The sequence below is a fragment of the Lutimaribacter saemankumensis genome, from assembly GCF_900100005.1.
GTDB classification, from domain to species: domain Bacteria; phylum Pseudomonadota; class Alphaproteobacteria; order Rhodobacterales; family Rhodobacteraceae; genus Lutimaribacter; species Lutimaribacter saemankumensis.
In genome coordinates, this window is sequence record NZ_FNEB01000009.1 from 53,184 (window position 1) to 109,254 (window position 56,071).

At 63.2% G+C, this 56,071-nt stretch carries 52 protein-coding genes, 3 tRNA genes and 2 pseudogenes (2 of these 57 only partly in view); 23 read left to right on the forward strand and 34 right to left on the reverse strand.

Annotation, left to right across the window (positions count from 1 at the left end):
• From BLT50_RS15555 to BLT50_RS15605, 12 genes and pseudogenes are all read right to left on the reverse strand, one after another.
• Window positions 1-1,121, reverse strand: the 5' portion of a protein-coding gene (locus tag BLT50_RS15555; RefSeq protein ID WP_090029637.1) for a UbiA family prenyltransferase. The gene continues 310 nt to the left of window position 1, outside the view; only the first 1,121 of its 1,431 coding nucleotides appear in the window; the start codon lies at window positions 1,119-1,121; its stop codon lies off the left edge, out of view.
• A gap of 208 nt (window positions 1,122-1,329) precedes the next feature.
• A pseudogene (locus tag BLT50_RS15560) lies at window positions 1,330-1,989 on the reverse strand (IS5 family transposase); the annotation flags it as partial.
• A 72-nt stretch (window positions 1,990-2,061) separates the two neighbouring features.
• On the reverse strand, window positions 2,062-2,856 hold the full coding sequence (locus tag BLT50_RS19065; protein WP_139170543.1) for a hypothetical protein: 795 nt from the start codon (window positions 2,854-2,856) through the stop codon (window positions 2,062-2,064).
• Window positions 2,857-3,099: 243 nt separating this feature from the next.
• Window positions 3,100-3,183: transfer RNA gene (locus BLT50_RS15570), tRNA-Leu, on the reverse strand.
• A gap of 6 nt (window positions 3,184-3,189) precedes the next feature.
• Window positions 3,190-3,266 (reverse strand) — tRNA-Ile (locus tag BLT50_RS15575).
• Between the two features lie 50 nt (window positions 3,267-3,316).
• Entirely contained in the window at window positions 3,317-4,828 is a 1,512-nt protein-coding gene (locus tag BLT50_RS15580) for a DUF3631 domain-containing protein (RefSeq protein WP_090029639.1), read from the reverse strand.
• On the reverse strand, window positions 4,825-5,187 hold the full coding sequence (locus tag BLT50_RS15585) for a hypothetical protein (RefSeq protein ID WP_090029640.1): 363 nt from the start codon (window positions 5,185-5,187) through the stop codon (window positions 4,825-4,827). Before BLT50_RS15585 ends, BLT50_RS15580 begins: the two co-directional genes overlap by 4 nt.
• A complete protein-coding gene (locus BLT50_RS19070) occupies window positions 5,187-5,381 on the reverse strand; it encodes a hypothetical protein (protein WP_139170544.1) in 195 nt (64 codons plus the stop codon). Before BLT50_RS19070 ends, BLT50_RS15585 begins: the two co-directional genes overlap by 1 nt.
• 279 nt (window positions 5,382-5,660) lie before the next feature.
• Complete coding sequence (locus BLT50_RS15595) at window positions 5,661-5,900, reverse strand: helix-turn-helix transcriptional regulator (RefSeq protein ID WP_090029642.1); 240 nt, start codon at window positions 5,898-5,900, stop codon at window positions 5,661-5,663.
• 79 nt (window positions 5,901-5,979) lie between these two features.
• Window positions 5,980-6,786, reverse strand: a complete 807-nt coding sequence (locus BLT50_RS19075) for a hypothetical protein (protein ID WP_139170545.1) — start codon at window positions 6,784-6,786, stop codon at window positions 5,980-5,982.
• Window positions 6,783-8,066 (reverse strand): tyrosine-type recombinase/integrase, encoded by a 1,284-nt coding sequence (locus BLT50_RS15600; protein ID WP_090029643.1) that lies wholly within the window; start codon window positions 8,064-8,066, stop codon window positions 6,783-6,785. The genes BLT50_RS19075 and BLT50_RS15600 overlap by 4 nt, the downstream gene beginning before the upstream one ends.
• Window positions 8,067-8,310: 244 nt before the next feature.
• A complete protein-coding gene (locus tag BLT50_RS15605; protein WP_090029644.1) occupies window positions 8,311-8,907 on the reverse strand; it encodes a thymidine kinase in 597 nt (198 codons plus the stop codon).
• Window positions 8,908-9,285: 378 nt separating this feature from the next.
• Between BLT50_RS15605 and BLT50_RS15610 the strand changes: the two genes are divergently transcribed.
• Window positions 9,286-9,744 (forward strand): phage regulatory CII family protein, encoded by a 459-nt coding sequence (locus BLT50_RS15610; protein WP_090029645.1) that lies wholly within the window; start codon window positions 9,286-9,288, stop codon window positions 9,742-9,744.
• The gene (locus BLT50_RS15615) at window positions 9,744-10,643 is read left to right on the forward strand and encodes a helix-turn-helix transcriptional regulator (protein ID WP_090029646.1); all 900 of its coding nucleotides are present in this window, start codon (window positions 9,744-9,746) and stop codon (window positions 10,641-10,643) included. The genes BLT50_RS15610 and BLT50_RS15615 overlap by 1 nt, the downstream gene beginning before the upstream one ends.
• Before the next feature lie 379 nt (window positions 10,644-11,022).
• On the opposite strand, the gene carB is transcribed toward BLT50_RS15615, so the two are convergent.
• Complete coding sequence (gene carB, locus BLT50_RS15620; protein ID WP_090029647.1) at window positions 11,023-14,361, reverse strand: carbamoyl-phosphate synthase large subunit; 3,339 nt, start codon at window positions 14,359-14,361, stop codon at window positions 11,023-11,025.
• Between the two features lie 191 nt (window positions 14,362-14,552).
• Between carB and gpmI the strand changes: the two genes are divergently transcribed.
• The 6 genes from gpmI to BLT50_RS15650 all read left to right on the forward strand — a co-directional run bounded on the left by gpmI (window position 14,553) and on the right by BLT50_RS15650 (window position 20,503).
• Entirely contained in the window at window positions 14,553-16,070 is a 1,518-nt protein-coding gene (gene gpmI, locus BLT50_RS15625; RefSeq protein WP_090029648.1) for a 2,3-bisphosphoglycerate-independent phosphoglycerate mutase, read from the forward strand.
• Entirely contained in the window at window positions 16,067-17,203 is a 1,137-nt protein-coding gene (locus tag BLT50_RS15630; protein WP_090029649.1) for a murein hydrolase activator EnvC family protein, read from the forward strand. Before gpmI ends, BLT50_RS15630 begins: the two co-directional genes overlap by 4 nt.
• A gap of 7 nt (window positions 17,204-17,210) precedes the next feature.
• Complete coding sequence (locus BLT50_RS15635; protein ID WP_090029650.1) at window positions 17,211-18,548, forward strand: S41 family peptidase; 1,338 nt, start codon at window positions 17,211-17,213, stop codon at window positions 18,546-18,548.
• Between the two features lie 96 nt (window positions 18,549-18,644).
• A complete protein-coding gene (locus BLT50_RS15640; RefSeq protein ID WP_090029651.1) occupies window positions 18,645-19,127 on the forward strand; it encodes an RNA pyrophosphohydrolase in 483 nt (160 codons plus the stop codon).
• Complete coding sequence (locus tag BLT50_RS15645) at window positions 19,106-19,591, forward strand: hypothetical protein (protein ID WP_090029652.1); 486 nt, start codon at window positions 19,106-19,108, stop codon at window positions 19,589-19,591. Before BLT50_RS15640 ends, BLT50_RS15645 begins: the two co-directional genes overlap by 22 nt.
• A gap of 54 nt (window positions 19,592-19,645) precedes the next feature.
• The gene (locus BLT50_RS15650) at window positions 19,646-20,503 is read left to right on the forward strand and encodes a class I SAM-dependent methyltransferase (protein WP_090029653.1); all 858 of its coding nucleotides are present in this window, start codon (window positions 19,646-19,648) and stop codon (window positions 20,501-20,503) included.
• A gap of 97 nt (window positions 20,504-20,600) precedes the next feature.
• Here the strand turns inward: BLT50_RS15650 and BLT50_RS15655 are convergent, their stop codons facing one another.
• On the reverse strand, window positions 20,601-23,129 hold the full coding sequence (locus BLT50_RS15655; RefSeq protein WP_090029654.1) for an ABC transporter permease: 2,529 nt from the start codon (window positions 23,127-23,129) through the stop codon (window positions 20,601-20,603).
• Window positions 23,126-23,821, reverse strand: a complete 696-nt coding sequence (locus BLT50_RS15660) for an ABC transporter ATP-binding protein (protein WP_090029655.1) — start codon at window positions 23,819-23,821, stop codon at window positions 23,126-23,128. Before BLT50_RS15660 ends, BLT50_RS15655 begins: the two co-directional genes overlap by 4 nt.
• On the opposite strand from BLT50_RS15660, the gene BLT50_RS15665 reads away from it, so the two are divergent.
• The 4 genes from BLT50_RS15665 to BLT50_RS15680 all read left to right on the forward strand — a co-directional run bounded on the left by BLT50_RS15665 (window position 23,820) and on the right by BLT50_RS15680 (window position 25,902).
• Window positions 23,820-24,506: an arylesterase gene (locus tag BLT50_RS15665; RefSeq protein ID WP_090029656.1), complete on the forward strand. Its 687-nt coding sequence runs from the start codon at window positions 23,820-23,822 to the stop codon at window positions 24,504-24,506. The genes BLT50_RS15660 and BLT50_RS15665 overlap by 2 nt on opposite strands.
• A gap of 95 nt (window positions 24,507-24,601) precedes the next feature.
• The gene (trxC, locus tag BLT50_RS15670) at window positions 24,602-25,033 is read left to right on the forward strand and encodes a thioredoxin TrxC (protein ID WP_090029833.1); all 432 of its coding nucleotides are present in this window, start codon (window positions 24,602-24,604) and stop codon (window positions 25,031-25,033) included.
• Between the two features lie 42 nt (window positions 25,034-25,075).
• Window positions 25,076-25,279: a YgaP family membrane protein gene (locus BLT50_RS15675; protein WP_090029657.1), complete on the forward strand. Its 204-nt coding sequence runs from the start codon at window positions 25,076-25,078 to the stop codon at window positions 25,277-25,279.
• A gap of 158 nt (window positions 25,280-25,437) precedes the next feature.
• Entirely contained in the window at window positions 25,438-25,902 is a 465-nt protein-coding gene (locus BLT50_RS15680) for a hypothetical protein (protein WP_139170546.1), read from the forward strand.
• Window positions 25,903-25,908: 6 nt separating this feature from the next.
• Here BLT50_RS15680 and BLT50_RS15685 read toward each other — a convergent pair whose 3' ends face one another.
• The 3 genes and pseudogenes from BLT50_RS15685 to BLT50_RS15695 all read right to left on the reverse strand — a co-directional run bounded on the left by BLT50_RS15685 (window position 25,909) and on the right by BLT50_RS15695 (window position 27,364).
• Window positions 25,909-26,463, reverse strand: a complete 555-nt coding sequence (locus BLT50_RS15685; protein WP_090029659.1) for a L,D-transpeptidase — start codon at window positions 26,461-26,463, stop codon at window positions 25,909-25,911.
• Between the two features lie 105 nt (window positions 26,464-26,568).
• The gene (locus BLT50_RS15690; RefSeq protein WP_090029660.1) at window positions 26,569-26,976 is read right to left on the reverse strand and encodes a universal stress protein; all 408 of its coding nucleotides are present in this window, start codon (window positions 26,974-26,976) and stop codon (window positions 26,569-26,571) included.
• Window positions 26,977-27,042: 66 nt separating this feature from the next.
• Window positions 27,043-27,364: pseudogene (locus tag BLT50_RS15695) on the reverse strand (antibiotic biosynthesis monooxygenase family protein).
• A 143-nt stretch (window positions 27,365-27,507) separates the two neighbouring features.
• Between BLT50_RS15695 and BLT50_RS15700 the strand changes: the two are divergent.
• A complete protein-coding gene (locus BLT50_RS15700) occupies window positions 27,508-28,143 on the forward strand; it encodes a hypothetical protein (protein WP_090029661.1) in 636 nt (211 codons plus the stop codon).
• Between the two features lie 47 nt (window positions 28,144-28,190).
• Here BLT50_RS15700 and BLT50_RS15705 read toward each other — a convergent pair whose 3' ends face one another.
• From BLT50_RS15705 to BLT50_RS15715, 3 genes are all read right to left on the reverse strand, one after another.
• A complete protein-coding gene (locus BLT50_RS15705; RefSeq protein ID WP_090029662.1) occupies window positions 28,191-30,476 on the reverse strand; it encodes a glycosyl hydrolase family 28-related protein in 2,286 nt (761 codons plus the stop codon).
• A 205-nt stretch (window positions 30,477-30,681) separates the two neighbouring features.
• A complete protein-coding gene (locus tag BLT50_RS15710) occupies window positions 30,682-31,083 on the reverse strand; it encodes a DUF4864 domain-containing protein (RefSeq protein ID WP_090029663.1) in 402 nt (133 codons plus the stop codon).
• Window positions 31,084-31,156: 73 nt separating this feature from the next.
• A complete protein-coding gene (locus BLT50_RS15715) occupies window positions 31,157-32,734 on the reverse strand; it encodes a lysine--tRNA ligase (RefSeq protein WP_090029664.1) in 1,578 nt (525 codons plus the stop codon).
• A gap of 120 nt (window positions 32,735-32,854) precedes the next feature.
• Here BLT50_RS15715 and BLT50_RS15720 point away from each other — a divergent pair, with 120 nt between their 5' ends.
• The gene (locus BLT50_RS15720) at window positions 32,855-33,280 is read left to right on the forward strand and encodes a tellurite resistance TerB family protein (RefSeq protein ID WP_090029665.1); all 426 of its coding nucleotides are present in this window, start codon (window positions 32,855-32,857) and stop codon (window positions 33,278-33,280) included.
• 39 nt (window positions 33,281-33,319) lie between these two features.
• Here the strand turns inward: BLT50_RS15720 and dacB are convergent, their stop codons facing one another.
• Together dacB and BLT50_RS15730 are read right to left on the reverse strand one after the other, a co-directional pair.
• Window positions 33,320-34,816 carry a D-alanyl-D-alanine carboxypeptidase/D-alanyl-D-alanine endopeptidase gene (gene dacB / locus BLT50_RS15725; RefSeq protein ID WP_090029666.1) on the reverse strand — a complete coding sequence of 499 codons (1,497 nt, stop codon included), beginning with the start codon at window positions 34,814-34,816 and terminating at the stop codon, window positions 33,320-33,322.
• Between the two features lie 47 nt (window positions 34,817-34,863).
• The gene (locus tag BLT50_RS15730) at window positions 34,864-35,499 is read right to left on the reverse strand and encodes a nicotinate-nucleotide adenylyltransferase (RefSeq protein WP_090029835.1); all 636 of its coding nucleotides are present in this window, start codon (window positions 35,497-35,499) and stop codon (window positions 34,864-34,866) included.
• A gap of 214 nt (window positions 35,500-35,713) precedes the next feature.
• On the opposite strand from BLT50_RS15730, the gene BLT50_RS15735 reads away from it, so the two are divergent.
• Together BLT50_RS15735 and BLT50_RS15740 are read left to right on the forward strand one after the other, a co-directional pair.
• On the forward strand, window positions 35,714-37,102 hold the full coding sequence (locus BLT50_RS15735; RefSeq protein ID WP_090029667.1) for a bifunctional enoyl-CoA hydratase/phosphate acetyltransferase: 1,389 nt from the start codon (window positions 35,714-35,716) through the stop codon (window positions 37,100-37,102).
• Complete coding sequence (locus BLT50_RS15740; RefSeq protein ID WP_090029668.1) at window positions 37,102-38,274, forward strand: acetate/propionate family kinase; 1,173 nt, start codon at window positions 37,102-37,104, stop codon at window positions 38,272-38,274. Before BLT50_RS15735 ends, BLT50_RS15740 begins: the two co-directional genes overlap by 1 nt.
• A 57-nt stretch (window positions 38,275-38,331) precedes the next feature.
• Here the strand turns inward: BLT50_RS15740 and BLT50_RS15745 are convergent, their stop codons facing one another.
• The 10 genes from BLT50_RS15745 to BLT50_RS15790 all read right to left on the reverse strand — a co-directional run bounded on the left by BLT50_RS15745 (window position 38,332) and on the right by BLT50_RS15790 (window position 51,187).
• Window positions 38,332-38,727, reverse strand: a complete 396-nt coding sequence (locus tag BLT50_RS15745) for a hypothetical protein (RefSeq protein WP_090029669.1) — start codon at window positions 38,725-38,727, stop codon at window positions 38,332-38,334.
• Window positions 38,728-38,945: 218 nt separating this feature from the next.
• The gene (locus BLT50_RS15750; RefSeq protein ID WP_090029670.1) at window positions 38,946-42,761 is read right to left on the reverse strand and encodes a translocation/assembly module TamB domain-containing protein; all 3,816 of its coding nucleotides are present in this window, start codon (window positions 42,759-42,761) and stop codon (window positions 38,946-38,948) included.
• Complete coding sequence (locus tag BLT50_RS15755; protein ID WP_245723412.1) at window positions 42,758-44,494, reverse strand: autotransporter assembly complex protein TamA; 1,737 nt, start codon at window positions 44,492-44,494, stop codon at window positions 42,758-42,760. The genes BLT50_RS15750 and BLT50_RS15755 overlap by 4 nt, the downstream gene beginning before the upstream one ends.
• A gap of 172 nt (window positions 44,495-44,666) precedes the next feature.
• Window positions 44,667-45,596, reverse strand: a complete 930-nt coding sequence (locus BLT50_RS15760; RefSeq protein WP_090029672.1) for an AEC family transporter — start codon at window positions 45,594-45,596, stop codon at window positions 44,667-44,669.
• An 87-nt stretch (window positions 45,597-45,683) separates the two neighbouring features.
• On the reverse strand, window positions 45,684-46,481 hold the full coding sequence (locus tag BLT50_RS15765; RefSeq protein ID WP_090029841.1) for an MBL fold metallo-hydrolase: 798 nt from the start codon (window positions 46,479-46,481) through the stop codon (window positions 45,684-45,686).
• On the reverse strand, window positions 46,481-47,287 hold the full coding sequence (locus tag BLT50_RS15770) for a TatD family hydrolase (protein WP_090029674.1): 807 nt from the start codon (window positions 47,285-47,287) through the stop codon (window positions 46,481-46,483). The genes BLT50_RS15765 and BLT50_RS15770 overlap by 1 nt, the downstream gene beginning before the upstream one ends.
• Window positions 47,288-47,302: 15 nt before the next feature.
• Window positions 47,303-48,421, reverse strand: a complete 1,119-nt coding sequence (locus BLT50_RS15775; RefSeq protein WP_090029676.1) for a DNA polymerase III subunit delta' — start codon at window positions 48,419-48,421, stop codon at window positions 47,303-47,305.
• The gene (gene tmk, locus BLT50_RS15780; protein WP_090029679.1) at window positions 48,418-49,056 is read right to left on the reverse strand and encodes a dTMP kinase; all 639 of its coding nucleotides are present in this window, start codon (window positions 49,054-49,056) and stop codon (window positions 48,418-48,420) included. Before tmk ends, BLT50_RS15775 begins: the two co-directional genes overlap by 4 nt.
• Window positions 49,053-50,222: a D-alanyl-D-alanine carboxypeptidase family protein gene (locus BLT50_RS15785; protein WP_090029681.1), complete on the reverse strand. Its 1,170-nt coding sequence runs from the start codon at window positions 50,220-50,222 to the stop codon at window positions 49,053-49,055. The genes tmk and BLT50_RS15785 overlap by 4 nt, the downstream gene beginning before the upstream one ends.
• Before the next feature lie 26 nt (window positions 50,223-50,248).
• Window positions 50,249-51,187, reverse strand: coding sequence for an SPOR domain-containing protein (locus BLT50_RS15790; RefSeq protein ID WP_245723413.1), 939 nt, complete (start codon window positions 51,185-51,187; stop codon window positions 50,249-50,251).
• A gap of 210 nt (window positions 51,188-51,397) precedes the next feature.
• Between BLT50_RS15790 and BLT50_RS15795 the strand changes: the two genes are divergently transcribed.
• From BLT50_RS15795 to BLT50_RS15825, 7 genes are all read left to right on the forward strand, one after another.
• Window positions 51,398-51,487: transfer RNA gene (locus BLT50_RS15795), tRNA-Ser, on the forward strand.
• A 147-nt stretch (window positions 51,488-51,634) separates the two neighbouring features.
• Window positions 51,635-52,807, forward strand: coding sequence for a tyrosine-type recombinase/integrase (locus tag BLT50_RS15800; RefSeq protein WP_090029684.1), 1,173 nt, complete (start codon window positions 51,635-51,637; stop codon window positions 52,805-52,807).
• Between the two features lie 11 nt (window positions 52,808-52,818).
• Window positions 52,819-53,523: a hypothetical protein gene (locus BLT50_RS15805; protein ID WP_139170547.1), complete on the forward strand. Its 705-nt coding sequence runs from the start codon at window positions 52,819-52,821 to the stop codon at window positions 53,521-53,523.
• 110 nt (window positions 53,524-53,633) lie between these two features.
• Complete coding sequence (locus tag BLT50_RS15810; RefSeq protein ID WP_090029688.1) at window positions 53,634-53,843, forward strand: hypothetical protein; 210 nt, start codon at window positions 53,634-53,636, stop codon at window positions 53,841-53,843.
• Window positions 53,844-54,026: 183 nt separating this feature from the next.
• Window positions 54,027-54,374 (forward strand): hypothetical protein, encoded by a 348-nt coding sequence (locus BLT50_RS15815; RefSeq protein ID WP_175491498.1) that lies wholly within the window; start codon window positions 54,027-54,029, stop codon window positions 54,372-54,374.
• Window positions 54,367-54,855 (forward strand): helix-turn-helix domain-containing protein, encoded by a 489-nt coding sequence (locus BLT50_RS15820; RefSeq protein WP_175491499.1) that lies wholly within the window; start codon window positions 54,367-54,369, stop codon window positions 54,853-54,855. Before BLT50_RS15815 ends, BLT50_RS15820 begins: the two co-directional genes overlap by 8 nt.
• Window positions 54,856-55,020: 165 nt before the next feature.
• Window positions 55,021-55,617: a hypothetical protein gene (locus tag BLT50_RS15825; protein WP_090029690.1), complete on the forward strand. Its 597-nt coding sequence runs from the start codon at window positions 55,021-55,023 to the stop codon at window positions 55,615-55,617.
• A 114-nt stretch (window positions 55,618-55,731) separates the two neighbouring features.
• Here BLT50_RS15825 and BLT50_RS19080 read toward each other — a convergent pair whose 3' ends face one another.
• Window positions 55,732-56,071, reverse strand: the 3' portion of a protein-coding gene (locus BLT50_RS19080; protein ID WP_175491500.1) for a hypothetical protein. The gene runs 56 nt beyond the window's last position; 340 of the gene's 396 nt are visible here — the last part of the coding sequence; its start codon lies beyond the right edge, outside the window; the stop codon is at window positions 55,732-55,734.

A 56,071-nucleotide genomic window follows, 5' to 3' on the forward strand; every position in this document is an offset into this window, starting at 1 on the left:
TTCAGATTCCCTCGCTTGGCGCTGTCGATCAGCTCAGCTTGACGTTTGACGGCCGCAAGCGACAGGAAGAAGAAAACCGAGAATGCAAGTAGCCAGATCGACAGCGTAATGCCTGTGGCGGCCCCGCCTGCAATAATCCGGATGGTATAGAGCCCTGCCAGTACGCATATATCGATAACGAGCGCACGTTTAAAATACAGGGAATAGGCCATTGTCAGAAAGTAATAGATGACCATCGCCAGAAAGAAGACTGGGCTTATGCCGATCGCAAGGGTGCCACCCAGAATGAGCAGGCCTGCCGCCATCCAAGTGCCATGGGCAATCGGGAGGCTGCCTGAGGCGAAGGGGCGCATTCTCTTGCGCGGGTGAGCGCGATCCGCGGCGAGATCGAGAAGGTCATTCAGTACGTAGACGCTTGAGGCCACGAGGCTGAAGCAAACGAAGGCGAGCAGCGTCAAGAGGAAGGTCTGGTTGTCCAACTGATGCGCTGCCAGCATAGGCAAAAAGACGAGAATATTTTTCAGCCACTGATGTGGGCGCACCGCCTTGATGTAGGGCTTAAACGATTTGGTATCGGTAACAAGGTGCTCGGCATTCTCGCAAACGTCCTCGGCCTTTCGCCGCAGGCTATCCGAGGCATTGACGGTGATGGCCTTCGCCGATCGTTGCCACACCGGTATATCCGCCTTGGCGTCGCCCATATAGGCAAAGCCCTTGGGGCCGAACCTCTCTTCGAGGAACAGCGCTTTATTGTCACCTTTCAGATTCAGCTTGCCGTCAGAGCCATGCACTTCGTCGAAGATGCCAAGTTGCGCGGCAATAGCGTCCGCGAAATCACGGTCGCTTGCCGTCACAAGCGCTGTCTTTCCTCCGGACTCACGCCAAGCCTGGACAAAGGCGATTACCTCTTTATCAAATGGGAGGGTATCCGTTTCTACCGCAGATGTGATCGCGAGATATCGTTTGAGGGAGGCCCGACCATCGGTCAGCGCCGCGACAGACAGGAATGGGCTGCGCCAGTCCCTAGCAAACGCGGACCAGAAGCTTTCAAAGAGCATGTCACTCCGAAGCAGAGTCCCGTCCAGATCGACGATAAGGATTTCATGGGTTTCAGAAGGCAATAATACTCCGCTGCTTTCTATCGGTCTGCTTCAAGCCGCTGATTGTGGGCAGTTTTTATCATAGCAAAAAAGGCCTTCGACGCGCCACTCGAACTGAGCTAATTTTTTAGATAGGCCGATAGCATTACATGGTCCAGTTTGCACTTATTTTGGATTTGTCTTAGCGGACCAATGATGCGCAAAGGGGGCACTGAGGAAGGGTGGTAGTGCGGCGCTTGTCATATTTGACAGACTTGCCGCTCGACTTCCTGCCTGGGATGCAGGGTTGTAGCCCTTTGTCTTTCAAGGCCTCGCGGAACCAGTCTGCGTCATATCCGCGATCTCCCAGAAGCCATTCGGCCTTCGGAAAATCGGCCAGTAGCGCCGCCGTTCCGGTGTAGTCGCTGACCTGGCCGGCAGTCATGAAGAACCGAATGGGGTGCCCGGCGGTATCGGTGACAGCATGCAACTTGGCCTCTCTCGGGACATTGCTACGCGATGCCCTGCCGGTCATCGGTTCATACCGCCCTTGGTTCGCCCGATCAGTCGTCCGCGCCACCCCTTTTACCCCGCAGGCTGGATGCCATGCGGTGGGCTTTCAAATAGGTTGCATCGATCATGATAGGCTTTTGATCCGTCGCCTCAGTGGCCGGTCCCTCGAAGATCCGGGCGAACACGCCCATCTCACTCCAGCACTTCCAGCGATTGTAGAGCGTCTTGGGTGGGCCATATTCCTTCGGCGCATCGCACCAACGTAAGCCATTGCGATTGATGAAGATTATCCCGCTCAGGACACGCCGGTCGTCGACCCGTGGTTCGTCATGGCTCTTTGGAAAGAAAAGCTATAACCGCGCATCTTCTCGTCGGTCAGCCAGAAAAGATTGCTCACCATACTCCCATCAGTTTGGGAGTTTGAATCACGCAGCAGTGCAATACTCAAGACAATTGATGGGTCCCGGGCCTAGGAGCCTCTGACACGAGCTTTCCAAGCTTCAAGAAGATATTTCCAAGGGTATCTCCGAGCATGCTCGCTAGATCTATTAGCTGCAGAAAGCTCTTCCCTCATGCGATTAATCTCCTCCTGGTAGATTTTCAGTTCATTTCTGCTCTGCAGTAACAGCCTTTTTAAAGCTGCAAATTCCAAATCATTAGACTGAGGGGCTTCGCCCCCGAGTTCTCTACCGCTGCGTACACGTGAAGGGTCCGCTAGCTTTTTCTGCGCACGTATAGCAATCTCATATTCTAAATCTATTACGTTAGACAACGAATGGAACAAATATTCCGCATCATAAATGAACCGAGGGTAATCAAGAAATACAAAAGGAATATCTTTGGTAACACAGTACTGTACAAGATCATGAAAACCAACTGCCAGAACACGTTTTTCATCCTCGACGTTAAATGGCACGACCATACCGCCGGGTGTCTGGGCCCAGTGCTCCCAACTTCTCGAAAGAGTCTTCATCCAGGGATGCTTTTTGTGAGCAGCTACCCTTTCAATAGTTACGCGGCTGGACGCGGCATCATTCAGTGAACGCATAGGAATAATCACCGCATCAATTGAAAGCCCTTCGTGTGACAAGGCCAAGTCAGGATCAAAGATTATCCACGGCGATTTAATTACGTATGGTAACTTGCCGATATTTTCCGGAAGTGGATAATTCTCAAGTCCCGCGTTAGCATCTGCATCTAATTTGCTAGAAGGGTTTTTCCGCAAGCGCGTTTCAAAGCCGCATTCATGTAGGTATTCTACCAAAAAGCTGGTCCCGGCTCTCCCGGTACCTGTGATTATGATATGATTACTAGACAAGGTTTTATATCCTAAATCCTATCCACCATATGCTGGGACTGAACACCTAGGTACCCTGCGGCATTTGCTAACGGTGGCTTTTGAAGAATCCCAACGGCGCCCTGATGAAGAATAACTAATCAACTGAATTATCCAACCCAAAGATAATCCTGCCTCCGTCTTGCGGCCGGTATTCAGGGTGTTTCGATTTGGTGCCCCCTCCCGGACTTGAACCGGGACGCCCGAACGCCAGGGATTTTAAGTCCCATGCGTCTACCATTCCGCCAAGGGGGCGCCGCGTGGTAGGCCCGGCAGGACTTGAACCCGCAACCAAAGCGTTATGAGCGCTCTGCTCTAACCAATTGAGCTACGGGCCCACGCACGCGGCGTTGTAGTCTGAGGCAATAGCGCTGTCACGCCTGCGTTTTCACTTCCAGTCATCTGGATCGAAAGGGTCGTCCGGCGCAGTCGTGCTCATCGCCCCCGGGTCCGAAAGTGTAACCCCGTAACCTGTATTTGATTTCAATGGGTTATCTGACTGCGCAAGTGTAACCTCTGGATCGGGGTTACGCTTCGGTGTCCCGCTAACCTGTTGATTTTGTTGCAGGGTTACGGGGTTACACTTTGATGCCGTGTACCGGGCGGCCGCCGCCTCCACCTCGGACCGCAGGTAGACACGGGTCGAGGTGCCATTCAGCTTGAGAACCTTCGCCTTGATGCCGAATGGTTTCATCAACTTGGCAACGGTCGTCGAGGTCAGCGGCTTGCCATGCCGCCATTCGGCCCAGGGGCGATCCTCGAGGCCTATGAGGTCTGCGACGATCTCTGAAGACGCAATCCGATCCGGTCGCCCCGTCCGGGTGGCGAACAGCTCGGCAATGTCATGCAGCATCATCACGCCTGCCGGTTCCTCGCTGTCGTCCTGAGACTGCGATTGGCCTGCGTAGGCCGTGGCGATGCGGTCTGGCCACGCGCCGCCCAGGGCAGCTGCCAGGCGCCACAGGGGCGTGAAGTTGTCCTGCAGCCGGTCATTGCCACAGACAGGCGGCTCGTCTGCCATGGCGCCAATGCGAATGGCCGTGTCTGCCGCCCATCGCGCGATCTGGCGACGGACGCGCAGCATCTGCTCGTGAAGATCGACCGGCATGCGGTCGACCGTTTCCTCGGGCAGCTTGCGGCGGAGGCCGATGAGGATGCACCGGCTCATCAGGGTGTCGCGCTGGCTGCCGATCCCGGCGATCACCATCGGGCACCAGGTCGAGAAGGGCGTCGGAACGTGCTCGCCATTGATCTCCTGTACCCGGATCACGCGGGCGGCGCGGCGGCTATGGCCGGAGTTCAGGATCCCGGCCAGTTCCTCGTTCTGCTTCATCCACGTATCGGCCTCGTCCAGAAGCAGGGTTGGCTTCCAGGCTTCGATGGCGCGGAAGATGGCGGCCGAGCTGGCATTCGAGACGATGAAGCCGCGATGCGCCAAGGCATCGATCACTTCGAGCAGGGTGGACTTGCCACAGGCCCGCGTCGGGCTGGTGATGAGCAGGCGCGGCCACAGCCGCCACGTGTCCATCAGGTAGGTGCCAAGAACCCAGAGCGTTGCGCAATCCACATCCGCATCGGTGCCAAAGACGACATGCGCCCGCAGCCGGTCCCGGATTTCTTCGGCGAGGGATGCGCCCTCGACCGGGTCATGCCACGGCTCCAGCTCTTCGATCAGGTCTGCAGGCTTGCCTTCATCCTTGTCCAGATCGCGTGGACGGGCTTTCTCAACCTCTCTATCCAGAACGGACGCACGCCAGCCCAGTCGGATTGCTGCGTTCTTGCGCTCGGTTTCATAGGCGGCGGGGGACAACCCCGCCAGCCTCTGGATTTCCGCCTGCGCATCGACCGAACTTGTATCTTCGACCTTGGGCAGGTCGTCCCAATCATCTCCGTCCATCATGCGCGGCCTCCTTTCGTCACGGCCTTGAGGAAGGCGGCACGCTCGGCATCGGGGAACCCGCGCCACAGGGCCTTGAACACGTTCTTTCGGAAGGGCAGGGGCAGCAGGGCCTTCGGGGCCCGCTCCATCCCTGTCAGGGTGTAGGCGACCAGCTCGTGCGGTGGCGCCGCCAAAGCCCAATACCGGGCATCCGCGTAGAGCGTGCCGAACGGATCATGGCGCGGTCCGCCGGTCTCAACGGCCTCCAGCCATGCCGTGCAGATCGCATTTGCGTGCGTCAGCTCGCACTGCTCAAGGGCAAAGACAGCCGCCTCGGCCCAACCAAGGCGCAGACGGACATCAGGTGTCATGTTGCTCATCACCGGCCCTCCCCGAAGCAGAGGCTGGCGATCAGACGTGCGGTATGGGCGTCCAAGCCGTGGCGCTGCTGTAAACGTCGTGTTTGCAGGTCGCGTCTTTTGGTGTATTCTTCCCATGTCAATCCCATGTGACAACTTTCGGCCTCGGTGGTGCGTTGCCGCGCACCGCCGGGCCGTTTCCATTTCTGGCTCATAGCGATCCTCCAAAATGTTCGGGCAAAGTTGCGAGCACGGCCCAGGCAGCCGGGTCAACACGCGCGCACAGGCTGGCGCAGAGGCGCACCAGCGCGGTCCGTGTGCGACAGTATTGCAGGGACCGCCAAGGCCGCTCCGCGCCACCTTTCTTGCGCCGTTGCAGGATCCACTGGGTGTTGTCCCTGCAGACGATCACCCTGTGGCGCGAGCAAAGGCGGGCGATGACGCCCGCGAAGTGGTCGGAGGTTTCGTGGTGGGTGCGGTGGAGAACCAGCATCTCAGGCCCTCCGCGGTTCGCGGCTTTCTAGCCACGCGTTAATTTCGCTCTCGCGCCAGGCAACAAGGCGGGCGCCAAGTTTCACGGGCTTGGGGAATTCCCCACGTTTCATCCAGTCGTAAATTGTCGAGCGGGAAAGCCCTGTCCGGGCCTCCACCATGTGGCGGCGGAGTAAACTCTCCTGTTTAGGCTCTCCCGCTCTAGCATTTGGTCGGGCGAGATCACGCTGAGTATTAGACATACTCGGCTCCTTTCGGGTTTAGTAAGCACTGACCGAAAGATGCCGGAGTGGGCCTCAAGATTTTACAGGGGTAAAATCGCTATTTTGGCTCCGGAACAAGATCATCAAGAATATCATCAAGATTTTGCAAGCGCTCTTTTGGGCCGAATGAAAACGGCCAGGCTAGTGGAGCATGTTCAATAAAGAGAAAGTTCATCAACTCTTCACTTGGCTGATATTTGTCGATCTTGGTATTCGACTTTTCGTAGTAGACTTTTGCTAGCCAATCTTCACTGCATTGAGCTGGCGTGCCTCTAAGAGAGATAGTAGCCACCTCTAGTGCGTCGTTTACGGTGGAGCCTATGTCTGACAATTTCTCCCGTTTTAGAAGATCGATAGTCTCAGCGGGCAAAGACACTTGAAATAGAATATCATCGGGATCAAGCGTCCAGCCAAAATTCTTAATTTGTTCTTGAGTTGAAACTATTTTCTTGACCGTAGAAACTCGCCAGTGGTTCAACGCTTGCCCGCGTGCTTTTGCTATCGGATTGTTTCCTCGTCCTCTCTTCCCCAAGCTTTCTCCTCGCAAGGCTGCTCCAAAAATCGCGCAGATGCATTCAAGCAAAAAGACAGGCGGAGCTATGCCGTTCCGTTCGCAGAACAACAAACCATCAAGCGCCGCGAGAGCATTGCCTTCTGATGCTGCGAGCAGAATTTCAGTAAATTCGGCTTCTTCTGCCGCACATAGAGAGGTGGAAATCTCACCCTCGGAGTGCTGATGCCAAAACTTTAAATATTCTAGGCGCAGTTTCCCGTTCGAGAACGCAGCATTCAAGTATCCGCCCAGAAAATCATCCAAGTCTTCGTTTGACACGGCATAGACTAGCGGATTTTTTTCTTCACTCATTTCTGGAGCCTAAGCTTTATTAACTTCTTGGCGCCACCTTCCGTATTTTTAAGAAACTCTGCCCAGGCGCTCATCATCTCTCGACGCCGCTCCAGCATGTCTGAGCGCTGGTAGGCCCGCTCGACATCGGAGCCAACGGTGTGTGCGAGAGCGAGCTCAGCCATGTCGCGTGGATAGCCCTGTTCAGCCGCCCATTGTCGGAAAGTGGATCGTAGACCATGCGGGACAGCCGGACGCTTGCTGCGCGGATCGAGATAGCCCTGTAGGCCTTGTTCGATCTCTGCTTTGTGCAGGCGCCTCATGACTGCCGAAAGGCTCATGTCAGAGAGAGCGCCTCCACGTGGTGCAAAGAAGATATGATGACTTACGGTGATGCGCGGCAGGCTCTTCAGAAGAGAAATTGCTTCTTCGGTTAATGGTACGCGGTGCGGATTGCCGCTTGCTGGTATCTTGCTCGAAGCGCGTCCTGGCTGAATGGTCCATATACGAGCGGTCAAATCAATCTCATCCCAAGTTGCAAGGCGCACGGCGCCGGATCGAGAGGCCGTGAGCATCGCAAACTGCAATGCCTTTGCAGCCATCCCTTCTCGATTGGAAAGGTCTACCCACCAGCGGGAAACATCCCTGAGCGCAAGCGCTGGTTGGTTGTCCTTGTTCGCGACCTTTGCAGGTTTGGGCAGAATTTCAGAAAGATTGCCTTTCCACCGGGCTGGGTTGTCGCCAGACCGATGCCCAGCAACGGTTGCCCACGAAAGAACATTTTCGATGCGACCACGAAGCCGCTTGGCAGTTTCCGTCTTTTCCCACCAGATCGGCTCCAGTACGCGCAAGATGTCCTGCACCGCTATCTCGGCAACCAGCTTTGAACCAAGAATGGGGATTGCGTACGTGTCGAGTGTGGATCGCCATTGTTTGCGATGCTTCTCATTGCGAAATTCCGTCAGTTTGATGGACAGATATTTTTCGACTGCTTGTGAGAAGCTAAGCTTTTCGCTTGCTTCGCGTCTTTCGGCGAGTGGATCCCCTCCCAACATGGCCTTCCCGTGGTTTTCCAATGCACGCTCACGAGCTTTGGCCAGAGGAACAGCAGGGGGGCTACCAAGTCCAAGTTCGCAGCGCTTGCCCCGAATAGTGATGCGTTGCACCCATTGCTTTGAGCCGTTTGTCCTTACGCGTAGGAACAGGCCGTGCCCATCGAAATACTTGCCTGGCTCTGAAACGGTCTCGACGAAGCGTGCCGTGAGCTTGCGTTCTTGCCTTCTGATGTTCGCCTTGGGCATTTATCCCCCACTCTGTCCCCCACGTAAGCGAGGAACTAGGTGGAGTGTGCCGGAATATCTCGTACTCGAAAAGCCTTAAAATCTCAATTTTTATTGAACAACCACGGTATCCGCCGGAACTTCAAGGAGTTACGGATGGCGGCTCCCCAGTCCGCCACTTTCCCCTGAAATAATTTGCACATACGCCAGTGGTGGCGACGGTGATCGCGGCACCCGCACCAGTTAAAACTGCGCGGTTTTTCCGTTAATCCGCGCGGGTTTGCCCGTCGCCCACCGCCTCGCGCCAGTGGCGCCGGCAGAGGCTGACATAGGTCTCGTTTCCACCGATCTGAACCTGGGCGCCGTCGCGCAGGGCGCGGCCTGATGCATCCTTGCGCACCACCATCGTTGCCTTCTTTCCGCAGTGGCAGATGGTGCGGACCTCGCGCATCTCGTCCGCAAGCGCCAGCAATGTGGCCGAGCCCGGAAAAAGCTGCCCGCGAAAGTCGACGCGCAGCCCGTAGGCCATCACCGGCACGCCAAGGTCATCCACCGCGCGGGCGAGTTGCCAGACCTGCGCCTCTTCCAGAAACTGGGCCTCGTCGATAAAGACACAGGCGACCGGGCTGACCTGCAGCCGTTGGGCGATCTTTTCGAACAGGTCTTCGCCCGGGGCAAATGTGTCGGCATCGCTTCCTATTCCGATCCGGCTGGCGATGCGGCCTTGCCCCTCGCGCGTGTCGAGTTGCGCCGTCAGCAGGTAGGTGTCCATCCCACGCTCGCGGTAGTTATGCGCCGCCTGAAGCAGCACGGTGGACTTGCCCGCGTTCATTGTCGAATAATGGAAATAGAGCTTTGCCATGGCTGCGGAATAATCCTGCCCGCACGTGCTTGGCAAGACTGCTTGATGCATCGCGGTGGTGGGTTTGGCGATGGTCTTTGCGTTCGGGCCGCGGCTGACACCGGCATCGGATGGTCCTCACGGGGCAGTTGCGGATTGACTGCCGCCCTCGCGTTCCGCGCGCTGAAGGTACAAAATGCACCCACGCGCACGCCGTCCAGAGGCCGTGCTGCCGTTCCCGGCAGCAAAGGCGCGAAATCCCTCCAAGGCCGGCGCAGCGCGTGCTGACCATTCGGAAAACGCCGAAAAACATGGGGTTTCTTGACGCATGACAAATGTATTCAAAGCTATTAATGGGACATTTACACATGGTTTCCCCAACGGGGCGAAAGGTAGAAGATGAGCGCGGTCAGCAGTTACTTGAAGAAACACACCGAAGCGCTGGTCAAGGATGTGGGGGTTGAGCAGGCCTGCGTACTGACCGGAAAATCCAAGGCGACGCTGGGGCGCTACTACTCGGATCATGCCGAGCATTCCGAGCGTTTCATGCCGATCGACGCGGTGGCCGCACTGGAAGAAGCGTCCAGCTATCCGCATGTCACCAGCGCGTTGGCCGAGCTCAAGGGGATCACCCTTGCGATGGACGAACGCCGCCCCAACCGGCCCAGCGGCGGCGGCGTGAATTCGGATGTGATCGCGCTGAGCCAGCGCTTTGCCCTGCTGATGGCGGAATACCAGCAATCAATCGAGGACGGCGTCATAACCGCGAACGAAGCCAAGCGGCTTCTGAAAGAGACCCTGGCCCTGCAACAGGTGCTTCTGGATATGAAGCTGCACCTGGAGGAAGAAACCGCGTGATGAAACCCACGGCCGCATTGCCACACCGGCCCCTGATCGAGGCCGAAAAGCAGACGCCGGCCGTGCTGCATGAATTTTTGCGCGACCTCGAGGCGACCGAGCGCTCGATCGAGGTCTGGCAGAGACTTGTCCGGCTGGGCCGGACGTTGGACCTGCCTTATATCGATTTCATCTCGGCCAGCAGTTTCCGAGATTGGAAAAAGACGCGCTTTGTGCGCACGTCCTACGATTCCTCGTGGCTCAATTCACTGAACGAAGATCCCGTGGTTCAGAAGTGGTCGTACTTCCGCAGCCACGCGCTTGATCATCTGACCCCGATCGTGACGGGGCTGGAGTTCATCGACGATTTCCACCCGGTGCCGCCGAAACGGCGCAAGGTGCTGGAACTGGCCGCTGAAAAGGGCTTGCGCGCCGGTTTTTCGGTGCCGTTGCGCATCCATGCGCCGCCGCAATCCGGGCTGATCACCTTTTCCGGCAACCATGCGCGCCGTGACATGCTGACGATTCTGCGTGCACATGGCTGGACGCTGCATGTGGCGGCGATGGCCGCGCACCAAAGATACGTGATGCATTTCGCGGCCGAATTCGCCGACCGGAATGCGATATCTGACAAGCAACGCGAATTGCTTGTCCTGTTGGGGCACGGGCTGAAGGACAAGGCGATTGCCCGCCAACTGGATATCTCGGTGTCGGCGGTCCGCCAGCGCATGCACAGCTTGACGGAAAAGACCGGTATCGAGAACCGCAGCGGACTGGCGGCGCTTGCCATGAGTCTTGGGCTTGTGGCCGATCCGTTGTCACATGGCGCATCGGATGCCGACGAGGTCGAGATCCTGGTCCAGATGGACGGCAGCGGCGAAAGATCCCGGCGCGAGGGGCCGATTTCAAATCTGCGCTAACTTCTTGTTATTATGTAAAAAAGAGGGCCGGCATGGCCGACCCTCTGGTCTTGCTGAAATGACTTCCCTAGGTAAACTGGTGACACCGCAGCCACACGGGGACCGTGCAGGCGGATCGCCAGAAACGCGAGAAATATACGGGGGTTTCGTTCTCTCACCCTGAATGGTTCTGCAGGATTGGGGACAGCAGAACCACCTCTCCCCCACCGTTCAGTCTAAAAAGCGAAAGACGGGCTGTCTTGGGCGAAACGTCGGGAAAGGTGCGAAACGCCCTGTCAAAAATGACAGGCAACGACGGGTTGCCTGACAAAAATGACAGGGTGTGGGCGGCCGCCTATCCGGTTGCGGCAGAGTCCGCCTCAGACGATTCGCGCAGTGGTCAGGCTTGCGCCCCCTGAAGCGCCATGACCCCGAAATCACCCAGCGTGCGGGCCTTCATGGCCTCGACCGCGGCGACGGCACCCGCGGCCGTCGTGAAATACGGGATCTTGTCATAGAGGGCGACCGAACGGATTTCGCGGCTGTCTTCGACCGCTTGCGCGCCTTCGGTGGTGTTGAACACCAGCGCGATCTGGCCGTCCTTTAGCATGTCGACGATGTTGGGCCGGCCCTCATAGACCTTGTTGACCGTTTCGCAATCGACGCCTGCCTCTTTCAGCCATTTCGCCGTGCCCCGCGTGCCGATCAGGCTCAGGCCCAGTTCGACAAGGGTGCGGGCCGCGCCGGCCATCGCTTCGGTCTTGTCCTCGTCCTTGATCGAAACGAAAACCTTGCCTTCGCGCGGCAGATCCGATCCGGCGCCCAGCTGCGCCTTGAGGAATGCCAGAGGGAACGACACGTCCCACCCCATCACTTCGCCGGTCGAGCGCATTTCCGGGCCCAGGATCGTATCCACACCGGGGAAGCGCGCGAATGGCAGCACCGCTTCTTTGACCGAGAACCAAGGCATGTTGGGGTCGGCCAGCGTCATCGGGTCCGCCATCGGCAACGTTCCGGGCTTGGCGTCCTTGGGGTAGGGGCCGCGCAGCGGGAAGTTCTCCATCGGCTCGCCCGCCATCAGACGGGCGGCAATCGAGGCGATCGCGCTGTCTGTCGCCTTGGCGACGAAGGGCACCGTGCGGCTTGCGCGCGGGTTTACCTCGATCAGGTAGATGTCGCCGTCCTTGACGGCGAACTGCACGTTCATCAGCCCCACGACGCCCAGCTCCAGCGCCAGCGCTTCGGTCTGGCGCTTGATCTCGTCGATGATGTCGGCGGGCAGCGAGTAGGGCGGCAGCGAACAGGCGCTGTCGCCGGAATGGACGCCCGCCTCTTCGATGTGCTGCATGATGCCCGCGACATGCACGGTCTTGCCATCGCTCAGCGCATCGACATCGCATTCGATGGCCCCCGACAGGTAGCTGTCGAGAAGAACGGGGCTGTCGCCCGAAACGACCACGGCCTCGTTGATGTAGCGTTCCAGATGGGCCATGTCGCGCACGATTTCCATCGCGCGGCCGCCCAGAACGTAAGAGGGCCGGATCACCAGCGGAAAGCCGATATCCTCGGCGATGGCCAGCGCCTGTGCGTCGGTGCTGGCGATGCCGTTGCGTGGCTGTTTCAGCCCCAGCTTGTTCACCAGTTGCTGGAACCGTTCGCGGTCTTCTGCAAGGTCGATCGCGTCGGGTGTGGTGCCGAGGATCGGAATGCCTTCTTCGTAAAGCGCGTTGGCCAGCTTCAGCGGGGTCTGGCCGCCGAACTGCACGATCACGCCGTGCAGCGTGCCCTTTTCCTGCTCGACCCGCAGGATTTCCATGACATGCTCGAATGTCAGCGGTTCGAAATACAGCCGGTCGGACGTGTCGTAGTCGGTCGACACCGTTTCCGGGTTGCAGTTGACCATGATGGTTTCATAGCCCGCGTCGGTCAGCGCGAAACAGGCGTGACAGCAGCAATAGTCGAACTCGATCCCCTGGCCGATCCGGTTCGGGCCGCCGCCCAGGATCACCACCTTCTTGCGGTCGCTGGGGCGTGCCTCGCATTCCACGTCGCCCATCGCGGGGGCCTCGTAGGTGGAATACATGTAAGGGGTCTGGGCCTCGAACTCGGCCGCGCAGGTGTCGATGCGCTTGAACACCGCCGTGACGCCAAGGTTCTGGCGCGCGCGGCGCACGTTGCCTTCGGTGCGGCCGGTCAGCTTGGCCAGGCGGGCATCGGTAAAGCCCATCATCTTCAGCCGCCGCAGCCCGTCTTCGGTCACCGGCAGGCCGTTCTTCCTGATCTCTTCCTCGGTCTCGACGATTTCGCGGATGCGCGCCAGGAACCAGGGGTCGAACATGGTGACGCCGTGGATGTCATCGTCGCTCAGCCCGTGACGCATCGCCTGCGCGATGGTGCGCATCCGGTCGGGTGTCTGTTCGGAAATCGCCTTGATGACGGCGGCCTTGTCGGGCGCGCCTTCGATTTCGACCTCGTCAAAGCCGGTCAGGCCCGATTCCATCGACGCCAGTGCCTTTTGCAGCGACTCGTGGATGGTGCGGCCGATGGCCATAGCCTCGCCCACCGATTTCATCGCGGTGGTCAGGTGCGGCTTGGAGCCGGGGAATTTCTCGAACGCGAATTTCGGGATCTTGGTCACGACATAGTCGATGGTCGGCTCGAAGCTGGCCGGCGTCACCTTGGTGATATCGTTGTCGAGCTCGTCCAAAGTGTAGCCGACGGCCAGTTTCGCCGCGATCTTGGCGATCGGGAAGCCGGTGGCCTTGGACGCCAGCGCCGAGGAACGGCTGACGCGGGGGTTCATTTCGATCACGACCATGCGGCCGTCTTCGGGGTTGATCGCCCATTGCACGTTCGACCCGCCGGTTTCCACGCCGATCTCGCGCAACACGGCGATGCTGCCGTTGCGCATGATCTGGTATTCCTTGTCGGTCAGCGTCAGCGCCGGGGCCACGGTGATCGAGTCGCCCGTATGCACGCCCATCGGGTCCACGTTTTCGATGGAGCAGACGATGATCGCGTTGTCCGCCTTGTCGCGGACGACTTCCATCTCGTATTCCTTCCAGCCCAGAAGGCTTTCGTCGACCAATATCTGCCCGACCGGCGAGGCATCCATGCCCGTGCGGCAATAATGGATGTAATCGTCGCGGTTATAGGCCACGCCGCCGCCGGTGCCGCCCAGGGTAAAGGCGGGACGGATGATCGCGGGCAGGCCGATATCCTCAAGCGCCTCGAGCGCCTTGGCGACACCCGCCTCCAAATCGAAATGCCCCTTGGCGTCCTTGGGCGCGGTGACGATTGTGGCGCGCGGGTTTTCGATGCCGAGGCGGTCCATCGCCTCGCGGAACAGCTTGCGGTCCTCGGCCATTTCGATGGCGTCGCGGTTTGCGCCGATCAGCTCGACCCCGAATTTTTCCAGCACACCCATGTCCGCCAGCGCCAGCGAAGTGTTCAGACCCGTCTGCCCGCCCATCGTCGGCAGCAGCGCGTCGGGGCGTTCCTTTTCGATGATCTTGGCGACGACTTCGGGGGTGATCGGCTCGATATAGGTGGCATCGGCCAGCCCCGGATCGGTCATGATCGTGGCCGGGTTCGAGTTCACCAGGACGACCCGGTATCCCTCTTCCTTGAGCGCCTTGCAGGCCTGGGCCCCGGAGTAATCGAATTCGCAGGCCTGTCCGATGATGATGGGCCCTGCGCCGATGATCATGATGGATTTGATATCGGTTCTCTTGGGCATGTCTCGGACCTCTGTTTTTGCGGGCAGCCAGCGGCCCGGACCTGGCAGAGTCGGGCCGCGCAAATTGTCGTGGGTTATAGACATCGCGGGGCGCGGCGCAACCCCTGATGCGGTGCGTCAGGAAAACCGGTTCACCCCGGCGCCCCGAGGCGCTAGAAGGCGGCCATGGATTATGCAGGAGTCTCCGCAGCATGCGCATGCCCAAACCCGTCGTTCTTTGCATCCTCGATGGCTGGGGATATCGCGAAGACCCCGAGGACAACGCCGTGGCGCAGGCCGATACCCCGAATTTCGACCGCATCTGGAAAACCTGTCCGCACAACCTGCTGATCACGCATGGGCCGGATGTCGGCCTGCCGCGCGGGCAGATGGGCAATTCCGAGGTCGGGCACACCAATATCGGCGCCGGGCGCGTGGTTGCGATGGACCTTGGCCAGATCGACCTGGCGATCGAGGACGGCAGCTTTGCGCGCAATGATGCGCTGCAGGCCTTCATCGCCAAGCTTAAGGAAACCGGCGGCACCGCGCACCTGATGGGGCTGTTGTCGGATGGCGGCGTGCATGGCCACATCACCCATATCCTGGCCGCGATCAACGCGATTGCATCGGCCGGCGTTCCGGTGGTGCTCCATGCCGTGACGGATGGCCGCGACGTGGCGCCGAAATCGGCGTTCACCTATGTCGAGGCGCTACAGGAAGCCTTGCCGGCGGGCGCTAGCGTCGGAACGGTGACCGGACGCTATTTCACGATGGACCGCGACAATCGCTGGGACCGCGTGGAAGAGGCATTTGCCGCGATGGTCCTGGGCAAGGGTCTGCATGCCGGAACCGCGCAGCGCGCGGTCGATGCCGCGTATAACCGTTCGGAAACCGATGAGTTCATCACCGCGACCGTGATCGGCGATTACGCCGGTGCGCGCGACGGGGACGGGTTCTTTTGCCTGAATTTCCGTGCCGACCGGGCGCGCGAGATCCTGCGCGCCGTGGCCGAACCTGGGTTCGATGCCTTCGATGCGACGGGCCGGCCCGACTGGGCGGCTGTGCTGGGGATGGTCGAATATTCCGACTCCCACAACGGCTATATGACGACGATGTTTCCGTCGCGCGACATCCGCAACACGCTGGCCGAATGGGTGGCTGCCCACGGCAAGCGCCAGTTCCACCTGGCCGAGACCGAGAAATACCCGCATGTCACCTTCTTTCTGAACGGCGGCAAGGAAAGCCCCGAAAAGGGCGAAGACCGCTACATGGCGGCCAGCCCCAAGGTCGCGACCTATGACATGCAGCCTGAAATGAGCGCACCCGAGGTGACCGACCATTTCGTGCAGGCGATCGAGGACGGCTATGACCTGATCGTGACAAATTACGCCAACCCTGACATGGTCGGCCACACCGGCGACCTGAAGGCCGCGGTCGCCGCCTGCGAGGCGGTGGACCAGGGCCTGGGGCGGGTGTTGGCGGCGCTGGAACGGGCAGGGGGCGCGATGATCGTCACGGCGGACCACGGAAACTGCGAAGTGATGCGCGACCCCGTCACGGGCGGCCCGCATACCGCGCACACCACGAACCCGGTGCCCGTGATCCTTGTCGGCGGGCCCGAAGGCGCAACCCTGAAACCTGGCCGCCTGGCCGATCTTGCGCCCACGCTGCTGCAACTGATGGGGCTGGAACAGCCACCCGAGATGACGGGGGAAAGCCTGATCGCATGATCCGCGCGGCCGCCCTTGCCTGCCTGATTGCATGGTCGGGCCCGTTATCGGCGCAAACCGCGCCCGATCCGGCTGCGGCGGCGCGCGCGGCGGCTCAACGGCTTGACGAGGCATCGCGGCAACTGGACGCCGCCGACGGTGCGCGCAACCGCGTCAAGGCGCTGACGGAAACCCTGCGCGCCTACGAAGACGGGCTCGAGGCGATGCGCGACGGGCTGCGCCGCGCCGCCATCCGCGAACAAAGCCTGCTGGCCGAGTTGCAGGCCCGCGAGGACGAGATCGCCCGCCTGCTTGGCGTATTGCAGGCCATGGGCCAGTCGCCCGCGCCGGTCCTGTTCCTGCACCCCACCGGACCGACAGGCACCGCGCGGTCCGGCATGATCCTGGCCGATGTCGCCCCGGCCCTGAACGCCCGCGCCGACGAACTGCGCTCCAAGCTGGCCGAGGTCCGCACGTTGCGCGCCCTGCAGGAAACCGCGGCCGACACCCTGCGCGAGGGTCTGAACGGCGTGCAGCAGGCGCGCACCGCTCTCAGCCAGGCGGTTGCCGACCGCCAGCCGCTGCCGCGCCGCTTTACCGAAGACCCCGTCAAAACCGCGATCCTGATCGCCTCGACCGAAACGCTCGAAGGATTCGCCAGCGGGCTCAGCCAGATCGCACTGGAAGAAAGCCAGGGCAGCCTGCCCGACATCACCCATCGAAAGGGCGCATTGCCGCTGCCGGTTCAGGGCCAGCTTTTGCGCCGCGCAGGCGAGGCGGATGCGGCGGGGATCGCACGCCCCGGAATTCTGCTGGCGACGCGCCCCCGCGCACTGGTCACCACGCCCGTTGCGGCCACGATCCGATACCGCGGCCCACTGCTCGATTATGGCAACGTGATGATTCTCGAACCCCAGGCCGGCACGCTGTTCGTGCTCGCCGGGCTCGATGTCGTCTATGGCGAGACTGGCGAAGTGCTTCCGGCGGGCAGTCCGGTGGGTCTAATGGGCGGCAAAGACGCGGAAATTGGCGCGGTGATAACACAATCAGGCGAGGGGGCTGGAAACACGCGGCCCGAAACGCTCTATATAGAAGTCAGGCAAGACAATCAGCCGATCGATCCGTCGGTATGGTTTGCAATGCAGGAAGGATGACTGAAGCATGAAGAAATTCGTCATGGCCGCGCTGGGTGGCACTTTGGCCGGGGTGATCGCCACAACGCAGGTCGCAGGCCCGCTCGTCGCACAGGAAGCCGGCAAGCAATCCAGCGTCTACGAGCAGCTTGATCTATTCGGCGATATTTTCGAACGCATCCGCGCCCAGTACGTTGAGGAGGTGGACGAGAAAGAGCTGATCGAGGCTGCGATCAACGGCATGCTCACCTCGCTCGACCCGCATTCCAGTTACCTGTCGCCGGACGCTGCCGCGGACATGCGGGTCCAGACCCGGGGTGAATTCGGCGGTCTCGGCATCGAGGTCACGCAGGAAGAGGGCTTCGTCAAGGTCGTGTCGCCGATCGACAGCACGCCCGCTGCCGAGGCCGGGATCGAAGCCGGCGATTTCATCACCCATGTCGATGGCGAAAGCGTGCTTGGTCTGACCCTGGACGAGGCCGTCGACAAGATGCGCGGCCCGGTGGGCAGCGAGATCGTCATCACCATCGTCCGCGAGGGCGAGGCCGAGCCCTTCGACGTTTCGCTGGTGCGCGCCACGATCAAGCTGCAGGCCGTGCGCGCGCGCGCCGAAGGCGATGCCGTGGTGTTGCGGGTGACCACCTTCAACGACCAGACCTTTGCCAATCTCGAAGAAGGGTTGAACAAGACGGTCGACGAACTGGGCGGGCTGGACAAGATCAGCGGCATCGTTCTGGACCTGCGCAACAATCCCGGCGGCCTGCTGACCCAGGCGATCCGTGTCAGCGACGCGTTCCTGGAAAAGGGTGAAATCGTGTCGACCCGCGGCCGCGACCCGGCAGACGGCGACCGCTACAACGCGACGCCGGGCGACCTGGCCAATGGCAAACCCATCGTCGTGCTTATCAATGGCGGTTCGGCGTCCGCGTCCGAAATCGTCGCGGGCGCGCTGCAGGATCACCGCCGCGCGATCGTCGTGGGCACCAAAAGCTTCGGCAAGGGCTCGGTTCAGACGGTCATGCCGCTGCGGGGCGATGGCGCGATGCGCCTGACCACCGCGCGGTATTACACGCCGTCCGGCCGTTCGATCCAGAACCTCGGCGTATCGCCCGACATCGTCGTGCAGCAGCCGCGCCGTTCGCCCAATGCGGAGGAGGAAGAGCAGACGACGCCAAGGTCGCGCTCCGAGGCCGATCTGCGCGGGCGCCTGGACAACGACTCGCTCACCGAGGACGAAATCCGCCAGATCGAAGAGGACCGCGCCAAGGCGGACAAGGCAGCCCAGCTGCGCGAAGAGGATTATCAACTGGCCTATGCCGTCGATATCCTGCGCGGCCTGAGCGCCCTTGCGCCCGCGGCCGAATGATCGCCGGTGGCGCGCGCTGACGCGCGCGCCCAACGCGCCGGGTGCCCCGGCGCGTGCCTCCGGCGGGAGTATTTCCGGCAAGATGAAGAGACGCGGATGACCCCCGAAGACATCGCCAAACTGCCCTATCGCCCCTGCGTCGGTGTCATGCTGGCCAACGAGGCTGGCGAATTGTTCGTGGGCCAGCGCATCGACAGCGAGGTGCCGGCCTGGCAAATGCCGCAGGGTGGCATCGACGAGGGCGAAACCCCGCGAGAGGCCGCCCTGCGCGAGCTTTGGGAAGAAACCGGCGTGACCGCCGACATGGTCACGATCGAGGCGGAAACGCGGAAGTGGGTCACTTATGACCTGCCGCATCACATTGTGCCGCGCATCTGGAAGGGCCGTTTCCGGGGTCAGCGCCAGAAATGGGTTCTGGCGCGGTTTCACGGGCATGACGGGCAGGTGAACATCCAGACCGATCACCCCGAATTTTCCGAATGGCGCTGGTTGCCCGCAGACGCGGTCGTCGATCAGATCGTGCCGTTCAAGCGCGCCGTCTACGAACAGGTTCTGGAATGTTTCCGCGGCAAGCTCTGATCGCGCTTGCGCTGGCGGCCCTGCCGCTGCCCGCAATGGCGCTTTCGTGCATATCGCCGGATATCGACCGCCTCTGGACCCGCGCGGCTGACTCGCCCGACACGTACATGGTCGGCCTCGGCAGCCTGTCATTCGATCCCGACCGGCTCCCACGGGCCGAGGCCACGGCCGACGCCCCCGAACGGAGCCTTGTTCCCGCGCGGTTCGAAGGTGCCTTGCTGACACAGGGCGGGTTCGACGCACCCCGCGCGATGGATGTCACGCTCGAGGTGGGGTGCATCGGCCCCTGGTGCGGCGGCGCGCAGCCGGACGAAGAGCTGATCGCCTTTCTTCGCCAGGGTCCGCATGGCTGGGCGGTCGAGCTGTCGCCCTGCGGCGGAATGGTCTGGCCGCGGCCGGATGCGCAGGTCGCCGACCGCCTGCAAGCCTGCATGAAAGGCGCCGATTGCACCCCTGCGCCATAGGCCAGCGCATTTTGCAGCTTTTCAAACCGCCGCCTCTGGGCTAACCCGCCCCGCATGGCACGCAAGAAACTGGATACACGCTCGATCGGCCTTGATATCGGCCTGGCTTTCGTCAAATGGCTGACGGGTGCAGAAAACCTGCATTACGGCTATTGGAAGGGGCTCGAGGTGACGGCTGCCAACCTGCGCGCCGCGCAGGAGGCCTATACCGACAAGCTGTTCGCGCTGCTGCCCGACCGCCCGGTACGCATCCTCGATATCGGGGGCGGCGCCGGCGAGACCGCGAAAAAGCTGCTGGCGCTGGGGCATCAGGTCGACATCGTCGTGCCCAGCCCGTTTCTGGCCGAACGCTGCCGCGAAAACGCGCAGGGCGCGCGCGTGCACGAATGCACGTTCGAGGAATTTACCGGGCAGGGGCCCTTCGATGTCTGCTTGTTCTCCGAAAGCTTCCAGTACATCCCGCTCGATCAAAGTCTGCCGAAATGCCTCGGGCTGCTGGCCGATGGTGGTGAGATCGTCCTGGCCGACTGCTTCCGCAGCGAACGGTTCAAGCCGGACGCGACCCGCGCCACAGTCGGCGGCGGCCATGCGATCGCGAATTTCCGCAAGGCGCTTGAAAGCCTGCCCCTGGACGTGGTGAGCCAAGAGGACATCACCGAACACACCGCCCCGTCGGTCGAGATCGAACAGGGCCTGTTCAATGTGCTCGGATACGGCCTGACCCGCGTCGATCAGGAGCTGCAGGACAAACGCCCGCGCGTGCGCTGGGCCCTTTCGCGCCTTCTTCGGACCGTCATGAGCGACCGCAAACGCGCGCGCCTTGACCAGCGGCTCAACCAGCAGACCCGCAATCGCACGGTGTTCGCGGAACACAATACCTACGTGATGATGCGGCTCCGGTCGCGGGGCTGATCCGATCCTTCATCTTGCCCCAAATACTCGGGGGTGAATGCGGCAAAGCCGCAGAGGGGGCAAAGCCCCCTTGCGCCGCCGCAGGCCGGCGCCCGCGCTATTCGCGCGCGCGCAGCACGCCGGCCGGGCGCACCGCCAGCGGCCGCCAGGCAAAGGCCAGACCCGACAACAGCGTGGCAAGGATGCCGCCCAGAACGATCGCGATGGCCGAAGGCCAGATCACCGCGAAATCCGTCTCGAGCACGTAGCGGCTGACCGCCCAGCCGCCCGCGATGCCCGCGGCCAGCGCCACCAGCCCCGCCCCAAGACCCAAAAGCGCCGCGCGCAGGGCAAAGCTGGTCAGTATGCGGGCCCGCGTCGCGCCAAGCGTGCGTAGAACTGCCGCCTCGTAGATGCGTGCGCTGTCGCCCGCCGCCGCGGCGCCGATCAGCACGAGGAACCCGGTGACAAGCGTCGCGGCCGCGCCCCAGCTTGTCGCGGCGGCAAGCCCCGCCAGAACCTCGGCCACGCGGTCAATTGCGTCGCGCACACGGATCGCGGTGATGTTGGGATAGGCGTTGGCCAGGTCGCGCAGGATTGCCGCTTCGGCCTGCGGCTCGGCATAGACCGTGGCGATGAAACTGTGCGGTGCGCCGGCCAGCGCGGCCTCGTTCATTGCCATGACGAACCCCATGCCGGCGGTCGAGAAATCGACCTCGCGGAAACTGGTGATCGTGCCGGTGATGTCTCGGCCCAGGATATTGACGGTGATCGTGTCGCCAAGATGCAGGCCCATTTCCTCGGCCTCTTCGGCGGCAAAGCTGATCTGCGGCGGGCCGTCGTAATCCTCGGGCCACCATTGCCCGGCCACCACTTTCGTGCCGCGTGGTTGTGCCGCCGCGTAGGTGATGCCGCGGTCGCCCCGGACGACCCAGTGGTCGCCTGCGACCTCTTCGGCCGGGCGGGTGTTGATGCGCGTGACGACCCCGCGCAGCATCGGCGCGTTTTCGCTGCGGCTGACGGCGGGGTCGTTGTTCACGCGGTCGAGGAAACCGGGCATCTGGTCGCGCTGTATGTCGAGGAAGAAATAGGAAGGCGCCTGTTCGGGCAGGTCGCGTGCGATTGCGCCGCGCAGGTTGCCGTCGATCTGGCCCACCGCGGCCAGCACGGACAGGCCCAGCCCCAGCGACAGCACGACCGAGGCCGCCTCGGCCCCGCGTCCCGATATCGATCCCAGCGCCCAACGCAGGGCCGGGCGTTGCCGCGCCGCACCGCGCGCGCGCCGCGCGACGATACGGATGGCCCAGGCCGCCAGCGTCAGCAGCACCAGCGCAAAGATCAGCCCGCCCGCCGTCCACAGCGTCAGTCGCCAGGTGCCGGAAAAAAGGCCCGCAACCCCGACCAGCGCCGCCGCCAGTAATACGGTCAGCACGACCCAGGACGTGCGGGGCAGGGCGCGGGCGGATTGCCCGCCATCGCGAAACAAGGTGGCGGCGCGGATGTCCTCGGTCCGGGCCAGCGGCCAGAGCGTAAAGATCAGCGCCGTCAGCGCGCCATAGACCGCCGCCTCGGCCAGGGGCTGGGGATGCAGGGTGAACACCGCCGGCACCGGCAATTGCGCCTGCAGGATCGGTGCCAGCGCAATCGGAGCCAGCGCCCCCAGGACAAGGCCCGCCGCGATGCCCAGCAGCGAAAGCGCCCCGATCTGCAGGAAATAGGTCTGAAAGATCACCGCACGTTCCGCCCCCAGCGTGCGCAGCGTGGCGATGACCGAGGTCTTGCGCGCCAGGTAGGCCCGCACCGCCGCCGACACGCCTACGCCGCCAACGGCCAGTCCGGACAGGCCCACAAGGATCAGGAACGCCCCGATCCGTTCCACGAACTGGGCCACGCCCGGCGCGCCGTTCCTGGCGTCACGCCATCGCAGTCCGGTTTCGGTGAAACGGGCCTTTGCCTCGGCTTCCAGCGCGGCAAGATCGACACCTTCCGGCAGGTCCAGCCGGTATTTCGTTGAATAGAGAGAGCCGGGCTGCAACAGCCCCGAATTGGCCAGTGCCCCGGTCGCCACCAGGGTGCGCGGCCCCAGGCCGAAACCGCCCCCGGCATTGTCCGGCTCGCGCTCGATGCGGGCCATCAGCACGAAATCCTGCGTGCCCAGCCGGAATACCTCACCGATGCGCAGCGCCAGCCGGTCGGCCAGCAGCGGGTCCATCACCGCGCCGGGCAGGCCGTCTTGGCCGGTCAGGGCGGTGTCCAGCGGCATGTCCGGCTCCAGCGCCATCGTGCCGATCAGCGGATAGGCCCCGTCGACGGATTTCACCTGGGTCAGCCCGCGTTCGGTGCCGCCGTCGCGGTCGACCACGACCATCGACCGGAAATCGGTGACTTCGGACACGGCCAGCGCGGTGTCGTCCATCCAGGCGCGTTCCGCGTCGGTGGCGAAACGGTAGGTGAATTCCATCTCGGCGTCCCCGCCAAGCAGCGCGGCGCCTTCCCGCGCCAGCCCGGCCTCGATCGAGGCGCGTACCGATCCCACGGCGGCGATGGCCGCCACCCCCAGCGCCAGGCAGGCAAGGAAAATCCAGAACCCCTTCAGGCCTCCGCGCAATTCGCGCCGGGCAAACCGGGCGGCTGTGCCAAGGCTCATTGCGCGGCCTCCGCCTGGGCGTCCGTATCCACCCGCCCGTCACGCAGATGCACGACGCGGTCGCAGCGCGCGGCCAGGTCCGGCGCATGCGTCACCAGCACCAGCGTCGCGCCGTGCCGGTCGCGCAGGCCGAACAGCATGTCCATGATCGCCGCACCATTCGCGCCGTCCAGGTTGCCCGTGGGTTCGTCCGCCAGCAGGATCTCGGGTCGCGGCGCCGCGGCGCGGGCCAGCGCCACGCGCTGCTGCTCGCCGCCCGACATCTGCGACGGGTAATGTCCCGCGCGGCCTTCGAGGCCCACGGCCCGCAACTCGTCCATCGCGCGGTCCATCGCGTCGGGCACGCCTGCCAGTTCCAGCGGCGTTGCCACGTTCTCCAGCGCGGTCAGCGTAGGGATCAGGTGAAACGACTGGAACACCACGCCCATATGCCCGCGCCGGAACCGCGCCAGCGCGTCCTCGTTCATTCCCGTCAGTTCCTGCCCCAGCACCGTGACGGTGCCGCCGGTGGCGCGTTCCAGCCCGCCCATCAGCATCAGAAGCGAAGATTTGCCCGACCCCGACGGCCCGACCAGACCCAGTGTCTGCCCGCGCTGGACATCCAGCGTGATGCCGTGGAGGATATCGACACGCCCGGCATTGCCATCCAGCGACAAGGACACATCTTTGAGGGAAATCACGGGGTCTGACATGAAAAAGCGCCTGTTTTTGAACTTGTCCTTGGCATATGGGGTCGCCGCCCTGATCGGCAAGCTTCTGATCGCCACTCCGGCCCTCGCCGGCGCACACAGCACGACCGGTCCGGTCATCGTCGCGATGGGCGACAGCCTGACCCAGGGTTATGGCCTGCTCGAGGATGACGGCTTTGTGCCGCAGTTGCGCGGGTGGCTTGCCGCGAATGGCGTGGACGAGTTTCGCGTGATCAATGCCGGCGTGTCCGGCGATACGACGGCGGGCGGATTGTCGCGTGCGGCCTGGACGCTGACACCGGACGTGGACGGCATGATCGTGGCACTTGGCGGCAACGACCTGCTCCGCGGCATCGACCCGGCCGTCACCCGCTCCAACATCGACGGTATCCTGGCCGAGGCGCAGAAAGCCGGCGTTGCCGTTCTGCTGGTGGGAATGCAGGCGCCGGGCAATTACGGCCCCGAGTTCAAGCGCGACTTCGAAGCGATCTGGCCCGATATGGCGGCGAAATACGACACGCTTCTGGTCGAAAGCTTTTTCGTGGGCCTTGGCGAAAGCGCCGATCCCGCGCAGATGCGCGACCTGTTCCAGCCGGACGGCATCCACCCCAACGCCGAAGGCGTGCGCCGCATCGTCGAAGGGTTGGGCCCGCACGTTCTCGAACTGATCGAACGCGTGTCCGACTAGGCGCTGCCCTGCGGCAAAGAACGCACACGCGGCCTCTTCACAAACCGCCTCTTCATACATATATTCTTTTTCGAATATGAATGGAGGGCTTGGACATGAGCTCGAAAAAACTGACATGCCTGGAATGCGGTCAATTGAACCGCGTCCCCGAAGACCGCCTTGGCGCCAGTGCGAAATGCGGCACCTGCGGTGCGAAGCTGCTGCCGGGCAAGGCGGTCGAGGTGGACCTCGCCACGCTGCAAAAGGCCGCGCGCAATGACGATCTGCCTCTCGTGGTGGATTTCTGGGCACCCTGGTGCGGCCCGTGCCGGATGATGGCGCCCGAGTTTTCCAAGGCGGCCACCGAACTCAACGGTCAGGCGCGTCTGGTCAAGTTGAACACGGAACAGCACCAGGCCGCGGGCCAGACCTATGGCATTCGCGGCATCCCGACCATGGCCGCCTTTGCGGGCGGGCGCGAACGCGCGCGCCAGTCGGGCGCCATGCCCGCCGCTTCTATCGTGAATTGGGTGCGCGGCGCGATCTGACGCCGCCCATCCGTGACCCCTGCAACTGAAAGGACTGCAAAAATGACCCTCGACCGTACCGTGATGGCTTTTGCCGGCGTGATGATCCTGATTTCCGTGGCGCTGACGGCCTTTGTCTCGCCGCTGTGGATGTGGTTCACCGTCTTCATCGGCGCCAACCTGATCCAATCTTCTTTTACCGGCTTCTGCCCTGCCGCGATCATTTTCCGCAAGATGGGCGTCAAGACGGGCTGCGCGTTCGAATAAGGCCCCCCTCCTTTCGGCGCGGTGTTCTATCCGATAAGGTCGGGCACCGCGCCATCTGCGCCCGCCGCCAATCCCGAGGCGGACTCGTCTTTTCGGCCCCTTTTGCCAATCTGGTCGGGTGACAGCATGTTGCTGCCCCATAAAAGGAGGTAAAAGACATGGGCCATATTCGTGAGACATCGATCATGGCTGCGATCGGTCGGGTGGAAGCTCGCCTGTCGCGCAAACCCGTGCTTGTGATTGGCAAGCGCGAGGGCCGGGCACGCCAGGTTACCGCACAGTTGCGGCATCTGAACCTGCGCTTCCGGGTCGAGGAAAACCTGTATGACGGTCTGAAAGAGCTGTCGATCGACGCCGAGGGCTGGTCGCTCGCGGTTCTGGTCGCCGACGATATCGGCGGCCTGCCGATTGCGCGCCGCTCGTGCGACTGGTTGCGCGCCGCGGCAGCCGGGCTGCCCGCGATCATCGCGGGATCGGATGCGCCGGCCCTGGGCCGCCCCGCGACGATCTGGAACGACGGCCCCGTGATGGTCAAGCTGCCGCTCAGCGCACAGGTCTTTGCCCGCGCGGTATCTCAGGCATGCGGAAAACCTCCGCAACCCAGCTACGTCGCGGTTGCGTAACGCGGATTAAAGAACCGTTACAGTCGTCCCGACAGGGACGCGCTGGTAAAGATCGATGACGTGATCGTTGATCATCCGGATGCATCCATTGGACACCGAGCGCCCGATCGAACTGGGCTGCGTGGTGCCATGGATACGGAAATAGGTGTCGCGCCCGTTCTGGAACAGGTACAGGGCGCGCGCGCCCAGGGGGTTTCCCGGTCCGCCGGGCTGTACGTAATCATTGTCCTTGAACTTGGCGTAAGTGCGCGGTTCGCGTTCGATCATTTCCTGTGTCGGCCGCCAGGTGGGCCATTCCTTTTTCACGTCGATCGTCGCGGTTCCGGTGAATTCGAGCCCCGCCTTACCGACGCCCACACCATACCGCAGCGCCTTGCGCGGTTCGGTGATGAAATACAGGAAATGCGCACGCGGCAGGATCAGGATCTGTCCGGGCGCGTATTTGTCGGTGATCGTCACGACCTGCGGCTGGAACCTGTCGTCAAGCTGATAGGCCCGCGCCAGGCTCGGCGTGGCCAGTGCCGCTCCTGCGGCACCGATGAATGTACGGCGGCTGAACATCGTCTTTCGGTCCCCGGTTTGAAAATTGCTCGTGATAAAGTGCACAACCGCCGACGTTCAATCAAGCGGTTGTGCGCATGTGCTCGCGATGCTGTGACCTTCGGGTCAGCGCAGGACATGCACCGCGCAGGGCGCGTGGCGGACAACCTGGTGCGCCGTCGAGCCAAGGAACAGATCCTGCATGCCGGGCCTGTGCGACGCCACCACGATGCAATCGACCCCGTGCTTTTCCGCCCAGTCCAGGATCGTGCGCCCCGAATGGCCCTCGACCACGACGCCCTGCGCGTTCGGCAGGGCCGCAGCCTGGGCATCCAGCTCGGCCTGCACGGCCTTGCGGCTTTCGGCGATATAGTCGGTCGGCATGTAGGAGATCGCGTAGCCCGGGATTTCCTCCATCACATGCAGCAGGGTGATCTTCGCGCCCTCTGCTCCCAGAGCCTGGGCAATTTCGATTGCCCCCTTGGCGTTGCGGTCTTCGTCGAAAGAAACAGGCACAAGAATATTGCTGTACATGGCAAATCTCCCTTTTCAGATCGTTCCCATTATCGCCAATCTCGATGGCCCGCACCTTGATGCAGGTCAGCCAAAGGTCGCCTCAACCTCGTACATCACGGGCTCGAACCGCGTGCACAATTCCGCGATGCGGCGGTTGCGCCGGCGCATCTCGTCACTGCGCAGCATGGCCTGGAAATCCTCGCGCCGTTCCCACTGGGAATAATTGGCAATACGCGTCTGGGCGTCGTTTACATGCAGTCCAGCCGAAATGAAGCCGGGCTGCCTGGATATGGAACTGCTCATAAGCCTCTTTCAGTTCATCCAGCAGATCCTGGCAGGTGCCGGGCGTCATCTCGAAAGTGGTCAGAACGGTCTGGCACGGTGTCGCGGTCGAGATCGTGGGCATGGCGGTGGCTCCTCTGTGCAACGCGCGTGAAAAAACCGTAGCACGAAAGCCGCGACCGCACCAAACCGCACCTGCGCCGTTTCATGGTTAACCGCCTGTTTACCTTCAGGAACGACGCTGGGCCGGTCAATGGAAGGCGGGCCATGCTGCGTCTTGCGATCATGATGTGGGTGATGCTGTCCACGCCGCTTGTGGCCGGCGCCTGGCCGCGCGGCAAAGGCGATGTCTTTGTTGTCGGCTACAGCTATCTCGTGCCCAGCGACACATATTCCGGCATCTACGGTGAATGGGGGCTCAATGACCGGCTGACTTTCGGGCTCGATCTCGGGCGCGGGGTGTCGGGGCGGGAAAAGGCGATCCTGTTTCTCCGCGCACCGCTCTGGTCGCCGGGCAAAGGGCATCGCTTTGCCGTCGAACTCGGGGCAGGACGCATTGCAGGGCGGGACGTGCTGCGCCCCGGCCTGAGCTATGGCAAGGGGTTCGACTGGGCCGGTCGCACCGGGTGGGTCGCGCTGGACGCCGTGGCGGAAATCCATACCGAAACGCTTGTCATCGACGGCAAGGCCGACCTGACGCTTGGCCTTTCGGTCAATGAGAACCGCAAGCTGATGATCCAGTTGCAGGCCGGCGCACAGTTCGGTGACGCGCCCTTCCTGCGGGTGGTGCCGTCGATGACCTTCGCGGTTTCGGACCGCATGAAACTTGAAATCGGCCTCAGCCAAAGCTTGCGCGGCCATCGCGAGGCAGGGATCAAGGCGGCGATCTGGCTGGAGTTCTGATCCACGAAAAGAAGCGCGCCGGGATGTCGCCCCGGCGCGCACCGCGCTTAGTTGTCGATCCGCACCGTTACCGCATAAACGCCGTCCACGGCCTGCGGGAATGTCAGTGCCACCCGGTCGCGGTCCGGCCCCTGCTCGGTCGTGACGTATGGGGTTTCATGGCGCGCCACGTTCGCCACGTTCTTGATCTTGGAACGCGGCACCAACGCCTCCACGCTCTGGGCGTAGCCGCCAAAGGGCAGGGGCCCCGCGCAATCCACCACCCAGGTATCGGCCGCCGTGTTCTGTTCATGCAGGATCACAGCCGGATTCATGATCCCCTGCTCGACCGAATTGAACATGTTTCCGGCCACGGTGATGTTGCGCATCCGGGCATAGTTCAGGTCGGCAAAGGACGTATCCACATGTTCGACCCGCGCGATATCGCCCTGGATCGCCCGGAAAACATTGCCCGACATGTTCAGCCCGCTGACGAAATGCCCCGCCCCGTGCGGCTTGATCACGAAGAACCGGAACCACGGCGCCACGCCGATCGCCTGAAAGATGTTGTCCGAGATATTGAGCGCCGAGAAAGAGAACTCGCTGGCGAATTCCGGCTCGTGGTCATGCTCGTTCGACCATTCGATGGAACAATTGTCGATGTAATTGCCGGTGATCGTCGCGCGGTTATGCGTGGCGGTCAGAACCAGCCCGGCGGTGCGTACGCCCTCGGGCTCGTCATCGCCCTGGAACCAGTGATTGCCGATGATGACGCTGCTCGTGCCCCCCAGCACCGCGAAGTGCCGGAACTGCGTGATCCTGTTGTCGCGCAGCTTGACGTCGTTGGCATTGGCATTGAGCGCGATGGAGTCGCGATCCTGCGCCCGCATCGCCGTTTCATTGGACAGGAACTGGCAGCGGTCGATCAGCATCCCCTGGCACCCCTCACCGGGGCTGGAGATCCCGCGATCCAGCGGTGAGGTGAAAAAGCAATCCCGCACGTGAAAGATCAGCCCCGCCGGCGCCAGCATTATACCGCTCGCCCGGCCCCGGCACTGGAACTCGATATCCGACATCGAGAATTTCGACAGCTTTTCGAAGCCGCTGAAATCGAGGACGTATTTGAACCGGCGGAACGTGTAGGTCTGTGTGCCCGCCGCGTCGTACAAGGGCGCGGACAAGGTAATGCGCTGCTGCGCCACGTTCTTTTCGCGCACATAGACTTCGCGCCCGACGCCGCCCCCCTCAATCAGCGCCCCGACGGGAATGTTGGCCACGTTCACGACATTGCTCAGCTCCAGCGGATTGGCGGGCGCATAGCTGGCCTGGCTGGTCACGACCTCGGTGTCCCAGTTCGTGGACGGCTCGACATAGAACTGGCCGTTGCGGATGTGGCGGCGCTGGGCGTACTCGGTCCGGTTGGCCACCGCCGCCTGCATGTCGATCGGCCCGTGCACGCTGATCCGCCGCCCGCCCATGTCCAGGCTTTCATGGTCGGAATTGTTCAACAGCGCCTGAAACGCCTTCTTGAAGGCCAGCACCTCGTCGCCGAACGCGTCGATATAGGCCGGCAGGTCGAAATTCTTGGTCAGCGACAGGATCTTGTCGTCGGGCATCACCACCTTGCCCTCGAACGCCACGCGGTTTTCGAAGGTGACGCTTTCGGCAAGCCGGTAGGTTCCTTCGGGCACCTTGACCAGCAACCCGTTCGCAGCCGTATCGGCGGCCTCGAAGGCGGCGCTGTCATCGGTCAGCGCATCGCCCACGGCGCCGAAATCGCGCACGTCCACCCAGCCCAGCATGTCGCGCAGAAAGACACCGGTGACGTCCTCGATCTCGATGTCGTCGATGCGGACCACGCCGCCGACCGGGCCTGTCAGGTCCAACCCGAAATGACCAAAGATCGCCGCGCGGCCCCAGGGCATGTCCACCCCGTCGCGTGTGCCCGTGCCCACGATCGCGCTGATCTCGACCACCTCGCCATAGGTATCGAGCGCCACGGACGGCCCGATCTCGGTCACGCCGGTCAGATGCGCCTCGCCCGCCGTACCCGCCCAGCCCGCGATGCGGACCGAGGGCAGGTTGCCGCTCACCACCTTGATGCGGGCGCGGATGCGCAGGTAACAGCCCGGCAGGATCGGCGTCTGCCCCATGAAACGCAGCTTTTGCACGGTTTCGGTCTTTAGCAGCTCAAGGCATCCGCCAAAATCGGCATCCGCCGGGACAAGCGCCGCATCCGCCGCGCCCTGGTAGGTGTCAGACCCGGGCGTGCCATCGCCGCGCGACCACTGGTCCAGCCCCTCTGCAAAGGCCGGTGGCATGAAAACCAGCCCGTCTGTAATCGCCTTGTTCATCGCTATCCCCTTCCACGTGATCGCGGCGCACCAGGGGGGCCGCGTGACAGGGAAGGGGAAGTATCAATGGCGGGTTAACGCGGCCTGAGACCACCGTGACGGTGCTGTGGCCCTCAATGTGGTTGCGCCGCCCTGCGGGCGGCGCCGCGCGGGGGCTCCGCCCCCGCACCCCCGGAGTATTTCAGGCAAGATGAAGACAGGGCCGTCAGGCCGTGGTGCCCGGAGCCTTCAAAAGCTGCACGGCGTTGATCTGCCAGCCGTTTTCGGTCTCGATCATCTGGTAATCCAGAAGATGGATACCCCCCTTGGCATCGGTGATCTGCACCCTTTGCCACAGGTTGCCCGCCACTTCGCGCAGATCCAGGTATCGCACCTCGGCCGGGCGCCAGACCATCGGGTAGCCGCGCCGGACCATCACGCCGAAATTTTCGGGCGTGCGGAAGATCCGCTTGATCGTCGGACTGGCGTAGCTGAAGGCACGCTCGAAATCGTCGGTCTTGAACGCGTCGAGCTGCTGGTCGATCACGCCGGTGATCTGCTGTTGCTGCGCGCCTGCGGGCAGGGCAAGGCCGAAAAGCAGGGCGAGGGTCAGGACTAGGCTGCGCATCGGGAATACCTCCTGCGCAGATAAGATAGAACGCGCGCGCCAGCCGTCAAAACCGCCGGCGCGCCCTGTTTTCCTACTGGACCAGTTCGCCCGCCAGCGCCGCGTCGATCAGCGCGATCGTTTCGTCGACGCCGTAAAGCGCGATGAAGCCCCCGAAACGCGGGCCCTGGCTTGCGCCCAGAAGCACCTCGTAAAGCGCCTTGAACCAGTCGCGCAGCGGATCGAACCGGTCGCGCCCGACGGCAAAGACCAGGCTCTGCAGTTCCTCGGCGTCCAGCCCGCCTTTCCAGGTCTTCAACTGGTCGCGCAGGTCGGTCAGCGCCTCGCGCTCCAACTCGGTGGGGGCGCGGTAGGTCTTGGTGGGTTTGACGAAATCGTTGTAGTAGCGCACCGCGAACCCGGCCGCCTGATCGAGGTCGGGATGCGTGTCGGGGCTTGCCTCGGGCGCATAGCGGCGAATAAAGCCCCACATCTTGTGTTTGTCCTCGGCCGAAGACACCGACGCCAGGTTCAGCAGCATCGAGAACGGCACCACCATCCGGCTTTCCGGCGGATTGCCGTTATGGATGTGCCAGACCGGGTTGGCCAGCTTCTGCGCATCGTCCTGGTCGGGGAAGGCGCGCAGTTGCTGGTGGTACTCATCCACCGCCCGCGGGATCACGTCCCACCACAGCCGCTTGGCCGTCTTGGGTTTCTGGTACATGAAATAGGACAGGCTTTCGGTCGAGGCATAGGTCAGCCACTCGTCGATCGTCAGCCCGTTGCCCTTGGATTTCGAGATCTTCTCGCCGTTTTCGTCCAGGAACAGTTCATAGGTGAAATGCTCGGGCTTCTTGCCGCCCAGGATCTCGCAGATGCGGTCATAGATCGGCGTGTTGGTGCTGTGATCCTTGCCGTACATCTCGAAATCCACGTCCAGCGCGGCCCAGCGGGCGCCGAAATCGGGTTTCCACTGCAGTTTCACCTGGCCGCCCGTCACCGGAAGCGTCCATTCCCGGCCGGTTTCGTCGTCGAAGGTGATCGTGCCTTCCTTGGCGTCCACATGCTTCATCGGCACGTAAAGCACACGGCCGGTTTCCGGGTGGATCGGCAGGAAGATCGAATAGGTCTGCTGGCGTTCCTCGCGCAGCGATTTCAGCATCACCGCCATGATGTCGTCATAGCGTTCCGCCGCGCGCAAGAGTACCTCGTCGAACTGGCCGGTGTTGTAGAATTCGGTGGCCGAGTAGAACTCGTATTCGAACCCGAACGTATCCAGGAACCGCCGCAGCATCGCGTTGTTGTGGTGGCCGAAGCTTTCGAATTCCTCGAACGGATCGGGCACCGAGGTCAGCGGGCGTTGCAGGTTCTCGCGCAGCATCTCGGGCTGCGGGACGTTGTCGGGCACCTTGCGCATCCCGTCCAGGTCGTCCGAAAAACAGATTAGCCGCGTCGGAATGTCCGAAATCAGCTCGAACGCGCGGCGGATCATCGTGGTGCGCAGCACTTCGCCGAAGGTACCGATATGCGGCAGGCCCGACGGACCATAGCCGGTTTCGAACAGCACATGCCCCTTTGCGGGCGGCGCTTTTTCGTAACGTTTGACCAGCTTGCGCGCTTCCTCGAAAGGCCAGGCTTTGGAATTCAGGGCTGCATCGCGCAGGTTGGTCATCTTGAGGCTCCATTCGTCCGTCCCGCGCCCAATGCGCGGCAGACCGCCGCTTCCTATTGAAGCGGTACGAGACAGTCAATATTCTGCACTGCAACATACCAGTTTTCCAAGGATATCCAGATGACCGAACAGATCCCCCATCCGCTTTCACCGCAGGACTGCCTCGTGGCGGTGATGATCGCGGTCTCGGCCTCCGACGAGGATATCCGCACCGCCGAGCTGGTGAAAATCCAGAGCGCGGTCAACAACCTGCCGATTTTCGCCGAATACGACATCGACCGGATGAACGTCATGGCGCAGGTGGTGTTCGATCTCTTCGCGGTCGAAGACGGTTTGGATGCGCTATTCGGCCTCGTGCGCGAAAACCTGCCCGAGCATCTCAATGAAACCGCCTATGCGCTGGCCTGCGACGTGGCCGCGGCCGATGGCAAGCTGCAGGAAACCGAACTGCGCCTGCTCGAGGAAATCCGCTACGAACTGAACATCGACCGCCTCGCCGCCGCCGCCATCGAACGCGGCAGCCGGGCAAGGCACATGCGGGGGTAAAGGCCGAACCGCGCGCTTTTGCCCTGAAACCGCGCGGCGTCACTCCCCGTAAAGCGCGCCCCAGCGTTCGATCAGCGCCTGTTGTAGGATCTTCGATCGCCGGTTCCAGCCGCGCGCGCCGCGGGGGCGTTCGCGTTCGGCCATGGGGATCGCCGCACGGGTGGCCTCGTCGGCGGTGAAGATCGCGAATGCCAGCTCGGTGCCGTCCTTCGTGGTCATGTAACCCGCCAGCGAACTGACGAAATTCAACGTGCCGGTCTTGGCGTCGACCGAAATCGGGTGGTCGCGCGCGATGCCGCCATTTTCGTCGCGCAGCCGGATCTCTTTCAGGATCGGACGCAGCCGGTTGTCCTGCGCGGCTTTGGCCAAAGCCTGCACCATCGCGCCCGCCGTGACCTCCGAGGCGTCCCCTAACCCCGAATGATCCACGAAACGCACACCCTGCATCCCCAGGCCGGTGCGCGCCCAGCGGCTCATCTCTTCGGCCGAGGCGCGCAGGTTCGCCATCCGCGCGCCCTTGGCCTGGCTTGCGGCGATGCCGACCATTTCGGCGGTGATGTTGGTCGAATATTTCAGCATGTCCTGCAGAATCTCGACCAGCGGGGCGCTTTGGTGGCGGGCCAGAACCGTGCCTGGGGGCAGGGTGGTGGCCTCTTTCTCCTGCGGCAATTCGATCCCGTGCGACCGGGCGAAGGTGCGGAACACCTCTCCGGCATAAAGCGCGGGCCGCCGCACCGGCAGCCAGCGGGCCCCGCCATTGCCAAGCGCGCCCTGTGCCACGGTCCAGCTGTCGCGGCCGCCCTGATCCTCGTAGGTGTAGACGGGCATGTCGCGCGCGACGATCTTCATCCGGGCGACCTGTACCTCGGGGCGGTAGCGTTCCGAGCGCGCATCCATCGTCACGCCATAGCCCGACCCCTGCCGCCGCCATTCGAAATGCACCCGGTTGAAATTCAGCGACAGCCCGGAAATCGCGGGGTTATAGCCGACATGCGCCGGCTGCGCCGCGTCGATTTCGCGGGCAAACGGGATCGCGCCGCCCCATACCAGGAACCGCCCGCGCACCTCGCGCAGGCCGGAGGCCTTCAACTGCTGCGCAAGATCGGCCAGCGCATCGGTGTCGAGCGTCGGATCGCCCCCGCCGACCAGCACCAGATCGCCGGCCAGCACGCCATTGGTCACTGGTCCGCCCGCCAAAACCTGCGTTTCGAACCGGTGGTCCGGTCCAAGCCTGTCCAGCGCGTAAAGCGCTGTGATGGCCTTGGCCACGCTGGCGGGCGGCAAACCCTCGGTCGCGGCGCGGGTTTCCAGGATCAGCCCGGTTTGCGCATCCGCGACGGCAAACCCGACCTGTCCGCCAAGCCCCGCTTTCTCGATCAGGTCGGCGGCCTCTGGAACGCGTTCGACAAGCAGATCTGCCGGGCGCAGCGCTGGACGCAGCGACAACGCGGGCGGATTGGCCAGCGCCGGTGCGGACATGGACGAGGCCGCCAGCGCACCGAGCAGGACCGAACGTCGTGAAATCGTGGTTTTCATGCCCAGACACTAGCCCCTGCGCTTTGCCCCGCACAAGCGCGCCGGGATCACATTTTCCGGTCTTTGCGCACGGGTGCCGGCCCGCGCGACCATCCGCCGGATTTGCGGATGCGCGTGGACGAGATGTCGACCATCGGAACGTTCAGGAAACACCAGCGCGGCGCCGCCCCCAAGGCCAGACGATGCGATGCCCGCGCCGGCAATTTATCGGTGCGATAAAGGCGCGCGGCCTTGGACGAACGCGCCGAAATGCGCTGCCCCGGACGGGCCAGGACACCCACGGGGACGGTCTCCATGATCTCCTGCCAGTCCTGCCAGCGGTCGAGCTGCGCCAGGTTGTCCGCCCCCATCAGCCATACGAACCGCACACCGGGATACAGCTTTGCCAGCGCCCGCAGCGTTTGCGCGGTATAGCGCGTGCCGGTGCGCGCCTCGATATCGGACACCTCGACGCGGGGGTGCTGCATCACCTCGCGGGCGCGGTCCATGCGCCGGGTCATGTCTGCCGGACCTTCGTCCTTCAGCGGGTTGCCGGGGCTGACCAGCCACCATACGGCGTCCAGACCGAACCGCCGCAGCGCCTCGCGGGTGATGTGTGCATGGCCTTCATGCGCGGGGTCGAACGACCCGCCCAAAAGGCCGATTACCTGCCCGGCGCGCGCAAAGGGCAGGTCATGCCGCATCAGCACCGCGCTCATGCCGCGCGCCCGCCGTCGATTTCCGCCCGGTTCCGCAATGTCGTCCGCTCCCTGCCTCGCACCGGCGCGGACTTTGGCAGATCGTTCATCCGGTGCCAAGGCCGCGCGCCGTCATCGCCCTGTCACCGCACGGCCCGAGGGTGACAATCGCGCGCGCAGCGGCTACCGCTTATATCGAGACCCCGGCAGGAGACCGTCCATGCACATCGAAAACCGCACCTTCGACGAATTGCAGGTGGGCGAGAGCCGCGAGTTGCGGCGGCTTTGCACGCAGGACGACCTGCTGGTCTTTGCCAACGTGTCGGGCAACCATAACCCGATGCACCTGTTCGATGCCGATGGCGACGGCGACGGCGTCCCCGAGGCGGTCGCGCCGGGCATGTTCGTCGGCTCGCTTGTCTCGGCGGTGCTGGGCAACGTGCTGCCGGGGGCGGGAACGCTGTACCGCGCGCAAAGCTTCGTCTTTCACAACCGCGCCCATGCCGGGGACGAGCTTGTCAGCCGCGTCACCGTCACCGACAAGAACGAAAAGGACTGCACCGTGACGCTGGCGACCGAGGTCCGCCGCCTGTCCGACGATGCGCTGATCCTGTCCGGCGTCGCCGAAGTCGAAGCGCCGCGCCGCAAGATCAGCTATTCCAGCCACGATCTGCCGGGGCTGATCGTGCAGCGCCACCGCCATTTCGAGAAGCTGCTGAAAAAGGCCGAGCCGCTGCCCGCGCTTGTCACCGCCGTGATCTGCCCGGAAGAACCCAATTCCCTTGGCGGCGCGCTGCTGGCGCGCGCGCACACGCTGATCGAACCGGTTCTTGTCGGCGATGCCGCCAGGATCGCGGCCTGCGCCGCCGAGATGGGCGCCGACCTGACGGATGTGGAAATCGTCGACATCCCCGATCACGACATGGCCGCGCGCCGCGCCGTGGCGCTGGTGAACGAAGGCCGCGCGCAGGCCCTGATGAAGGGACACCTGCACACCGACCAGTTGCTGCGCGCCACGCTGGACAAGCAGACCGGCCTGCGCGCCGGTCGGCGTTTTACCCATGTGTTCGTGATGGACGTGCCGGGCCTCACGCATCCGCTGCTTGTGACCGATGCCGCGATCAACATCTCTCCCGACCTCAAGACGAAGGTCGATATCGTGCAGAACGCGATCGACCTTGCGCTGTCCATCGGCATCGACGAACCCAAGGTCGGCGTGCTGTCGGCGGTCGAAACCGTGAACCCCGATATCCCGTCCTCGATCGACGCCGCGCTCTTGTCGAAGATGGCCGAGCGTGGCCAGATCACCGGCGGGCTGGTCGATGGCCCGCTGGCGATGGACAATGCCGTGGATATCGCCGCCGCCCGCACCAAGGGGCTGACCTCGCCCGTGGCAGGTCGGGCCGAGGTGCTGGTCGTGCCCGACATCGATGCCGGCAACATGCTGGCCAAGCAACTGGCCTTCATCAGCCACGCCGAGGCGGCCGGGCTGGTTCTGGGCGCGCGCGTGCCGATCATCCTGAACTCCCGCGCCGATGACGACATGGCCCGGCTTGCCTCCTGCGCCGTGGCCGCGCTGCACCATTTCCGCCTGAAAGGGGATGGCTGATGGCTCATGTGCTGGTTCTGAACGCGGGTTCTTCGTCACTGAAATTCGGACTGTTCGTAAAGGGGGACGAGCCGCAGGCCCTCGCCACCGGGCTGGTGGACCGCATCGGCGGCGCCGCACAACTGAGCCTGCGGAACGCCGCCGGCGAACGGATGCTCGACCTCGATCTGCCGCCCGATCAGGCGCGCGACCATCACGGCGCGCTGCACGCCGCGCTGGCGGAAATCGAGGCGCGCTTTCCCGACGCGCAGGTCGTGGCCGTGGGGCACCGCATCGTGCATGGCGGCCGCGATTTCGCCGACCCGGTGGAACTGACGCTGGACGTGATCGCGCAGTTGCAGGCGCTCGTGCCTTTCGCACCGCTGCACCAGCCCCACAACCTTGCCGGCGTCCAGGCCGCGATGGCCGAGTTTCCGCATGCCCGTCAGGTGGCCTGCTTCGACACCGCGTTCCACCGCAGCCATCCTTTCGTCAACGACACCTTCGCCCTGCCGCGCGCCTATTACGACAAGGGGGTGCGCCGCTACGGCTTTCACGGTCTGAGTTACGATTACATCTCGGGCGCGTTGCGGCAGATGGCGCCGACGTTGCATGCCGGGCGCGTGGTCGTTGCACATCTGGGCAACGGCGCGTCGATGTGCGGGATGCTGGCGGGGCGGTCGCTGGCCTCGACCATGGGGTTCTCGGCGCTCGACGGGCTGCCGATGGGCACGCGCTCGGGCCAGCTCGATCCCGGTGTGCTGCTCTACCTGCTGGAGCAGGAAGGCATGGACGCGCCCGAAATCTCGGACCTGCTCTATAAACGATCCGGGCTATTGGGGCTGTCCGGTCTCAGCCACGACATGCGCACGCTCGAAGCCTCGGACGACCCGCATGCGCGCCAGGCCATCGACTATTTCACCTTTCGTATCCGGCGCGAACTGGGCGGGCTGGCCGCCGCGCTCGACGGTCTGGACGCGGTGGTGTTCACCGGCGGGATCGGTGAAAATTCGGCCCGCATCCGCCATGCCGTTTGTGCCGGGATGGGCTGGATCGGGATCGAGATCGACGAAGACGCAAACGCGCAGAATGCCACGGTCATTTCCTCGGATCTCAGCCGCGTGCGCGTGCTTGTGTTGGCCACGAACGAAGAACTGGTCATCGCCCGCGCAGCCGGCAATCTGGCAGGGTAGGGGCGGGCGGATCGCAGGGCCGCGTCCGGCCCATTTGCGGCTCCGTTGCCATGTGGATCACGATCCGGGGGCGGTTTCCTCGCATTTCCCAGTATAGGACACTTCTTTCTTTCCGTTCACGGAAAATGTTTCTTCGTACTGCCCGGTGACGAAGTTGATCACCGCAGAGCTTCCAAGCCTGGACTGTGCCGTGATCAGCGCACATGACACCTGTATCACGTTTCCCACGTTCGAAAATTGCATGGTGCGCGCGCCGCAGACCAGCGGGATCTGGACGGGAAACCAGCCTTCCCCGTTAACGGCAAACTGCCAGTAGTTTCTGCCGCCGGCCGGAGATGTGCGTCCGTCACGGAAATCGAACATCTGTTCGATGTTGCACACCAGGTCCAGCGTGCGTGTTTCTGCCTGTGCCACGGCCACGCTCAGAGACACGAGCGCAGCCGCCAATCCCATTCGCAAAGTGTCGTCCCCAAGCTCATCCCATATTCAGAATGGCGTATCTTTTCCCAGGAATCCAGTCTGGCGCAGCAATGACCCGGACGAAGGCGCAGTTGGGGGAGTGCAAGGGCAGGGGGTGTGTCAGGGGTGCCCAGGGCGCCGACCGCGCGATCTTGTGTCCAAACCGCGCGGTTTGCCAGCATCGCCACGCGTTTTGAATCTGTGCCGAAGGCTCAGTAATCGCGTTCGAAATAGATGCCGACACCGGTGTCGCCATCCGACCCCAGACGCCCGCGCACGGTAAAGCTGGGATTGAGTTCCAGGTTCAGCCGGATGTCGGTTTCGCCCCCGCCATTCACGATCACGTCGGAATAAAGGTTCTCGGACAGGTACTTGCCCGCCCGCGCCTCGACATTGCCTTCGGCATCCGTGCCGACATCCAGGTCGTCCAGTGCGAGCGACTGGCGCAGCCGCGCCGTCACGTCGATCCCGCCGCGCCCCGACAGGATCGCCAGCGCATTGGCCAGCCGTATCGCCTGTAGCGCCGAAATCTCGGTCAGGTCACGCTTGAAAAGAAGCTGCGAAAGCACCTCGTCCTCGGGCAGCTCCGGCGACGATGTCAGGGCCAGTTTCGGCGCGCTTGCCGGGCCTTCGATGGCCACGGTGATGGTCACGTCCTCGGCCTGGGTGACCGCAGAAAACCGGATGAACGCGTCGAACGACCCCTGAAGCCGCAACAGCCCTTCGTCCAGGGTAAGCCGCTGTCCCAGGATGTCGATCCGCCCGCGTACCAGTTCGAACCGGCCCTGCGGCACAAGTTCCGCCGTCGTTCCCAACAGGCGCAATTGCCCGCCAAGCTCTGCGTCGATCCCGCGCCCGCGCACGAAAATCCGTGACGGTGCCCGGATCGTCAGGTCGATCGGATAGGCCGGACCGCCCGATGCGCCGCTGTCGGGCTGGGCGATGATGCCCGCCCATTGCCTGACCTGCCGGACTGCCGCGGGTTCGTTGACGTGACGCAGGCCCGGCAGGCCCGCATACCCGACGCCGGACGAGGCCGGCACACGCAGTTCAGCCGGTCCGAGATCCAGCACACCGGCGATACGTGCCCCGCCCGTCAGCGGGCCGTTGACCGTGATTTCGCCATTGGCCGAGGTTTCGTAAAGCCGCGCCTCGCGCAGGCCGACATTCTGGATCGCCACGCGCAAATCGGCCGAAAACGGGGAAGACAGCCCCATGCTGCCGTCCAGGTCCAGCCGGCCCCCGCTGGAAACGGCGGCGCTTGCCGCGATCTGCGCCCTGCCAGACGCCAGCGTAACCTGCGTGTCGATTCCTTCCAGCGCAAGGTTCAGGTCGGGCAGCGCCAGCCTTGCATCCGACGTGCTGATCCGCCCGGAAAGCGACGACAGCGCCAGCGGACCGGACAGGCGCAGGTCATAAGTGGCAATGCCGCTGATGGCGCGCGGACGCAGCCGGTCATTCGCCAGTGCCAGCGGCGCGCGGCCCGTCAGGGACAGGTCGGCACGGGAAAGATCAGGCGCAAGGCCGCCGCTGGCCGCCACCGTTGTTCCCCCGGCCGCGCTGCCCGTGACATCCACCTGCCAGTCGCCCGTTCCACGCGACGCGGTGCCATCGACCTGAACGGGACCGGCCAGTTCCTGCGCGAAAAGGCTGCCATCGGCCAAGCGCAGCGCTGCGGTCAGCGTCTGCCCCGTTTCCGTCAGCTCCCCGTCCGCGTCCAGCGACAGGGCAGGGGTGCGCAGGCGCAAACCGTCCACGCTGACCAGCCCGTCATCGCCGCGTCGGACGGCCATGCGCAGCGTGGCCTCGCCCCGCAACAATTGGTCCGCCTGCGTTTGTCCGATGGAAAGGTTGCGGCTGCTTGCATCCAGATCGACCGAGCCGGACAGTGCGGCAAGCGCGATATCTATGTCGGCCGCCACGGAAAAGGCACCGCCCAGGGGCCGGCCCGCCAGCGTGGAATAGGGCGAAAGATCGCCTGCCCGGATGTCTGCACGGCCGTTAAGGCCCGCGGCGTCGGTGACATCCGACATCCGGCCCTGCCAGTCCACAGTCGCGTCGCCCGGCAACTCGGCCTTGACTGTGACGTCCCAGTCGTCGCCCGTGCCGCGCCCGTTCGCGGTCAGCCGCGATGGCCCCGTTAATCCGGGCTGCACGCGCGCGGTGTCCGTCAGCGCGGCGGTTATGTCGAAATTGCCCGCCTCGCTGCCAAGGGTGGCGTCGGCGGTGATGCGGGCATGGTCGGTCGCGATGCTCAGACCCCGGATCGCGCTGCCCGTCGTGTCGCGGCTGACCTCCATGCGCAGCCGGCCTTCGCCTTCAAGCAGCGGGTCCAGCCGGGGCTGACCGATTGCCAGATCGCGGGTCGTCCCGTCGAAGGTCAGGTCGATCTCGCCGGCGACCGGGGTCACGTCGCCCGAAATGCGCATACCCGCCGCTCCGGACAGGGGCATCCCGGCCAGCGCGGCGAAGCGTCCAATATCCTGCGCGTCCAGCCGCAGGTCCAGCGCGGCGAGCAGGTCCAGCGCGCCGTCGGGCAGGCGCAGCCGCAGGTCACCCGTCAGCCCGTAATCCGCCCCGGCAAGCCGCAGCCCGGAAATCGAAAGCGGCGCGCCGGTTTCCCATGCGAAATTCAGTTGGGCGGCGACCGTGTCGCCGACCGCCTGGGCAAGGGAGGCATCGGGCAGGGCCAGCCCGCGCGCATCCACCTGCAGCGCGCCATCCGTCAATCCTGCGCGCCCCGCTTGCGGGGGAACGATCCGCCCGTCTGCGGACAGGCGCAGCAGATCGAGCCTTGTTTCGTTCTGCACCGCGTCGCGCGCCTCGGCCTGGAGCTGCCAGCGGTCGCCCGAAGCCCGGTCATAGCTTAGCTGGAGGTCGGCGCGCCCGACGCGTGTACCGCCTTCGCCAAATGGCATCTGTACGTCGCTGCCATCCGGGTCGGCCACGCGGCCGGTCAGGCTGAACCGCTCGGGCCAGCCATCGGCCGCGATTTCACCCGTGCCCGTCAGTTCGATCGCGCGGGCGCGAAGATCGAAGGTTTCCAGCACCTGCCGCCCGTCCGGCAGTTGCGCGGCATCGACGCTCAGCGCGATTTCGGGGCCGAAAAACGGGCGATATTGCGGGGCGAAAACCGGGGCGATATCGCCGCTCAGGCTGGCCTGGATGCGGCGCGTGGGTTCGGCCGTGTCGCCTTCGACGTCATCGGCCTGGGTGGTGATCAGTTCGACAAGCCCGGCCAGCCGCTCGGTCCCGTCGGTTGCCAGCGCGATCTCGGCGCGGAAATCGTCAATCGGATCCTCGCCCGTGACACGCAGGTTCAGCGAGGGTTTGCCGGGCAGGTCCATCAGGTTTGCGGCGATCCCATCGGGGCCTTCATCCACCAGGAGCGACAGCGCAAGAATGCGGGTTTCGTTCGCGTAGCTGCCTGTCAGTTCGAACCGGCCATCCGGCCCGTCGATGCGGGTCAGGCGCAACTCTGACGCGCCTTCGCCACCCGACAGGCTGGCGTTGCCTTCCAGCTCGACGACAGCGGCCTGCCCGAACAGGTCCGCGCCGATATCGACCCGGTCGAGCGACACGTCCTCGATATCGACCGAAACCGGAAGCTCGGGCAGGGCAAAGCCGCCACCCGCGGTGGGTGAGGGCGGCGTGGGCTCTGCCCGCGGTGCGCGGGGGATCAGCAGCTCTTCGGCGGACAGTTCGGCCACTTCCAGCCGCCCAGACAACAGTGCGCCCCGGTTCCAGTCAAGGACGGCCCGACGCAAGGTCAGCCAGACGCCGTCGGCATCGGCAATCGTCAGTTCCTCGATGGTGGCGCGGCCGGACAGCGCGCCCTGGAACCCTTCGATGCGGACGGTACGCCCCGCGCCGGACAAGTTGTCTTCGAGAAAGGCCTGCAGGATGCCTCTGTCGCGCGCAGAGTCATCCTGCGCCGCAGCCGCGCCTGCCCACAGAAGGGCCGCGAAGACCGCGCAGAAAACCGCCTGAACCGCGCGGTTTGCCCGATATGCAAGCTGCCCCGTCAAAATGCCTGTCCGATCCCGATATAGATCTGCACGCCGTCGCCGGTATCGCCTGAAACGGGTGCGGCAACGTCCAGACGGATCGGCCCCACGACCGTGTCGTAGCGCAGGCCAAGGCCCGCGCCCGCATGCCATTCGCCGGACCCGTCATAAAATTCCTCGGCCCCGATATAGCCCGCGTCGGCGAAGGCCACGATGCTGAACGAGTCGCCCAGCTTGGCGCGCAACTCGCCGGACAGCCCCAGGAAGCTGCGCCCGCCGCTTTCGTTGCCGCCGATCTCGACACCCAGCGACTGGTAGGGCTGGCCGCGCACCGTGCCGCCGCCGCCCGAATGGAACAGGAAACGCGGCGGCGTCTTGTCGATCGCTGCGCCAAGCACGCTGCCGAACTGCACCCGTCCGGCCGCCACGAAGCGCGCGCCGTCATCGAGCGCGCGATAGGCGCGGGCATCCAGTGCGATGCGTGCCCCGTCATCGGCCCCCTTGAGCGCATAGAAAGGCGTGATGTCGGCGTTCAGATACGTGCCTTGCGTCGGGTTCAGGATGTCATCGCGCCGGTCCCAGGACAGCATGACCGGCAAGGTGACCAGCGTAAAATCGCGCGTGCCGAAATCGTCGTGGGTTTCTTCGGTTTCAAGCCCGAGGCCCAGATCGGCGCTCAGTGCGTCCGAGAAGATGCGATGCGCCCCCACGGTGATGCTGGCACGGTCGGTAAAGTAATCCGGTTCGTCCAGTCGCTGCAGTTCGCCTTCGAACCAGAAGCTGGTGTCAGGCCCATAGCTTGCCGGGCGTTCGCCGCGCACGCGCAACAGGTAATCGGTGCCGCCGGTCTGTCCGCCAATGCCCGCGACCTCGCCCTCGAAGCGCAGCCTCTCGGCGCCGCCAAGCAGGTTGCGGTGCATCCAAAACGCGCCAAAGCGGAGTCCCTCGAAACTGCTGATCTCGGCGCCCGCGCCGAAACGGCGCGGCTTTTCGTCGACAAGCTGCGCGGTGATGTCCATCCGGTTATCGGGCAGCACTTCGCCCTCGGACAGTTCGACCGAGCGGAACGCCCCTGTGCGCCGCAACCTCTGGGCCGATTTCTCAAGCGCGTCGGGCGAAAACACCTCGCCCTCCGGCAGGCCCGCGATCTTGCGGACGCGGCGCGTCGTGACCTTGCTGCCGGGTTCGACCAGAAGCTGGCCGAAGGTCACGCGCGGTCCGGGGTCAAGCGTGACGCGCGCATCCAGCCGTCGGGTGGCATGATTGGCCGTGATATCCTGGCCGGCAACACCGGCCTTGGCATTGCCGGCATCGCGCCAGTCCTCGACTGCGCCCTGCACCGCATCGCGCACCACCGTCGACCGCGCCGTTTCGCCGGTGCGGAATTCGGGTGGTGCGGTGCTGCCCGGCGCGCGGGGGGTGATGCTGGCCGCGCCGAAACGGAACGGCCGCCCCGGATCGACGCGCACGGTGACCGACGAGATGCGCGCGGGCGTTTCCAGCGGCGGGATCTCCGCGGCCTCGCGCCCGTCCAGCCGGATAGAGATCCTGCCGCTGTAGTAGCCGCGCGCATACAGCACCTCGAGCAGGCGGGCATAATCGCTCAGCGCGGCCGAAAGCACGTCTTGTGGGGCATCTGTTCCTTCGCGCTCGGCTGCGCGCAGCACCGATGCGCCGTTCAACGCGTCGGCCAGCCCGTCATCCCCGCCACCGTCGACCGTCAGGTTGAGGCGTTCGAAAGCCTGCGCAGGCAATCCGAGGCCAACACCAAGCGCCAGCGCGGTTCTGAAAAGGATTTGGCGTATTTGGCCCAAAACGGTCTTCCCGTCCCCCAACGGTTCGATCTCGGATACCTACATAATCCGTGAGCCGGGCAAGGGAAATCGGGTTTTCCGGGTAGTGGCCAAAAAACGGGCGTGATCCCGCCTAGGGCAGGATGTGCAGCCAGACCCAGATCGTGCCCACGGACACCGACGTGGCGATCAGCACCGAAGACGCGGCCACCCGCCGCGCGCGCCCGTACATGTTGGCGAAAACGTAAGAGTTGATCCCCGGCGCCATCGCCGCCGTCAGCACCGCCGAACGCAGCGCATCGGTCGACAGGCGGTTCAGCGTGCCCAAGGTGTAGGTGATCGTCGGATGCAGGATCAACGTGACGGCGCAGACATAGGCGATGATGCGGAAATCGCCATCGGGCCGGTAGCGGTACAGCACCCCGCCCATACCGAAAAGCGCGCAGGGAATGGCCGCGCGCACGATCATGTCCACGGCGCTGGTGATCGCGCCGGGAACCGGGATATTTCCGAGGTTCACGGCAAAGCCCAGCAGGATGCCGATCACCAGAGCGTTGCGGAACATCGCGCGCAGCACCTTGCCGGGCACCGCGCGGGCCGGTGTGCCGCGCGCGCGGGCGATTTCCATCGCGGTGATCCCGATGCCGTAGCAGAACGGCGAATGCAGCGCGACGATGGCATAGTTCGCCTGCAGCGCATCCGCGCCATAGGCCCGTTCGGTCATCGCCAGCCCCAGCATCAGCGAATTCGCGAAAAGGCAGGTAAAGCCGATGGCGACCGCGTCCTCCCAGTCGCGCCCGAACAGGTAGCGTGCGCCCAGCAGGCCAACGGTGAACCCGGTTGCCGACCCGGTGTAGAAGCTGGCAAGCAGCGCCAGATCGAAGCTCTGCCCCAGATCGAGGGTCGAAATCGCCTTGTAGAGCAGCGCCGGGATGGCGAAGTTCTGCGTGAACACCATCAGCCCGTCGATGGTGCCTTCGGTCAGGAACCCGCGCCAGACCGCGACATAGCCAAAGCCGATCACCGCGAAAACCGGCAGGATGACATCGAGAAGCGCCTGCATCAGCCTGCCGTCGCACGAGCGGCGTGGTCGGGCCGCCTCCGGCGGGAGTATTTTTGGCAAGATGAAGGGGCGGGCGTGCGCACTTGCCTACACCGTGTACCGGATCACCATGCCATCGTAGGCGGGCGTGATGTGATCGGGTGTTTCGTCGTGGACCGTCTGGTAATCGAGGTCGATATGCATGTTGGTCAGCACCGCACGCCGGGGCGCCACCTGCGCAATCCAGTCTAGCGATTGCTCCAGGTGGGAATGGGTGGGGTGCGGTGTGCGCCGCAACGCATCGAGAACCCAGCAATCCAGCCCTTCCAGCACCGGCCAGGCATCGTCATAGATGCGCGCGACGTCGGGAAGATAGGCCAGATCGGCAACCCGGAACCCCAGCGCGTCGATCGACCCGTGATTGACCTTGAAAGGCGTCAGCGTGATCGGCCCGCCCTTGCCCTCGATGGTCACGTCGCCCTTGATCGTGTGCATGTCGAGGATCGGGGGATAGGGGCTGTCGTCGGGTTGGATGAAGGCATAGCCAAAGCGCGAAAAAAGGTCGTTCTGGGTGTCGCCATCCGCCCAGACGGGCAGGCGGCGGCGCATGTTGAACACGATCATCCGCAGATCGTCGAGCCCATGCACATGGTCGGCGTGGGAATGCGTCCAGATCACGCCGTCCAGTTCGCCCACACCGGCATCGAGCAGTTGGCTGCGCAGGTCGGGCGAGGTGTCGACCAGCACGCGGGTGATGCCCTGATCGGTTTCGCGCTCGATCAGCAGCGAACAGCGGCGGCGGATGTTGCGGGGGTTGTCGGGGTCGCAATCGCCCCAATGCCCGCCAAGGCGCGGCACACCGCCGGACGATCCGCAGCCCAGAATGGTAAAGCGCAATTCGGCCATCAGGCGGCGGCCCTCCATTGCGCGGCCTTCCAGAACAGCCGGTCGAAGTTGTCCTGCGTCTGCGCCGCGAAATCGGCATAGTCCATGCCGTAAAGCTCGGCCGCAACCTGCGCGGTATGCACGGTATAGGCCGGTTCGTTGCGCTTGCCGCGATAGGGTTTCGGCGCAAGGTAGGGGGCGTCGGTTTCCACCAGCACGCGGTCGGCGGGGGCGGCGGCGAAGATGTCGCGCACTTCGGTCGATTTGGGGAAGGTGCCGATGCCCGACATTGACAGGTAGAACCCCAGATCGAGCGCCGTGCGCGCAAGCTCCGGGCCCGACGAATAGCAATGCATCACGCAGGTATAGGGCCGCGCGCGGTAGCCTTCGGTCAGGATCGCGGCCATGTCGTCATCGGCGGCGCGCGAATGGATGATCAGCGGCAGGCCGGTTTCCTGCGCCGCCGCGATATGGATGCGCAGCGATTGCTTTTGCACCTCGGCGCTTTCGGCGGTGTAGTGATAGTCGAGCCCGCTTTCGCCGATGCCGACGAATTTCGGGTGCTGCGACAGGCGCACCAGTTCGTCGACGGACGTCATAGGCTCGTCCGCGGCGCTCATCGGGTGGGTGCCGGCGGCGTAGAAAACCGCGCGGTTCTGCTCGGCAATCGCGCGGACCTGGGGTTCCAGCCGCAGTTTCGTGCAGATCGTCACCATGCGCGTCACCCCGGCGTCGATGGCGCGCGCGATCACGTCCGGCAGTTCATCGGCGAAATCGGGAAAATCGAGGTGGCAATGGCTGTCGGTAATTTCGGGCGTGTCGGTCATAGCGTCCTTCGCGGGTCACGCGGCGGTTTGCTGAATCTTGAAAACCGTATCTAGGACAAGGGCCACGGGGTCAAGGTTGACCGCCCGCGCATGGCCGATCCGCGCGCTGATCGTCTGCGCCAGTTCCGCCCAGGCGCGGCCCTGGCGGGGGCCGGGGGCCAGCCGCGACAGCAGGGCGGCTTCGCCGGGTGCGGCCTCGGTGGCGGGGGGATGGCCCATCGCACCGGTGCGCGCAAGCCGCGTCAGCAGCAGGTCATTGAGGTGAAACAGCAAATCCAGCCGCGCTTCGGCGCCGCGGGCAGCGGCGGCCTCGGCCAGTTTCAGCGCGCGCTGACGGTCGAGCCGGGGCAGCGTGTCGTACAGTGCCACCAGTTCGGCATAGATTTTCATTCCGTCCAGATTGATCAGGCGCACGGCTTCGCCGACCGATCCCGCACCCAGTTCGGCCAGCGCGGATGTGTCGCCCGGCGTGTCGATGCCCGCCTGCGAAAGGGCGGTGGCCATGTCGGCGGGGGTCAGCGTGCCGAGCCGCAATTCGCGGCAGCGCGACCGGATCGTCGGCAGCAGCCGCGAGGGCTGGTGGCTGACCAGCAGCAGCGTGGTGCGGGCGGGCGGCTCTTCCAGCATCTTCAGAAGCGCGTTGGCGGCCTGGGTGTTCATCTCGTCCGCGCTGTCGATGATCACCACGCGGCGCCCGCCATCGGCGGCGGACAGGGACATGAACCTGTTGAGGCTGCGCACGTCATCCGCGACGATCTGGTCGCGCAGCCGCTTGGTCTTTTCGTTGACGGTGCGGGTGATGTGAAACAGCCCCGGTTCGGACCGCGCCAGGATGCGGCGCGCGACGGGGTGTTCGGGATCGACATCCAGCGATGCGGGCGGGGGCGCTGCGCCGAAGAGACCGTCCTCCTGCGTGTCCGGCGTTGCCAGCAGGAAGCGCGCGATGGCCCAGGCCAGCGTTGCTTTGCCCACTCCGCGCGGCCCGGTCAGCAGCCATCCGTGATGCAGCCGCCCGGAGTTGAAACTGTCGAGAAACGCCGCCTGCGCCGCATCCTGCCCGATCACCCGCGCGGTTTCGCGGGGGTGGGGGGCGCCTTCGATGCGGTCTGGTTCGGGGGTGTCGGTATCGCTCATGTCAGGCGCGGTTCTACGACGGCAAGTATGTCTGCCGCAACCGCGTCGATATCCCCTGCGCCATTCACCGTTACGATACGCTGCGGGTTCTGCGCCGCAAGAGACAGAAACCCCGCCCGCATCCGGGCCTGAAGATCCTGCCCGAAGGTTTCGAACCGCTCTTCGCCGCCATTGCGCCCGAGGGCGCGGGCGAGCCCGGTTTCGGGGTCCATGTCCACCAGCACGGTCAGGTCCGGTTCCTGCCCGATCATCAGGTCGTGAAGCGCATCCACCTGCGCGCGCAGTCCTGGCCCGCGCAGGCCCTGATACATCCGCGTGCTGTCGGCGAAGCGGTCGCAGATCACGATCTTGCCCGCCGCAAGCGCGGGGCGGATCGTGCGTTCCAGGTGGTCGCGCCGCGCGGCGGTGAACAGCAGGATTTCAGTTTCGGGCGACCAGCGGTCGGGGTCGCCTTCGAGTACGAGGCGGCGGATTTCCTCGGCGCCGGGGCTGCCGCCCGGCTCGCGGGTCAGCACCACGTCATGGCCGCGCGCGCGCAGCGCGTCGGCCAGCATCCGTGCCTGGGTGGACTTGCCCGACCCGTCGATCCCTTCGAAGCTGATGAACCGCGCGGGCGCGGCGGCGTGGGCCGTCAAAACGCGCCCTCGGGCCCCTCGTTCAGCTTGCGCAGCAGAACGGTCGAGGCGGTGGTCACACGCGAGACGAAGCCGCCGCGTTCGATGCTGCGGTCGGCCACGAGCGGCACGCGGGTTTCAGGCAAGCCTTCGGGCGTCAGGATCAGTTCGGCCAGTTGCTGACCCTTTTCGATCGGCGCGCGGATCGGTCCGGTATAGACGACTTCGGCCTCGACCTCGTCACCGCCCAGCACGGGCACCAGCGCGGTCAGATCATCCGCAGGCACCAGGCCGACCGTCGGTTCGGCGCCCATCCAGACATCGGCCTCGGCGATCACCTGACCCTGTTGGGCAAGGCGCCGTTCCGCGAATTGCCGGAAGGCCCAGTTCACGATGGCCTGGCTTTCCTCGGCGCGGGCCTGGGTGCTGGGCAGCCCTGTGATGACAAAGATCACCCGGCGGTCGCCCTGCTTGGCCGACCCCACGAGGCCATATCCGGCCTCTTGAGTATGGCCTGTTTTCAGACCGTCCGCGCCGATCCCGAGGCCCAGCAGCGGGTTGCGGTTGCGGGTGTTCTGCGGAGCGCGCCCATCGAAGGCAAACTCGGTTTCCGCGAACATCGGGTAGAATTGCGGGAAGTCCGCAATCAGGTGGCGCGCCAGCAAGGCCAGGTCGCGCATCGACATGACATGCCCGTCCTCGGGCCAGCCGTTCGAGTTCTTGAACGTCGAATTCGTCATGCCGAGCTGCTGCGCGCGCTGCGTCATCAGCCGGGCAAAGCCGTCTTCGGTGCCATCGGGGCTGAGCGTTTCGGCGATCACCGCGCAGGCATCGTTGCCGGACAGAACGATAATTCCGCGCAGCAGATCCTCGACGCTGACACGGTCGGTGGTGTCGAGGAACATGGTCGAGCCGCCATAACTCATGGCGTGGCTGGAAACGGGAAGCTTTTCCTGCAGGCGCAGACGGCCGTCAGTCACGGCCTCGAACGCCATGTAGAGCGTCATCAGCTTGGACATCGACGCCGGCGGCAGCGGCTGGTCGGCGTTCTTGGACAGCAGGATCGTGCCGGTCTTGGTATCCAGCACGAAAGCGGCCGAGGCGCGGGTGTCAAAGGCTTGCGCGGGCAGGGCAAGCAGAAGACTCGCCAGAAGCGGGGCAAGAACGCGTTTGGCGATGCGGATCATGGCGACGATGTCCTTTCGGTATTGGGTCAGTTGGTCACGGCATAAGCATCCTCGAAGCCCTTGGCCTTGATCTTTTTCAGCAAGGCCGCGCGCTCGGTGCTGCTTGTTGCGGGGCCGACAAGCACACGCCAGAAGGTCTTGCCCTTCGACGTCTGCTTTTTCACGGTCGGTACCATGCCCGCGGTGCGCATGGCCTGCGCGGTATTCTGGGCATTGGTTTCCACGCTGAAGATGCCGATCTGGAGATACGGCTTTTCAAGGCCGGACGCGCGCGGGGCGGGTGCCGGTGCGGATGCCTGGGTCGGTTGAGGTGCGGTGGCGGGGCTGGCCACTGCGGGCCGCGCCTGCGGTTTCGTCCGTGCTTCGGCGGCGGCGATCGCTGCGCTGGCGACGGTCACGGCGTCGGTTTCGGCGGGGGCCAGCGTGGTCTCTGCGACATCGGCCGGAGCGCCCAGCGTTTCTTCGGTGTCGGCCTCGGCCTGCGGGGCCTCGGCGGGCACCTCTTCGCGGCGCAGCGCGGTGATGTTCAGCTCCATCGGCTGGCCGGCCAGCATTTCGAGCGCCGCGGCCGCATCCGACGACACCTGTACGGCGGGGCCGGGATTTTCGCGTTCGCGGCGGAACAGTGCGCCGATCACGAACGTGTCGTTCTTGGTGTTCCTGATGATCACGCGCTCGGGCTGGTCCACATCGGGATGCGCCACCCAGACGCCGCCCAGCGAGGGCCGCCCGTCCCAAAGACCGGGCTCGGTCACCTGGAAGACGTCTGGCGCCTCGACGTCACGTTCGATCAGCTTGACCGAACGCGCCGCCGCGTTCACCTCGGCATCGGCGGCCGGCCGTTTCTGGAAAAGGTTGAATTGCCCGGCCTCGTTGCAGGCCGACAGCGCCAGCACCATCGCGGTGCCGACGGCCAGCCTGGAAAACGATCTTGCGGGTGCTCTGCCCATCGCGGTGATGTTCATGTCTTGCCCTCTGCCCTATGCGCGGCGTCCCGCGCGACTGTGCCGGTTTTTCCGGTCATTGCATGCCTCATGCCGCACAAAAAGCACGGCGTAGGCGGGAGTTTAGCTGCATTGGGCCCACAAGAAAAGAGTCCTGCACGCCATCGGCGAAAATCCCCTTGATCTATGATGCGTTTCAGACTCATACCGGGGCCAGCGACCCGACCCCGCGGAGGAGTGGCAGAGTGGTCGAATGCACCGGTCTTGAAAACCGGCGTGCGTGAAAGCGTACCGTGGGTTCGAATCCCACCTCCTCCGCCACTTTGGCATTTTTCCATATTTCGTTACATCGACAAAGATGGCCTTTAATTTGAAAAAATGGGGGTTTTACCGCTTTTGCCTTTGCACTGGCTTTCTCTCAATTTTGTTCGTACATTTTAGCTATGTGGTATTTTTTGTGGTATTTAGATGGCGCTGAGCGGCAAGCTTACAAAGAAGCAGGTAGATAGTCTGGGGCCGGGGCGCCATGGCGATGGCGCCGGGCTGTACCTTGTGGTCGACTCTTCTGGTGCTAGGCGCTGGATTGTTCGTGTCACTGTCAAAGGCCAAAAAAACCGAAAAGGGGGGCCGCTTCGCACAGATTTCGGTCTGGGCGGCGCAGGTGTCGTCACTCTGCATGAAGCTCGTGAGCGGGCGCTGGAATACCGTCGAATGGCAAAGAACGGGCTGAACCCGCGTTTCAATGCTAAGGTAGATATGCCGACATTCGAGGAACTAGCGCGGCAGGTTCACATAGACCGCTTGCCGACCTGGAAAAACCACAAGCATGGGCAGCAATGGGTGAACACCCTGCGGGATTATGCCTTTCCAAAAATTGGCCGGATGCCGGTCGATAGCATCGGTCAGCCAGAAGTGCTGATGTGCCTGTCGCCTATTTGGACCGCGAAGCATGAAACTGCGCGTCGACTGGCTCAGCGCATCAAGACCATTCTAGACGTGGCGAAGTCGCGCGGATACCGTGAAGGGGAAAACCCGGTTAACGCCGTACAAGACGCCGGTGTGCTCCCCAAAGTCAAAGCGAAGGTGCTGCATCACAACGCTATGCCATGGCGCGACGTCCCGGCCTTCTATGCCGAGTTGGAGTGCCGCACAGCCACTGCGGCGAATGCCTTGGAATTCACCATCCTAACTGCCTGCCGCACCTCCGAGGTGCTAGAGATGACATGGGATGAGGTGGACCTGGATGCGCGGCTGTGGACGATTCCAGCGGGACGAATGAAGGGTGGGGTGCGCCACCGGGTGCCGCTGAGCGATGAAATGCTGCGTATACTTACGGGCATGAAGGCGCTGGAATCCAAATACGTCTTTGAGGGGCAAAGGCGGCACCGGCCTCTTTCAAACATGTCGATGCTCATGTTGTTGCGACGCATGGGGCGGGATGGGTTTACGGTGCATGGCTTCCGTAGCTCGTTCCGCGATTGGGCTTCAGAAAGCGCGGGTGCGCCGCGTGAGATAGCAGAGGCAGCTTTGGCGCACACATTTGGGTCTGAAGTAGAGCGTGCTTACGCGCGCTCTGACTTGCTGGAACAGCGCAGGGAGTTAATGCATCGTTGGTCTGAGTTCCTTATGCGAATGGAGTGAGACGATACACCTTGGAAAATGAAACCTACTTCGATGAGCTATTTGAATACGAAAATGAGCTTCAACAACTTGGCGACTACTTGGGGCTATCGTCCACTTTTTGGAACGATGTTGAAGACATAGAGGTACAATGTGATTTGTTGCTCTCTGCGGACTACTTTCTCGACGTTGAAACTGATGAGCTGATACTAGTCACAGCAGAAATTAGTCCTTCGCAGATAAATGATCGTGTCCTTAGCGGCGCAAAGTGGGCGTCCAAATGGTCAATACCTTTTTCGAAAGAATGGTACGTTTGCCAAGCTTTTGAAGCGCTACGTCAATGCTATGCCGCAAAGGGGAATCAAAGGGCGCGAGCAAGTTTTCAACTTGGGAAAGCGATAGCAGAGGCAACCTGGAAGGCCAGAACAGAGGGGGCCATGCAGGCCGCTGTTGATGAAACTAGGAGAAAGGCAAGAGCTGGTGCGGGAGGCGGTAAGAAGTCGAATCAACGCCGCCTCGAAAACCTCGAAACCCTGATGCAGGAAATCGAGAGACTGTCTGGCGTTGTGGATTTGATGAGTGAAGATCGGATCGTTGAGCAGGCATTTGAAGCGGCTCAGGCTCGACAGCCCAAAATGCCCAAGACAAAGAGAACATTAGATGGATATGGTACTGCATTGCGCTCAGAAGAGCCTTTTAAAAGCCGCTACAACAAGATTTTCCGGAGAAACACTTAAGCGTTTTCTGGAAGTCTGAAACCACTTGAGCGCGCGGACAAAGCTAGTGACAGCCAAACAAATCTGCTCATAATTCAGTGCCATCTGTAACGAGCAGGAAAGGCTCAACGATGGCAAAAGTCTTTGATGATGAACGGGTCTACTTCCCAGAAGACCCTGAAATGCGCGTTCTGGGAAATCGCGAGAAATTGGCGCAATGGCGGCACCGCATGACCGGGCCTGCGTTCATTCGCATCGGGCGGCGCATCGGTTATCACGGTTCCGACCTGAACACCTATCTCAGCAGCCAGCGCATCGACCCAAGCAATGAGGCCGCATAATGAAAAACCCCAACTCCGCAAGCGGGGTCGGGGCTTTTCGCGTGACATCAACTGCCACACTGAACAGTTCAGTTGATGCCATGAAGGGCCTTACTCACGCAACAAAAAACGAGCAGCGGTTTCGCTGGTGTGACCGTAGCAACTCCGTACAACCCCTGAGAATCCGCAAGGGAGAAATCGAGCATGGCTGATAATTGGTATAGCAAGCGCAGCCAGGTCTACTGGACCTGTAGTGCACTGGTGCAGGGCCGCTCCATTAATCATCGCGATGAAATCGCGGAGTCGCACGGTTGGCGTCTCGGAGCCATTATCCACACCTTGCGATCGAAGTACGGCTGGCCCATCAAGACCGACTATCAGGGGCCGGAGCGTGTAGCGCATTATCGGTTGTCTCGGCGGACGGATTGGCGCGCGCTGGAGTTCCCACGGTCCGCCACGGCACTGAAAGACGAGTTGGAGCAGTGCGCCAACACCGGCCAGCAGGGCGCTGGAGAGGCTGCAGGAACGGCGGACGCGTCCAGCGATGGGTAAGTCGAGGAGAAACGGGGAGGGGCAGTATCTGCCCCTCCCATACGCCCAGTTGAAGAGTGAGGCATGGCGGACCCTTTCGGGCAACTCGGTGCGCCTCTGGCTTGAGCTGCACACGCGCTACAACGGCGGCAATAATGGCAGGCTGACGCTGTCCTATGCCGAGGCTGGCGAAGCGTTAGGCATGGGCAAGGCGACCGTACAGCGCGCCTATGCGGAACTGGTCGAGCATGGCTTCCTTGCGCTTGAGAGAGAAGGCAATTGGTATCAACGGCGCGCGCATGAGTGGCGGCTGACGACAAAGCCGCTAAACCTTACAGCAAAGAAAATCCCGCCGACCCACGATTGGCTGCAGTATCGTGCGCCGAAAAAAACAAAACGCGGTTCTGGATCGGAACCGTCGCAGGGCCGTGTGGTTCCGTTTGAGAACCCAAACGACGTTCATGGTTCCGTTTCAGAACCTGTCAGGGCCAAACAGCGCTGATGCTTCGGTTCTTAATCGGAACACTAATAATTACCACTCCCTTGAAGAGAGCGGCACATGACAGAAGGTATGGGTGCACCATTCGCAGGACATTTCCGAAGCATCTACATGCGAACCGATGCCGGCTAAGTTTCCAAATGATTTCGGCAAAATCTGAGGTGAGGCATGGGCGGCATTGGTAGCGGGCGACACTGGCAGTTCGGGGGGGATACAACGGACGATTATCGTTCGATCGACATTCGGTGGCTGAAACGTGAGGGACTTCTGGATTCCGGGATCAGTCGTCGCATTACCTGGTCGCGCGGCGGTGAAGTGACAGGCTCGATCAACATCCAGTCTGAGCCGGGGCGCGTGATCCTGGACTATCGCCACCGGGATCACGGCGGCGAATGGCAGCCCGAACGCTATCCCGTCTATCTCGACACCACGCCCTGCCACATCGGCGGCGTCCGTCACTGGTTTCTCTGCCCAGCTCGGGGTTGCGGTCGCAGGGTTGCCATCCTCTACGGCGGGGCAATTTTCGCGTGCCGTCATTGCTACAGGCTGGCCTACCAGTCGCAGCGCGAGCAGATTCATGACAGGTTGACCCGTAAGGCTGATCGCATCCGCGACAGGCTGGGCTGGGAGCCGGGTTGCCTCAACGGCTGGGGACCGAAGCCTAAGGGGATGCATTGGAAGACGTTCGAAAGGTTGGTCGAGGAACACGACGCATACGTCGATGCGGGATGCGCCATGTTTGAAGCAAGATACGGTGAAACGTAGTGGTAGCGCCAAATGACCGGCGAGATGAGCGCGACCCATCATCACTTAATTCGCCTGGCAGGTCGTCTATAAAATAGGCAGATTTAGAGGGGTGACAGTGAAATCTAGAACTATCTAGGGTTCGCCCGAACAGTCTACCAAGAAACTGTCTTTGCTTGCGTAATGTCTAGTTCCCAATAAATTGGAGTTTTGTGTGAAACTTGTATGGTTCAGGGCAGCAACGCCCAACAGCTTATCTATCGAATAATGCTCGACAGTTAGGCCATCCTCGCGCTGGAAAACCCGCATACAAACAGCCCCACTCTTTGCGGTAATTCCACATTCTATATCAGTCAGATAAGTGCGACTGCCATCGTAAGCGTTGTAGCTGTAGGCACCCGTGTCGCCGCTAATGAATAGTGTCTCTTCTTGCTTGAAAGGATCATCGCCAATACGCTTGCAGACCACTGCGCCA

Excerpts from the sequence above, each read along its gene's own strand:
- BLT50_RS15580 (WP_090029639.1), bottom strand. The coding sequence starts at position 4,828 with ATGATGGACGGAGATGATTGGGACGACCTGCCCAAGGTCGAAGATACA.
- BLT50_RS15585 (WP_090029640.1), bottom strand. The coding sequence starts at position 5,187 with ATGAGCAACATGACACCTGATGTCCGTCTGCGCCTTGGTTGGGCCGAG.
- BLT50_RS19070 (WP_139170544.1), bottom strand. The coding sequence starts at position 5,381 with ATGAGCCAGAAATGGAAACGGCCCGGCGGTGCGCGGCAACGCACCACC.
- BLT50_RS15595 (WP_090029642.1), bottom strand. The coding sequence starts at position 5,900 with ATGTCTAATACTCAGCGTGATCTCGCCCGACCAAATGCTAGAGCGGGA.
- BLT50_RS19075 (WP_139170545.1), bottom strand. The coding sequence starts at position 6,786 with ATGAGTGAAGAAAAAAATCCGCTAGTCTATGCCGTGTCAAACGAAGAC.
- BLT50_RS15600 (WP_090029643.1), bottom strand. The coding sequence starts at position 8,066 with ATGCCCAAGGCGAACATCAGAAGGCAAGAACGCAAGCTCACGGCACGC.
- BLT50_RS15605 (WP_090029644.1), bottom strand. The coding sequence starts at position 8,907 with ATGGCAAAGCTCTATTTCCATTATTCGACAATGAACGCGGGCAAGTCC.
- BLT50_RS15610 (WP_090029645.1), top strand. The coding sequence starts at position 9,286 with ATGAGCGCGGTCAGCAGTTACTTGAAGAAACACACCGAAGCGCTGGTC.
- BLT50_RS15615 (WP_090029646.1), top strand. The coding sequence starts at position 9,744 with ATGAAACCCACGGCCGCATTGCCACACCGGCCCCTGATCGAGGCCGAA.
- carB (WP_090029647.1), bottom strand. The coding sequence starts at position 14,361 with ATGCCCAAGAGAACCGATATCAAATCCATCATGATCATCGGCGCAGGG.
- gpmI (WP_090029648.1), top strand. The coding sequence starts at position 14,553 with ATGCGCATGCCCAAACCCGTCGTTCTTTGCATCCTCGATGGCTGGGGA.
- BLT50_RS15630 (WP_090029649.1), top strand. The coding sequence starts at position 16,067 with ATGATCCGCGCGGCCGCCCTTGCCTGCCTGATTGCATGGTCGGGCCCG.
- BLT50_RS15635 (WP_090029650.1), top strand. The coding sequence starts at position 17,211 with ATGAAGAAATTCGTCATGGCCGCGCTGGGTGGCACTTTGGCCGGGGTG.
- BLT50_RS15640 (WP_090029651.1), top strand. The coding sequence starts at position 18,645 with ATGACCCCCGAAGACATCGCCAAACTGCCCTATCGCCCCTGCGTCGGT.
- BLT50_RS15645 (WP_090029652.1), top strand. The coding sequence starts at position 19,106 with ATGTTTCCGCGGCAAGCTCTGATCGCGCTTGCGCTGGCGGCCCTGCCG.
- BLT50_RS15650 (WP_090029653.1), top strand. The coding sequence starts at position 19,646 with ATGGCACGCAAGAAACTGGATACACGCTCGATCGGCCTTGATATCGGC.
- BLT50_RS15655 (WP_090029654.1), bottom strand. The coding sequence starts at position 23,129 with ATGAGCCTTGGCACAGCCGCCCGGTTTGCCCGGCGCGAATTGCGCGGA.
- BLT50_RS15665 (WP_090029656.1), top strand. The coding sequence starts at position 23,820 with ATGAAAAAGCGCCTGTTTTTGAACTTGTCCTTGGCATATGGGGTCGCC.
- BLT50_RS15660 (WP_090029655.1), bottom strand. The coding sequence starts at position 23,821 with ATGTCAGACCCCGTGATTTCCCTCAAAGATGTGTCCTTGTCGCTGGAT.
- trxC (WP_090029833.1), top strand. The coding sequence starts at position 24,602 with ATGAGCTCGAAAAAACTGACATGCCTGGAATGCGGTCAATTGAACCGC.
- BLT50_RS15675 (WP_090029657.1), top strand. The coding sequence starts at position 25,076 with ATGACCCTCGACCGTACCGTGATGGCTTTTGCCGGCGTGATGATCCTG.
- BLT50_RS15680 (WP_139170546.1), top strand. The coding sequence starts at position 25,438 with ATGGGCCATATTCGTGAGACATCGATCATGGCTGCGATCGGTCGGGTG.
- BLT50_RS15685 (WP_090029659.1), bottom strand. The coding sequence starts at position 26,463 with ATGTTCAGCCGCCGTACATTCATCGGTGCCGCAGGAGCGGCACTGGCC.
- BLT50_RS15690 (WP_090029660.1), bottom strand. The coding sequence starts at position 26,976 with ATGTACAGCAATATTCTTGTGCCTGTTTCTTTCGACGAAGACCGCAAC.
- BLT50_RS15700 (WP_090029661.1), top strand. The coding sequence starts at position 27,508 with ATGCTGCGTCTTGCGATCATGATGTGGGTGATGCTGTCCACGCCGCTT.
- BLT50_RS15705 (WP_090029662.1), bottom strand. The coding sequence starts at position 30,476 with ATGAACAAGGCGATTACAGACGGGCTGGTTTTCATGCCACCGGCCTTT.
- BLT50_RS15710 (WP_090029663.1), bottom strand. The coding sequence starts at position 31,083 with ATGCGCAGCCTAGTCCTGACCCTCGCCCTGCTTTTCGGCCTTGCCCTG.
- BLT50_RS15715 (WP_090029664.1), bottom strand. The coding sequence starts at position 32,734 with ATGACCAACCTGCGCGATGCAGCCCTGAATTCCAAAGCCTGGCCTTTC.
- BLT50_RS15720 (WP_090029665.1), top strand. The coding sequence starts at position 32,855 with ATGACCGAACAGATCCCCCATCCGCTTTCACCGCAGGACTGCCTCGTG.
- dacB (WP_090029666.1), bottom strand. The coding sequence starts at position 34,816 with ATGAAAACCACGATTTCACGACGTTCGGTCCTGCTCGGTGCGCTGGCG.
- BLT50_RS15730 (WP_090029835.1), bottom strand. The coding sequence starts at position 35,499 with ATGCGGCATGACCTGCCCTTTGCGCGCGCCGGGCAGGTAATCGGCCTT.
- BLT50_RS15735 (WP_090029667.1), top strand. The coding sequence starts at position 35,714 with ATGCACATCGAAAACCGCACCTTCGACGAATTGCAGGTGGGCGAGAGC.
- BLT50_RS15740 (WP_090029668.1), top strand. The coding sequence starts at position 37,102 with ATGGCTCATGTGCTGGTTCTGAACGCGGGTTCTTCGTCACTGAAATTC.
- BLT50_RS15745 (WP_090029669.1), bottom strand. The coding sequence starts at position 38,727 with ATGGGATTGGCGGCTGCGCTCGTGTCTCTGAGCGTGGCCGTGGCACAG.
- BLT50_RS15760 (WP_090029672.1), bottom strand. The coding sequence starts at position 45,596 with ATGCAGGCGCTTCTCGATGTCATCCTGCCGGTTTTCGCGGTGATCGGC.
- BLT50_RS15765 (WP_090029841.1), bottom strand. The coding sequence starts at position 46,481 with ATGGCCGAATTGCGCTTTACCATTCTGGGCTGCGGATCGTCCGGCGGT.
- BLT50_RS15770 (WP_090029674.1), bottom strand. The coding sequence starts at position 47,287 with ATGACCGACACGCCCGAAATTACCGACAGCCATTGCCACCTCGATTTT.
- BLT50_RS15775 (WP_090029676.1), bottom strand. The coding sequence starts at position 48,421 with ATGAGCGATACCGACACCCCCGAACCAGACCGCATCGAAGGCGCCCCC.
- BLT50_RS15785 (WP_090029681.1), bottom strand. The coding sequence starts at position 50,222 with ATGATCCGCATCGCCAAACGCGTTCTTGCCCCGCTTCTGGCGAGTCTT.
- BLT50_RS15790 (WP_245723413.1), bottom strand. The coding sequence starts at position 51,187 with ATGAACATCACCGCGATGGGCAGAGCACCCGCAAGATCGTTTTCCAGG.
- BLT50_RS15800 (WP_090029684.1), top strand. The coding sequence starts at position 51,635 with ATGGCGCTGAGCGGCAAGCTTACAAAGAAGCAGGTAGATAGTCTGGGG.
- BLT50_RS15810 (WP_090029688.1), top strand. The coding sequence starts at position 53,634 with ATGGCAAAAGTCTTTGATGATGAACGGGTCTACTTCCCAGAAGACCCT.
- BLT50_RS15815 (WP_175491498.1), top strand. The coding sequence starts at position 54,027 with ATGGCTGATAATTGGTATAGCAAGCGCAGCCAGGTCTACTGGACCTGT.
- BLT50_RS15820 (WP_175491499.1), top strand. The coding sequence starts at position 54,367 with ATGGGTAAGTCGAGGAGAAACGGGGAGGGGCAGTATCTGCCCCTCCCA.
- BLT50_RS15825 (WP_090029690.1), top strand. The coding sequence starts at position 55,021 with ATGGGCGGCATTGGTAGCGGGCGACACTGGCAGTTCGGGGGGGATACA.